51 protein-coding genes, 1 tRNA gene and 6 pseudogenes (2 of these 58 only partly in view) are annotated in these 56,368 nt (G+C 61.2%); 36 read left to right on the forward strand and 22 right to left on the reverse strand.

Features of this window, described 5'->3' with window-relative positions:
• Window positions 1–1,045, reverse strand: partial view of a flavin-containing monooxygenase gene (locus XH84_RS14015; protein WP_128918758.1) — the start only. Its footprint begins 1,640 nt before the window's first position; the window shows 1,045 of its 2,685 coding nt (coding positions 1–1,045); the start codon lies at window positions 1,043–1,045; its stop codon lies beyond the left edge, outside the window.
• Between the two features lie 229 nt (window positions 1,046–1,274).
• Here XH84_RS14015 and XH84_RS14020 point away from each other — a divergent pair, with 229 nt between their 5' ends.
• Window positions 1,275–1,487, forward strand: coding sequence for a hypothetical protein (locus XH84_RS14020; protein WP_128918757.1), 213 nt, complete (start codon window positions 1,275–1,277; stop codon window positions 1,485–1,487).
• A 76-nt stretch (window positions 1,488–1,563) separates the two neighbouring features.
• On the forward strand, window positions 1,564–3,027 hold the full coding sequence (locus tag XH84_RS14025; protein WP_128948311.1) for a carboxylesterase/lipase family protein: 1,464 nt from the start codon (window positions 1,564–1,566) through the stop codon (window positions 3,025–3,027).
• A gap of 20 nt (window positions 3,028–3,047) precedes the next feature.
• Here the strand turns inward: XH84_RS14025 and XH84_RS14030 are convergent, their stop codons facing one another.
• Window positions 3,048–3,227, reverse strand: coding sequence for a hypothetical protein (locus tag XH84_RS14030; protein WP_126255372.1), 180 nt, complete (start codon window positions 3,225–3,227; stop codon window positions 3,048–3,050).
• Window positions 3,228–3,381: 154 nt separating this feature from the next.
• Here XH84_RS14030 and XH84_RS14035 point away from each other — a divergent pair, with 154 nt between their 5' ends.
• Window positions 3,382–4,176, forward strand: a complete 795-nt coding sequence (locus tag XH84_RS14035) for a DODA-type extradiol aromatic ring-opening family dioxygenase (protein ID WP_128918755.1) — start codon at window positions 3,382–3,384, stop codon at window positions 4,174–4,176.
• 51 nt (window positions 4,177–4,227) lie between these two features.
• On the opposite strand, the gene XH84_RS14040 is transcribed toward XH84_RS14035, so the two are convergent.
• Genes XH84_RS14040 through glgC form a run of 3 tightly spaced genes read right to left on the reverse strand, consistent with a single transcriptional unit; the run spans window position 4,228 to window position 7,239 of the window.
• Window positions 4,228–4,488, reverse strand: coding sequence for a SemiSWEET transporter (locus XH84_RS14040; RefSeq protein ID WP_128918754.1), 261 nt, complete (start codon window positions 4,486–4,488; stop codon window positions 4,228–4,230).
• A 37-nt stretch (window positions 4,489–4,525) separates the two neighbouring features.
• On the reverse strand, window positions 4,526–5,980 hold the full coding sequence (glgA, locus tag XH84_RS14045; RefSeq protein WP_128918753.1) for a glycogen synthase GlgA: 1,455 nt from the start codon (window positions 5,978–5,980) through the stop codon (window positions 4,526–4,528).
• A complete protein-coding gene (gene glgC / locus XH84_RS14050; protein WP_128918752.1) occupies window positions 5,977–7,239 on the reverse strand; it encodes a glucose-1-phosphate adenylyltransferase in 1,263 nt (420 codons plus the stop codon). The genes glgA and glgC overlap by 4 nt, the downstream gene beginning before the upstream one ends.
• 366 nt (window positions 7,240–7,605) lie before the next feature.
• Here glgC and XH84_RS14055 point away from each other — a divergent pair, with 366 nt between their 5' ends.
• Window positions 7,606–8,037 (forward strand): hypothetical protein, encoded by a 432-nt coding sequence (locus XH84_RS14055; RefSeq protein ID WP_128918751.1) that lies wholly within the window; start codon window positions 7,606–7,608, stop codon window positions 8,035–8,037.
• Between the two features lie 23 nt (window positions 8,038–8,060).
• Here XH84_RS14055 and XH84_RS39735 read toward each other — a convergent pair whose 3' ends face one another.
• Entirely contained in the window at window positions 8,061–8,387 is a 327-nt protein-coding gene (locus XH84_RS39735; protein ID WP_164936163.1) for a hypothetical protein, read from the reverse strand.
• Here XH84_RS39735 and XH84_RS14065 point away from each other — a divergent pair.
• Both XH84_RS14065 and XH84_RS14070 read left to right on the forward strand, forming a co-directional pair.
• Window positions 8,332–8,646 carry a septal ring lytic transglycosylase RlpA family protein gene (locus XH84_RS14065; RefSeq protein ID WP_128918749.1) on the forward strand — a complete coding sequence of 105 codons (315 nt, stop codon included), beginning with the start codon at window positions 8,332–8,334 and terminating at the stop codon, window positions 8,644–8,646. The two genes, XH84_RS39735 and XH84_RS14065, sit on opposite strands and share 56 nt — an antisense overlap.
• A 43-nt stretch (window positions 8,647–8,689) precedes the next feature.
• Window positions 8,690–9,859 carry a Gfo/Idh/MocA family protein gene (locus tag XH84_RS14070; protein WP_128918748.1) on the forward strand — a complete coding sequence of 390 codons (1,170 nt, stop codon included), beginning with the start codon at window positions 8,690–8,692 and terminating at the stop codon, window positions 9,857–9,859.
• Window positions 9,860–10,057: 198 nt separating this feature from the next.
• Here the strand turns inward: XH84_RS14070 and XH84_RS14075 are convergent, their stop codons facing one another.
• The 4 genes from XH84_RS14075 to XH84_RS14090 all read right to left on the reverse strand — a co-directional run bounded on the left by XH84_RS14075 (window position 10,058) and on the right by XH84_RS14090 (window position 16,950).
• Window positions 10,058–11,368, reverse strand: coding sequence for an ABC transporter substrate-binding protein (locus XH84_RS14075; RefSeq protein ID WP_128918747.1), 1,311 nt, complete (start codon window positions 11,366–11,368; stop codon window positions 10,058–10,060).
• Window positions 11,369–11,524: 156 nt separating this feature from the next.
• Window positions 11,525–14,035 (reverse strand): excinuclease ABC subunit UvrA, encoded by a 2,511-nt coding sequence (uvrA, locus tag XH84_RS14080; RefSeq protein WP_128918746.1) that lies wholly within the window; start codon window positions 14,033–14,035, stop codon window positions 11,525–11,527.
• Window positions 14,036–14,188: 153 nt separating this feature from the next.
• Window positions 14,189–15,421 carry a calcium-binding protein gene (locus XH84_RS14085; protein ID WP_347338735.1) on the reverse strand — a complete coding sequence of 411 codons (1,233 nt, stop codon included), beginning with the start codon at window positions 15,419–15,421 and terminating at the stop codon, window positions 14,189–14,191.
• Window positions 15,422–15,732: 311 nt separating this feature from the next.
• On the reverse strand, window positions 15,733–16,950 hold the full coding sequence (locus tag XH84_RS14090; RefSeq protein ID WP_128918745.1) for an SMP-30/gluconolactonase/LRE family protein: 1,218 nt from the start codon (window positions 16,948–16,950) through the stop codon (window positions 15,733–15,735).
• A 321-nt stretch (window positions 16,951–17,271) separates the two neighbouring features.
• Between XH84_RS14090 and XH84_RS14095 the strand changes: the two genes are divergently transcribed.
• From XH84_RS14095 to XH84_RS14120, 6 genes are all read left to right on the forward strand, one after another.
• Window positions 17,272–17,535, forward strand: a complete 264-nt coding sequence (locus XH84_RS14095) for a hypothetical protein (protein ID WP_128918744.1) — start codon at window positions 17,272–17,274, stop codon at window positions 17,533–17,535.
• Window positions 17,536–17,957: 422 nt separating this feature from the next.
• On the forward strand, window positions 17,958–18,113 hold the full coding sequence (locus tag XH84_RS39740; RefSeq protein ID WP_164936162.1) for a hypothetical protein: 156 nt from the start codon (window positions 17,958–17,960) through the stop codon (window positions 18,111–18,113).
• A gap of 115 nt (window positions 18,114–18,228) precedes the next feature.
• Complete coding sequence (locus tag XH84_RS14100; protein WP_128918743.1) at window positions 18,229–19,791, forward strand: 2-isopropylmalate synthase; 1,563 nt, start codon at window positions 18,229–18,231, stop codon at window positions 19,789–19,791.
• Window positions 19,792–20,111: 320 nt separating this feature from the next.
• Entirely contained in the window at window positions 20,112–21,116 is a 1,005-nt protein-coding gene (locus XH84_RS14110; protein WP_128918741.1) for a TRAP transporter substrate-binding protein, read from the forward strand.
• A gap of 196 nt (window positions 21,117–21,312) precedes the next feature.
• A complete protein-coding gene (locus XH84_RS14115) occupies window positions 21,313–21,897 on the forward strand; it encodes a Spy/CpxP family protein refolding chaperone (RefSeq protein WP_206734122.1) in 585 nt (194 codons plus the stop codon).
• Window positions 21,898–22,066: 169 nt separating this feature from the next.
• Window positions 22,067–22,142 (forward strand) — tRNA-Lys (locus XH84_RS14120).
• Between the two features lie 229 nt (window positions 22,143–22,371).
• Here XH84_RS14120 and XH84_RS14125 read toward each other — a convergent pair.
• Both XH84_RS14125 and XH84_RS14130 read right to left on the reverse strand, forming a co-directional pair.
• A complete protein-coding gene (locus tag XH84_RS14125; protein WP_128948312.1) occupies window positions 22,372–23,898 on the reverse strand; it encodes a site-specific integrase in 1,527 nt (508 codons plus the stop codon).
• A 59-nt stretch (window positions 23,899–23,957) separates the two neighbouring features.
• Entirely contained in the window at window positions 23,958–24,278 is a 321-nt protein-coding gene (locus XH84_RS14130; protein ID WP_208757077.1) for a hypothetical protein, read from the reverse strand.
• 473 nt (window positions 24,279–24,751) lie between these two features.
• Here XH84_RS14130 and XH84_RS14135 point away from each other — a divergent pair, with 473 nt between their 5' ends.
• The 6 genes and pseudogenes from XH84_RS14135 to XH84_RS41865 form a co-directional block, all read left to right on the forward strand.
• Entirely contained in the window at window positions 24,752–26,086 is a 1,335-nt protein-coding gene (locus tag XH84_RS14135) for an NtaA/DmoA family FMN-dependent monooxygenase (RefSeq protein ID WP_208757079.1), read from the forward strand.
• Window positions 26,087–26,116: 30 nt separating this feature from the next.
• Window positions 26,117–27,805 (forward strand): ABC transporter substrate-binding protein, encoded by a 1,689-nt coding sequence (locus XH84_RS14140; protein WP_128948315.1) that lies wholly within the window; start codon window positions 26,117–26,119, stop codon window positions 27,803–27,805.
• Window positions 27,802–28,764 (forward strand): ABC transporter permease, encoded by a 963-nt coding sequence (locus tag XH84_RS14145; RefSeq protein WP_128948316.1) that lies wholly within the window; start codon window positions 27,802–27,804, stop codon window positions 28,762–28,764. The genes XH84_RS14140 and XH84_RS14145 overlap by 4 nt, the downstream gene beginning before the upstream one ends.
• On the forward strand, window positions 28,761–29,642 hold the full coding sequence (locus XH84_RS14150) for an ABC transporter permease (RefSeq protein WP_128948317.1): 882 nt from the start codon (window positions 28,761–28,763) through the stop codon (window positions 29,640–29,642). Before XH84_RS14145 ends, XH84_RS14150 begins: the two co-directional genes overlap by 4 nt.
• On the forward strand, window positions 29,639–31,369 hold the full coding sequence (locus XH84_RS14155; protein WP_128948318.1) for a dipeptide ABC transporter ATP-binding protein: 1,731 nt from the start codon (window positions 29,639–29,641) through the stop codon (window positions 31,367–31,369). Before XH84_RS14150 ends, XH84_RS14155 begins: the two co-directional genes overlap by 4 nt.
• A 248-nt stretch (window positions 31,370–31,617) precedes the next feature.
• Window positions 31,618–31,879: pseudogene (locus tag XH84_RS41865) on the forward strand (IS30 family transposase); the annotation flags it as partial.
• A gap of 365 nt (window positions 31,880–32,244) precedes the next feature.
• Here XH84_RS41865 and XH84_RS40755 read toward each other — a convergent pair.
• From XH84_RS40755 to XH84_RS40765, 5 genes and pseudogenes are all read right to left on the reverse strand, one after another.
• Complete coding sequence (locus XH84_RS40755; RefSeq protein WP_245471719.1) at window positions 32,245–32,724, reverse strand: acetoacetate decarboxylase family protein; 480 nt, start codon at window positions 32,722–32,724, stop codon at window positions 32,245–32,247.
• Window positions 32,725–32,779: 55 nt separating this feature from the next.
• Window positions 32,780–32,998 carry a DUF3141 domain-containing protein gene (locus XH84_RS41870; protein WP_128948319.1) on the reverse strand — a complete coding sequence of 73 codons (219 nt, stop codon included), beginning with the start codon at window positions 32,996–32,998 and terminating at the stop codon, window positions 32,780–32,782.
• A gap of 1,232 nt (window positions 32,999–34,230) precedes the next feature.
• A pseudogene (locus tag XH84_RS40760) lies at window positions 34,231–34,484 on the reverse strand (nickel/cobalt efflux protein RcnA); the annotation flags it as partial.
• A 226-nt stretch (window positions 34,485–34,710) separates the two neighbouring features.
• Complete coding sequence (locus XH84_RS14185) at window positions 34,711–35,994, reverse strand: cystathionine gamma-synthase family protein (RefSeq protein WP_128948321.1); 1,284 nt, start codon at window positions 35,992–35,994, stop codon at window positions 34,711–34,713.
• A gap of 1,086 nt (window positions 35,995–37,080) precedes the next feature.
• Window positions 37,081–37,211, reverse strand: a pseudogene (locus XH84_RS40765) (Ku protein); the annotation flags it as partial.
• A 609-nt stretch (window positions 37,212–37,820) separates the two neighbouring features.
• Here XH84_RS40765 and XH84_RS14195 point away from each other — a divergent pair.
• Window positions 37,821–38,189 carry a hypothetical protein gene (locus XH84_RS14195; protein ID WP_128948322.1) on the forward strand — a complete coding sequence of 123 codons (369 nt, stop codon included), beginning with the start codon at window positions 37,821–37,823 and terminating at the stop codon, window positions 38,187–38,189.
• A 285-nt stretch (window positions 38,190–38,474) separates the two neighbouring features.
• Here XH84_RS14195 and XH84_RS14200 read toward each other — a convergent pair whose 3' ends face one another.
• Window positions 38,475–38,783 carry a GNAT family N-acetyltransferase gene (locus tag XH84_RS14200; protein WP_164937368.1) on the reverse strand — a complete coding sequence of 103 codons (309 nt, stop codon included), beginning with the start codon at window positions 38,781–38,783 and terminating at the stop codon, window positions 38,475–38,477.
• A 231-nt stretch (window positions 38,784–39,014) separates the two neighbouring features.
• Window positions 39,015–39,815, reverse strand: a complete 801-nt coding sequence (locus tag XH84_RS14205; RefSeq protein WP_128948324.1) for a GH12 family glycosyl hydrolase domain-containing protein — start codon at window positions 39,813–39,815, stop codon at window positions 39,015–39,017.
• A 19-nt stretch (window positions 39,816–39,834) separates the two neighbouring features.
• On the opposite strand from XH84_RS14205, the gene XH84_RS41650 reads away from it, so the two are divergent.
• The 4 genes and pseudogenes from XH84_RS41650 to XH84_RS14220 form a co-directional block, all read left to right on the forward strand.
• Window positions 39,835–40,338 carry an IS66 family transposase gene (locus tag XH84_RS41650; RefSeq protein ID WP_347338880.1) on the forward strand — a complete coding sequence of 168 codons (504 nt, stop codon included), beginning with the start codon at window positions 39,835–39,837 and terminating at the stop codon, window positions 40,336–40,338.
• 100 nt (window positions 40,339–40,438) lie between these two features.
• Window positions 40,439–40,549: an IS66 family transposase gene (locus XH84_RS41655; protein ID WP_347338881.1), complete on the forward strand. Its 111-nt coding sequence runs from the start codon at window positions 40,439–40,441 to the stop codon at window positions 40,547–40,549.
• 22 nt (window positions 40,550–40,571) lie between these two features.
• Window positions 40,572–40,730: a transposase domain-containing protein gene (locus XH84_RS41660; protein WP_333921997.1), complete on the forward strand. Its 159-nt coding sequence runs from the start codon at window positions 40,572–40,574 to the stop codon at window positions 40,728–40,730.
• A gap of 21 nt (window positions 40,731–40,751) precedes the next feature.
• Window positions 40,752–40,895: pseudogene (locus tag XH84_RS14220) on the forward strand (IS3 family transposase); the annotation flags it as partial.
• Between the two features lie 7 nt (window positions 40,896–40,902).
• On the opposite strand, the gene XH84_RS14225 reads toward XH84_RS14220, so the two are convergent.
• The gene (locus XH84_RS14225) at window positions 40,903–41,229 is read right to left on the reverse strand and encodes a hypothetical protein (RefSeq protein ID WP_128948326.1); all 327 of its coding nucleotides are present in this window, start codon (window positions 41,227–41,229) and stop codon (window positions 40,903–40,905) included.
• Window positions 41,230–41,419: 190 nt separating this feature from the next.
• Here XH84_RS14225 and XH84_RS14230 point away from each other — a divergent pair, with 190 nt between their 5' ends.
• From XH84_RS14230 to XH84_RS14265, 8 genes are all read left to right on the forward strand, one after another.
• Window positions 41,420–42,805: an ABC transporter substrate-binding protein gene (locus tag XH84_RS14230; RefSeq protein WP_128948327.1), complete on the forward strand. Its 1,386-nt coding sequence runs from the start codon at window positions 41,420–41,422 to the stop codon at window positions 42,803–42,805.
• Window positions 42,806–42,872: 67 nt separating this feature from the next.
• Window positions 42,873–43,835: a carbohydrate ABC transporter permease gene (locus XH84_RS14235; RefSeq protein ID WP_128948328.1), complete on the forward strand. Its 963-nt coding sequence runs from the start codon at window positions 42,873–42,875 to the stop codon at window positions 43,833–43,835.
• A gap of 12 nt (window positions 43,836–43,847) precedes the next feature.
• A complete protein-coding gene (locus XH84_RS14240) occupies window positions 43,848–44,708 on the forward strand; it encodes a carbohydrate ABC transporter permease (protein WP_128948329.1) in 861 nt (286 codons plus the stop codon).
• Window positions 44,709–44,722: 14 nt separating this feature from the next.
• On the forward strand, window positions 44,723–45,646 hold the full coding sequence (locus XH84_RS14245) for a ribokinase (RefSeq protein ID WP_245471720.1): 924 nt from the start codon (window positions 44,723–44,725) through the stop codon (window positions 45,644–45,646).
• On the forward strand, window positions 45,643–46,413 hold the full coding sequence (locus XH84_RS14250) for an SDR family NAD(P)-dependent oxidoreductase (protein ID WP_128948331.1): 771 nt from the start codon (window positions 45,643–45,645) through the stop codon (window positions 46,411–46,413). The genes XH84_RS14245 and XH84_RS14250 overlap by 4 nt, the downstream gene beginning before the upstream one ends.
• The gene (locus XH84_RS14255; protein WP_128948332.1) at window positions 46,406–47,233 is read left to right on the forward strand and encodes an HAD-IIA family hydrolase; all 828 of its coding nucleotides are present in this window, start codon (window positions 46,406–46,408) and stop codon (window positions 47,231–47,233) included. Before XH84_RS14250 ends, XH84_RS14255 begins: the two co-directional genes overlap by 8 nt.
• On the forward strand, window positions 47,233–48,345 hold the full coding sequence (locus XH84_RS14260) for an ABC transporter ATP-binding protein (protein WP_128948333.1): 1,113 nt from the start codon (window positions 47,233–47,235) through the stop codon (window positions 48,343–48,345). The genes XH84_RS14255 and XH84_RS14260 overlap by 1 nt, the downstream gene beginning before the upstream one ends.
• Window positions 48,346–48,382: 37 nt before the next feature.
• Window positions 48,383–50,158, forward strand: a complete 1,776-nt coding sequence (locus tag XH84_RS14265; protein ID WP_245471721.1) for a phosphoenolpyruvate hydrolase family protein — start codon at window positions 48,383–48,385, stop codon at window positions 50,156–50,158.
• A gap of 4 nt (window positions 50,159–50,162) precedes the next feature.
• Here the strand turns inward: XH84_RS14265 and XH84_RS14270 are convergent, their stop codons facing one another.
• The gene (locus tag XH84_RS14270) at window positions 50,163–50,711 is read right to left on the reverse strand and encodes a hypothetical protein (RefSeq protein ID WP_245471722.1); all 549 of its coding nucleotides are present in this window, start codon (window positions 50,709–50,711) and stop codon (window positions 50,163–50,165) included.
• Window positions 50,712–51,652: 941 nt separating this feature from the next.
• On the opposite strand from XH84_RS14270, the gene XH84_RS14275 reads away from it, so the two are divergent.
• From XH84_RS14275 to XH84_RS14295, 5 genes and pseudogenes are all read left to right on the forward strand, one after another.
• Window positions 51,653–52,903, forward strand: coding sequence for a Tm-1-like ATP-binding domain-containing protein (locus tag XH84_RS14275; RefSeq protein WP_245471723.1), 1,251 nt, complete (start codon window positions 51,653–51,655; stop codon window positions 52,901–52,903).
• Window positions 52,896–53,759 (forward strand): phosphoenolpyruvate hydrolase family protein, encoded by an 864-nt coding sequence (locus XH84_RS14280; RefSeq protein ID WP_128948462.1) that lies wholly within the window; start codon window positions 52,896–52,898, stop codon window positions 53,757–53,759. Before XH84_RS14275 ends, XH84_RS14280 begins: the two co-directional genes overlap by 8 nt.
• Complete coding sequence (locus tag XH84_RS14285; RefSeq protein WP_128948336.1) at window positions 53,752–55,515, forward strand: FAD-dependent oxidoreductase; 1,764 nt, start codon at window positions 53,752–53,754, stop codon at window positions 55,513–55,515. Before XH84_RS14280 ends, XH84_RS14285 begins: the two co-directional genes overlap by 8 nt.
• 145 nt (window positions 55,516–55,660) lie before the next feature.
• Window positions 55,661–55,985: pseudogene (locus tag XH84_RS14290) on the forward strand (pyruvate kinase); the annotation flags it as partial.
• Between the two features lie 3 nt (window positions 55,986–55,988).
• Window positions 55,989–56,164 (forward strand): annotated as a pseudogene (locus tag XH84_RS14295) (IS1595 family transposase); the annotation flags it as partial.
• Window positions 56,165–56,329: 165 nt separating this feature from the next.
• Here XH84_RS14295 and XH84_RS14300 read toward each other — a convergent pair.
• Window positions 56,330–56,368, reverse strand: partial view of a DUF3800 domain-containing protein gene (locus XH84_RS14300; protein WP_164937369.1) — the end only. Its footprint extends 801 nt past the window's final position; only the last 39 of its 840 coding nucleotides appear in the window; its start codon lies beyond the right edge, outside the window; the stop codon is at window positions 56,330–56,332.

Genomic DNA, 56,368 nt, shown 5'->3' on the forward strand with positions numbered 1-56,368 from the left:
AGTTGGTATCGAGGCAGGGACGCTTGGCGCCGAAGGGATGGTCGTGCGGCATCAGCGCCGCGGCGGTTTCGGGATCCTTCACGGCTGCCGAGATCTTCTCGCGGATGAGATCGCAGATCAGCTTGTTGCCCTCGACGTCGACCGCCTGGTCGGCCCAGAGCTGGGTGAGGATGTAGACGAGATCGCCCTTGCCCCAGGCTTCCTCGAACCGCGCGCGGCGCTCGGCATCGCTGAGCTGCCAGCTCACCGCCATCTGCTGCGGATAGGGCACGCCGGCCATCGACTGGCGCGCCTGCTCTCGATAGGCCGCGCGGTCGGACTGCAGCAGGCTCATGCGCTCCGACGGCGCGGGACCATTGTGTGCGGGCAGCGCGAAGTTCGGCGTGCGCTGGAAGACGGTCAGATGCGCCGCCTGCTCGGCGATCAGCGGGATCGACTGGATGGCCGACGAGCCCGTGCCGATCACGGCGACGCGCTTTCCCGCAAGATTGACGCCGCCGTGCGGCCAGCGTCCGGTGAAATAGACCTCGCCCTTGAAATCCTTGACGCCGTCGATCTCAGGCGGCTTTGGCGCCGAGAGGCAGCCAGTGGCCATGATGTAATGGCGGCAGGAGACCGCTTCGCCATTGTCGGTGGTGATGAGCCAGCGCTCGGCCGTCTCGTCCCATCTGGCTTCGGTGACCTTGGTCTTGAAGCGGATGTCCCGCCTGAGATCGTAGCGGTCGGCGACGAAGCCGAGATAGCGCAGGATTTCGGGCTGAGTCGCGTACTTCTCCGACCAGGTCCAGGCCGTCTCGAGCCCGGGATCGAAAGTGTAGCTGTAGTCGATGGTCTGGATGTCGCAGCGGGCGCCAGGATAGCGGTTCCAATACCACGTGCCGCCGACGTCGCCGGCCTCTTCGAGGGCGACGGTCGAGAAGCCGGCCTTGCGCAGGCGATGCAGGAGATAGAGGCCGGCAAACCCGGCGCCGACCACGGCGACGTCAACCTGTTGAGCGGTTCCGCGCTCCTCGACGGCACGTGTGGCAACCATGGCATCAGACATCGCATTTCCTCCCGTATGTTTGTTTTGCCGGCAGGCTATCGCTGCAGGTTCAGCTTGTCATCAGAGCAAGTGCAATCTTCGGTAGTCGTTTGCGGCAGCATCGTGGCCACGCGAGTGTCGCGGCGCTACACGCATCGCGATGCACAATGGCCGTGATTACCCGGGCTAATCATGCCCGATCCGCCTGTGTATGCTTGCGGTTACAAGCCACGCGTAGTGACCGAGTGTCATGCCCGAGTTGAGTGAGCGGACCAAAGCGAACATGGACGTCGTCCTGGAGGAGACGTGCCGCCAACTGCCGCATGGCGGCGACCACGACAGCCGCAAGTTCATTGCCGAACGCCTGATCGAGGCGGCGCAGGCAGGACACTCCACGCTGGGTGAACTCGGCATCGTCGCGCGCCGTGCGCTGGCGGAGATTCTCGCAAAGCGCGGTGAGTGAGCCGCGAGGCTTGCCTCCCGGCGCCTCGGGGACATAACCTCAGGGGAACCCGTCCGCGCATCGAAATGCCCAGAAGATGCGATCCGTGCTTGCGCTCATTGCGGCTTCCGCATTCCTTTTGCTCGCCGGCCCGGCCGTGGCTCAGCCGGTCGGACAGTTTCCATTCGCGCTGACGCGCGAAGGACAGATGCTCGGCGCCGTCGAAGGCGAGGTGGCGTCGTTCAAGGGACTGGCCTACGCGGCGCCGCCGCTCGGCGCGCTGCGCTGGCGCCCGCCGCAGCCGACGCCCGAAAGCTCGGAGATGCACACCGCCTACGATTACGGCGCGCCGTGCCTTCAGCCGGCGCTGCCTGAGGCGAGCGAGGATTGTCTCACGCTGAACGTGTTCCGTCCCTTCGGGGTCGATGGCCCGCTGCCGGTGATGGTGTTCATCCATGGCGGTGGCTTCGCCCGCGGCACCGCGAGCGATCCGCTGTTCGACGGTGCCAGGCTGGCGCAGGCCGGCCTCATCGTCGTGACCGCCAATTATCGCCTCGGCGCGCTCGGCTGGCTTGCGGATCCCGCGCTGTCGGAAGGCGGCTCCGGCAATTACGGTCTGATGGACCAGATCGCCGCGCTGCATTGGGTTCACGACAACATCGCGGCGTTCGGCGGCGATCCTCGTAACGTCACCCTGTTTGGCCGCGACGCCGGCGCGACGTCGATCGGGCTTCTGATGTTGTCCGCGCAAGCGCGCGGTCTATTCCATAAGGCCATTCTGCAGTCGATCCCCGCGCGCACGCGGCTGCGCTCGGCGCAGGAGGCGGAGACCGTCGGCCGGCAGTTCGTGGCGGCGCTGGGACCGCAGGCGAATGTGCGCGCCGGAGAGCCGCGACGCCTGCTGGCCGCCGAGAGCCGTCTCTTGCAGACATCGCGGCGCAGCTTCGCGCCGATGATGGATGGAGGTCTGGTGACCGAGGATATTGCCGCCGGCTTTGCGGCCGGACGCCAAAGCCGCATTCCCCTGATCATCGGCTCGAACGATGACGAGACGGGTTTCGACAGCGAGCTCGATATCAAGGAGGAGGTCGCATCGTCGGGACTCACGAGCGATGAGCTGCGCGAACTCTATCCCGGTCTCGTCAGGCCTTCAGACCTTGCGGCGAGGTTCTATACCGACAAGGTCTTTACCGAGCCCGCAAGATTGTTAGCGCGCCTACACGCCGCAAGCGGCGCGGCAACCTTTCGCTATCACTTCGCCTATGTGCCGGAGGCCCGGCGCGCCAATCCCGAAGGCGGGTCCGGGCGGGAGTTGCAGTTCATTTTCGGTGCGGAAGGCGTGCCCGGGGCGGGCATCTTCTCGCGAGATGATCGCAAGGTCGCAAGCCGCATGCGGTCCTATTGGATCAACTTCGCCAGGAGCGGCGATCCCAACGGTCCCGATCTGCCGCATTGGGACGCTGCGGCGGCGGACCGCGATCGCCTGCTGCTGATCGCGAACGACCGCATCGCGAGCGGCGACGATCCCTTCGCGGAGCGTCTGGACCGGCTCGCGCGCTAGCGCGATAAAATAGCGTGAATTTAAGCCGCGAGCTCGACGCGGGGAGCCGGTGTCAGCCGGTCTTCCTCGAGATAGTCCATCGCGCCGTCCTTCTCGACGGCGTAAAACTGCTGGCCTTCGCGGGACTTGAAGGCGGCGCGCACGATGCCGCGGCGGCCCTTGTCACTGTTGACGACGTCCCCCAGCGCAAACTTCCTCATCTCACGTCTCACTTGTCTTCAGGCCGACTGCTTCGGCCACAGCTCGGATTTTGGGCGGCAAATCGTTAACGACTTGCTAACCATGCCGGTTTGCCTATGCTCGCCGCCGGTCGCGCGGGCACTGGCGCGCGCATATTGCCGATGAGACGAGCCCATGACGCGATTTCCGACGCTCTTCCTGTCGCACGGCGGCGGCCCCTGGCCATTCATGGAAGACAGGCGGGTGCAATATGCGAGGACCGCCCAGGAGTTCGGCCGGCTGCCGCAGCTGCTGCCAGCGAGGCCGAAGGCCGTGCTCGTCATCACTGGCCATTGGGAGGCCGACGCCTTCACCGTGTCGACCTCGGCGCATCCGCCGATGGTGTACGATTATTACGGTTTCCCCGAGCATACCTACCACCTCAAATATCCGGCGCCGGGCAGGCCCGAGCTCGCCGCGTGCGTGAAGGCGCTGTTGAAGCACGCGGGCCTCGATTGCCGGGAAGATCCCAATCAGGGCTTCGATCACGGCACCTTCGTGCCGCTCGGCCTGATGTATCCGAACGCCGACGTGCCGATCGTGCTGCTCTCGCTGAAGTCCGCTTACGATGCGGCCGAGCACATCAAGGTCGGCGAGGCGATTGCCCCGCTCCGCGATGAAGGCATTCTGATCGTCGGCAGCGGGCTGACCTATCACAACATGCGTGGCTTCAACCGGCCCGAGTCCAAGCCGGTCTCCTACGATTTCGAGGCCTATCTGAACGAGGCGATCAGCAACCCGGATCCGGCCCGCCGCAACGCGATGCTGGTTGATTGGGAGAATGCACCCAGCGCGCGCCTGGCGCATCCGCGCGAAGACCATCTGCTGCCGCTGATGGTGGCCGCCGGCGCCGCCGGCAGCGATGTCGGCAGGCGAGTCTTCGTCGACGAGGTCGCCAATGTGGCCATGGCCTCGTATGTGTTTGGATGATTTCGTAGGGGGGATTGGCGAAGCGTAATCCACCCTACGCGGCAACTACCTTCACCCGTATCTCAGCTTCATCACCAGAATGCCGCCGGCGAGCACCATGGTGATGGCGTTAGCGGCGACCAGCGGAGCATCGCCAGAGAGCAGGCCGTAGATCAGCCAGAGCGCCAGGCCCAGCACCATGACCAGGAACATGCCGAGCGAGATGTCGCCGGTGGAGCGGGTCTTCCATACCTTGATGGCTTGCGGCGCATAGGCCACGGTGGTGCAGGTCGCGGCGGCAAAGCCGATCAGCTTGATCACGAAGGGTTCCATGCCGGCTCTATAACATGGATTCGATCACGGTCATGCCTCACGCCCGGGCCGCCACCAGTCCGCGATACAGCGCGGCATAATCGCCAGCGCGCTTGCGCCAGGAGACGTCGGTCGCAAGGCCGTTTCGTTGCAGCCGGCGCCAGGCCGGCTTGTCGTGGAAGGCGGCGTTGGCCTTGCGCAGGCTGCCGGCGAGGGCTTCCGCTGTCACGGGTGCAAACTTGAAACCGGTGGCGTCGCGGCCGGAGGCGTCGGCCTCGCCGATGTCGACGATGGTGTCCTCGAGCCCGCCGACGCGTGAGACGATCGGGACCGCGCCATAGCGCAGCGCGCAGAGCTGGGTCAGGCCGCATGGCTCGAAGCGCGAGGGCACGATCAGCGCGTCCGAGCCGGCCTGGAGCAGGTGCGCCAGGATTTCGTCATAGCCGATCACGACGCCGATCCGGCCGGGATTGGCGCGGGCCGCGGCCTGATAGCGCTCCTGGAGATCGCGGTCACCGCTGCCCAGCAGCGCGAGCTGCATGCCTTCGCGCAAAATGGTCGGAATCGCCTCGAGCAGGAGATCGAGACCCTTCTGCCACGACAGCCGGCTGATCACGCCGAGCAGCGGCGCCTCGTCCGAGGAATCAAGGTTGAATTGCTGCTGCAGCACCGCCTTGTTCGCGGCCCGGAACGTGAGATCTTCGGCGCCGTAGCGGTAGGCGATGTGCGGATCTTCTTCCGGATTCCACACCGCGATGTCGATGCCGTTGAGGATGCCGCTCAGCACACTTGCGCGTGCGCGCAAGAGGCCGCCGAGCCCCATGCCGCCTTCGTCGCTCTGGATTTCCCGCGCGTAGGTCGGCGACACCGTGGTGATGCGGTCGGCGAATTGCAGGCCGGCCTTCAGGAAGCTGATGCCGCCGAAATATTCGAGTTCATTGACGTTGAAGGAATGCCAGGGCAGGCCGATCGATCCAATCAGTTCGGGAGCGAACTTGCCCTGATAGGCCATGTTGTGGATGGTCATCACGGTGGCGGGCCGCGGGCGATTGTCATAGTGCAGATAGGCGGGGGCGAGCCCTGCCTGCCAGTCGTGGGCGTGCACGACGTCGGGGACGAACGCGGGCACGAGGCCGTGGCCGATATCGGCGGCGACGCGCGACAGCGCCGCGAAGCGCACGCCATTGTCGGGCCAGTCGACGCCCTCGGTGGTGACGTAAGGGTTGCCCGGCCGCGCATAGAGATGCGGCACGTCGAGCACGAACAGATCGAGCCCCTCGTGGAAGCCGGCGAGCAGCCGTCCGGGACCGCCGAAGTAATCCGGCCAGGTCCGGATCTCCGCCGCGCCTGAGACCAGTCGCATCACGTCGGGATAGCCCGGCATCAAGGTGCGCATCTCGACGCCGTGCGTCTTCAGCGCGATCGGCAGCGCGCCGGCGACATCCGCGAGGCCGCCGGTCTTGACGATGGGATAGACTTCAGAAGCGACCGCGAGGACGCGAACAGGCGTCATTTATTGAGCCCGTCGATCATCGGTTGGGTGATCAGCGAGATGCCCTGCTCGGTGGTGCGGAATCGCTTCGCGTCGAATTCGGGATCCTCCCCAACGACGAGCCCTTCCGGAATTTCGACGCCGCGGTCGATCACGACGTTCTTGAGGCGCGCGCCGCGGCCGACATTGACATAGGGCATGATGACGGCGTTCTCGACATTGGCGTAGGAGTTGATGCGCACGCCGGTGAACAGCAGCGAGCGCCGCAGCGAGGCGCCCGAGATGATGCAGCCGCCGGAGACCAGCGAGCTCACGGCCTGACCGCGCCGGCTTTCCTCGTCATGGACGAATTTCGCCGGCGGCGTGATCTCCGCATAAGACCAGATCGGCCAGGCACGGTCGAACAAATCCAGTTCCGGCACCACGTCGGTGAGGTCGATATTGGCGGACCAGTAGGCGTCGACCGTCCCGACGTCACGCCAGTAAGCGACGTTGTTGCTGCCGGAGCGAACGCACGAGGTCGAGAACTGGTGCGCGATCGCGCGGCCGTTCTTGACGAGGTATGGAATGATGTCCTTGCCGAAATCGTGGTTCGAGTCCGGGTCTTCGGCGTCGCGCTTGAGCTGGTCGAACAGGAATCTTGCGTTGAAGACGTAGATGCCCATGCTGGCGAGCGAGACGTCCGGCTTGCCCGGCATCGGCGGTGGATCTTTCGGCTTCTCCAGAAACTCCTGGATCCAGCCGTTCTCGTCGATATGCATGATGCCGAAGCCGCTAGATTCCGCGCGCGGCATCTCCAGGCAGCCGACCGTGACGTCGGCGCCGCTCTCGACGTGCTGGCGCAGCATCACCTCGTAATCCATCTTATAGATATGGTCGCCGGCCAGCACCACGATGAAGCGGCAGGCGTGGGATTCGATGATGTCAATGTTCTGGTAGACCGCATCCGCCGTGCCGACATACCACATGTTCTCGGAGACGCGCTGGCTGGCGGGGAGGATGTCGAAGCTCTCGTTGCGTTCTGGGCGGAAGAAGTTCCAGCCCATCTGAAGGTGCCGGATCAGGCTGTGGGCCTTGTACTGGGTCGCCACCGCGATACGGCGGATGCCCGAATTGACGGCATTCGACAGCGCGAAATCGATGATGCGGGACTTGCCGCCGAAATAGACGGCGGGCTTGGCGCGCCGGTCAGTCAGCTCCAGGAGCCGGCTGCCGCGTCCGCCAGCCAGGACGAACGCCAGCGCCTGACGGGCGAGCGGCTCATTACCGACGGCACTCATGTCATCCTCCCACTCACCCCCCGGCGCAGGCCGAGGCCATTTGTCGCGAGAAGCCCCCGCGCCCTTGGAACCGATAGTAACGGTACGCATAGTAAATCGTGAAGTAGGTTGTTGGTTGCGAACGCGGGAAGCTTAATGCTTTGCCTTGGCCGCGGGCTCCGGAATCGCACCACGGTTACGTGGGGCGGAGCAGGGCGGCGGCCCGCCTCGCAAGCCGACGGTCGTCTTGCAACGAGGCATGAATGAGACTTGTGCGCCGCACGCAAATCCGGGCTTTGAAGATCCGGTCTTTGACTTGGCGCAAGGATGCCCGATCATGTCGCTGCGATCCTTTTCCAAGCGAAACGTCAGACAGGAGTTGAGACGATGAGGATCTGGAAAACGGCAATTGCCTGTTCGCTGGCCGGCGTTGTCATCGCCGGCCAAATCCAAGAGGCGACGGCAGCCCCGCTGCCGACCAACGTCGCGACCATGAAGGCCGCGGCCGGCGACGACGTCACACAGGTGCATTGGCGCGGCGGCGGGTGGGGATTTGCGCTTGGTGGCCTCGCGGCCGGCGCGATCATCGGCGGCGCCATCGCCGGCGGCGCGCCGTACGGCTATTATGGTGGACCGTATTACGGCGGCTACGGATATCCCTACGGCTACGGTTATGGTTACGCCCCGGCCTATTACGGCGGCTACGGCTACGCGCCGGTGTATCCGCGATATTATCGGCCTTATCGTCCGTATTATAGCTATGGCTATTACCGGCCGTACCGGGTCTATCACCGTCACTATTATCGCCGATATTGGTGAACCCTCGCGGGTTACAGCGAGAGTCACACGATCAGGCTCATGCAGGCAAAATGCATGAGCACGATCGCGGCGAGACGCAGCAGGCCGGCTTCACGGCAAAGCCTGCGCGTCCCGCCGTCGTACGAAACGTCTTCAGCTGAACGCGGACGGATCGTCACAGGCAAAAAGGCAGGGCCTTCACAAACAGAAATAATCTGTGATGGCACTACGGCGCATTGCGCGGCAGTCTCCCTGGAACTCGAGGGAACAAATCGACGTTTGCAGCGCCGGGCGGGGCCAACCGGGAGCGGTGCCGTGCGAGCGCAAACCACGCTATTCTTCTCTTTAGCCAGTTTTTCGCTTTCTGCCATTTCTGTTGCCCATGCCGAAACTGGGCTTGCTTCATACTATGGATACGGAAAAGCCGGCAAAGGCGGCGAACTGACCTGTGCACACCGCACGCGTCCAATCGGCAGCATGCTAAGAGTGTCCTGGAGCGGGCGCACGATCCAGTGCCGCGTCAACGATCGCGGCCCCTTCATTCGGGGGCGCATCGTCGATCTCTCGGTGCCGGCCGCCCGTGCACTCGGCATGATGAGCGCCGGCGTGGTGCGAGTTGCCGTGGAATAGGCCGGCTCGCGCGCTATAGTGCCGCCCAAGCAAGGGAGGGGCTATGGCCAGGATCAGGGTGGGACTCGTCGGCTGCGGCTTCGTGTCGGAGCTGCACATGTATGCGTTCCGGCGCGTCTATGGCGTGGATGTCGAGGTTGCTGCGGTGGCCGCGCGTGGCGATCGCGTCGTCCAATTCGCCGGCCATCACGGCATTCCGCGCGTCTACCGCAGCTTCGCCGACCTGATCGCCGACCGCGAGATCGACGTCGTCGACATCTGCACCCCGCCCAATCTTCATGCGGAAATGATCATTGCGGCGATGCAGGCCGGCAAGCACGTGATCTGCGAGAAACCGTTCGCCGGCTATTTCGGCCGCGACGGCGACGCGCAGCCGATCGGCAGTCATGTGCCGAAGGCGGTGATGTATCAGCGCGTGCTGGAGGAGATGGACAGGACGCGCGCCGCGATCGAGCGTACCGGAAAACTGTTCATGTATGCCGAGGACTGGGTCTACGCGCCCGCGGTGGCCAAGACCGCTGAGATCATCATGGCGACGAAGGACAAGATCCTGTTCATGAAGGGCGAGGAGAGTCATTCCGGCTCGCACGCGGCCCACGCCGCGCAATGGGCGATGACCGGCGGCGGCTCGCTGATCCGCATGGGCTGTCACCCGCTCTCGGCCGTGCTTTATCTCAAACAGGTCGAGGCCAAGGCACGCGGCGAGACCATTCGCGTCGCCAGCGTCACCGGCGATGTCGGCAACGTCACCGCCGGTCTCAAGCCCGAAGAGCGCACCTGCATCAAGGCCAATCCCGTCGACGTCGAAGATTGGGGCACGCTCACCGCCACCTTTTCCGACGGCACCAAGGCGACCGTGTTCTCCGGCGACATGATCATGGGCGGCGTGCGCAACCTGATCGAGACCTACACGTCCGGCGGCTCGCTGTTCGCCAACATCACGCCGAACAATCATCTGATGAGCTACCAGACCAGCGAAGAGAAGCTCGCCTCGGTCTACATCACAGAAAAGGTCGACCGCAAAACCGGCTGGCAATATGTCTGCCTCGAAGAAGAATGGACGCGCGGCTATCTGCAGGAGATCCAGGATTTCATGGAGTGCGTGGCGAGCGGGCGGCAGCCGCTCTCCGACCTCGCGCTGGCCTACGAGACGATCAAGGTGAATTACGCAGGGTACTGGGCCGCGGAGGAGGGGAGAAGGGTGGTGTTGTAGGGGGAAGAAGTCGCCGCAAGTACACTGCAAACCCTTCTCCCCTTGCGGGAGAAGGTGGCGCGAAGCGCCGGATGAGGGGTTCTATCCGCGCGCTTGTTAAGAGTTGGACTCGGGAGGGAACCCCTCACCCGGCTTCTCTTCGCGAAGCCACCCTCTCCCACAAAGGGAGAGGGTGCACCGTCTTCGCGGCGAGCAAAGCTATGCCCCGTAGGTCGAGCCCTTCGGCAGCGGAAACACCGGGTCCTGCGTGCGGATGTTGGTCGGCCACACCACCGAGATGTGCTCGCCGGCGTTCTGCATCACCACCGGGGTCGAGCGTTCGTTCTGGCCGGACAGCGGCGTGCCCGGCGGGAAGAATTTCACGCCATAGCCCTGGATGGTGCCGCCAGCGGGAATGTCGACGTCGAGCGCGGCCTTGCGGATCGCCTCTGGCTCGAAGCTGCCGTACTTCTCCTTGGCGACCGGCAGCACGTTGTTGAGCAGCACCCAGGTCTGGTTGAAGCCCATCGAGCAGTGCGGCGGCACGTCGGTGGCGCCGGTCTTGGCCTGATAGCGCGAGACCATGGTCTTGATCAGTTCGCCCATGCCCGGCGCGAGTTTTGCGGGATCGAGCAGCTGTGCCGGCACCGGATCGATGTTGCAGAAATTGTCGATGTCGGCGCCGAACGTGGCGCGCAGCTTGTCGAGCTGGCTGTAGCCCGCGCCGGCCCCGAACAGCATCTTGAAGCGCAACCCGCTCTCGCGGGCCTGGCGCAGGAACAGGGTGATGTCGGGGTTGTAGCCTGCATGCGAGATCACGTCGGCCTTGGCACGCTTGATCTTGGTGACGAGCACCGACAGGTCGGGCGCGGAGGCCGAATAGCCTTCACGCAGCACCACCTGGATGCCGGCCTGCTTGGCATAGGCCTCGTCGGCGGCGGCGACGCCGACGCCGTAGGGCCCGTCCTCGTGGATCAGCGCGACCTTGACGTCCTTGGGATCCATGCCGAGCTTGGCTTTCGCGTGCTCTGTGATGAAGCTGGCAAAGGCCTGGCCGTATTGGTCGGAATGGATCTGGGCGCGAAATACGTATTGCAGGTTCTTGTCCTTGAACACCGCGGTCGAGACCGCGGTCGTGATCCAGAGGATCTTCTTCTGCTGCTCGACCTTCGCGGCCAGCGGCACCGCATGCGAGCTCGCATAGACGCCGTTGAGGATGTCGATCTTCTCCTGGCTGATCAGGCGTTCGGCCTCGTTGATCGCAACGTCGGGCTTGCTCTGGGAATCCGCGGCGACCGGTACGATCTTGGTCTTGCCGCCGATACCGCCTTTCTCGTTGACGAGATCGATGGCGATCTGCGCGCCGATCGACGAGGCGACCGAGCCGCCGGCGGCAAAGGGGCCGGTGAGATCGTAGATCAGGCCGATGCGCAAATTCTCGGCCTGCGCCCGAGCCCTGGTCCAATCGAGGCTGAGTGTGGCGGCGGCAGCCGCCGTACCCTTCAGCAGCTGCCTGCGTGAAGTCGGCATCCTATCCTCCCTCAAAACCGTCTTATGATTGGTTGTTATCTTTTTGCGAAGTATGGGGAGGGGGATAGTGGAAAGTCAACATGGCGAAAGTCGAGGTCCGTCGTCCGGCATAGAACGCAAATGCGAAATGACGGCGACGGGCCAGGCGATGTGTCGTCACTGCGCCAGGCGGCGGGCCAGATAGCGCGCCGTCTTTCCGCTGGCCTTGGCGACCTGTTCGGGCGTTCCCGATGCGACGATGCGGCCGCCCTCGTCACCGGCGCCGGGGCCGAGATCGATGATCCAGTCGCTGTGCGCGACGACGTCCATGTCGTGCTCGACTACGATCACGCTGCTGCCGCCGTCCACGATCCGCTCGAGCTGGGCGATCAGCCGTTCGACATCGCGCGGGTGAAGGCCGGTGGTGGGCTCGTCCAGGACATAGAGCGTGTGACCGCGCTGCGGACGCATCAACTCGGTCGCGAGCTTGATGCGCTGGGCTTCGCCGCCGGACAATTCGGTGGCGGACTGGCCGAGGCGGATATAGCCGAGACCGACCTCGCGCACGACCGAGAGCGACCGGTTCAGCGTCGCATCGCCCTCGAAGAACGCGAAGGCCTCGTCGACGCGCATCGCCAGCACGTCCGCGATGGACTTTCCGCGGATCTTCACCTCGAGCGTCTTGTCGTTGTAGCGCGCGCCCTTGCAGGTCGGGCAGGGCGCGTAGACGCTGGGCAGGAACAAGAGCTCGACGCAGACGAAGCCCTCGCCCTCGCAGGTCGCGCATCGTCCCTTGGCGACGTTGAAAGAGAAGCGTCCGGCGTCGTAGCGGCGGGACTTTGCCTGCGGCGTTGCCGCGAACAGCCGGCGCACATGGTCGAACAGGCCGGTATAGGTTGCAAGGTTGGACCGCGGGGTGCGGCCGATCGGCTTCTGGTCCACCACGACGAGACGGTTCACCTGGTCGAGGCCGGCAACGATCCTGCCGCCCAGTGTCACGACCGTCGGGGCCAGGCTGTCGTCGTCGGAATCGGTAGCAAGCGTGTGGCCGAGATGCGCGGCCACGGTGTCGACGAGGAATTGGCTGATCAGGCTCGATTTGCCGGAGCCCGACACGCCGGTGATGCTGGCGATGATGCCGAGCGGAATGTCGACGTCGAGGCCGCGGAGATTATTGCGGACGACACCGCTGATTTTCAGACGCCCCTTCGGCTCGCGACGAACAGCCGGCAGTGGCTTTCTCGGTCGCGAGAGATAGTGGGCCGTTCGCGATTGCTCGATTTCGCCGAGTCCGGCCGGCGGCCCGCTGTAGAGGATCAGCCCGCCGCCTTCGCCGGCGTCGGGCCCGACGTCCACCAGCCAGTCGGCGTGCCTGATCACCTCGATCTCGTGCTCGACCACGAAGATCGAGTTGCCCGCGCGCTTCAGCCGGTCCAGCGCCCGCAGCAGCGCCTCGGTGTCGGCAGGATGCAGGCCCGCGGACGGCTCGTCGAGCACATAGACGACGCCGAACAGGTTGGAGCGGACCTGCGTCGCCAGACGCAGCCGCTGCAACTCACCGGGCGACAGCGTCGGCGTGCTCCGTTCGCAGGCGAGATAGCCGAGGCCGAGGTCGAGCAGCACCGCCAGCCGGGCCGAGAGATCCTCGCAGATTCGCCTGACGACGACGGCCTTCTCCGACTTGTCCGTTGATGCTCTTGCAAACGGCTTGATGAGCTGGTGCAGCTGCGTGAGCGGCAGGTGCGACATCTCGGCAATGTTGAGCCCGGCGAACTTGACCTTGAGGGCCTCGGGCTTGAGCCTTGTACCATGGCAGGTCGGGCAGTCCCTGGTGATCATGAATTGCGCAACGCGGCGCTTCATCATGGCGCTCTCGGACTTGGCGTAGGTCTGCATCACGTAGCGTTTGGCGCCGGTGAAGGTGCCCTGATAGCTCGGCTCTTCCTTGCGACGCAGGGCGCGTCTGACCTCGGCGGCATCGTAACCGGCATAGACCGGAACGGTCGGCTGCTCCTCGGTGAACAGGATCCAGTCGCGGTCCTTCTTCGGAAGCTCGCGCCAGGGCTTGTCGACGTCGTAGCCGAGCGTCGTCAGGATGTCGCGGAGGTTCTGTCCCTGCCAGGCGCTCGGCCAGGCCGCGACGGCACGCTCGCGGATGCTCTTGGTGTCGTCGGGCACCATCGACTTCTCGGTCACGTCGAGCATTCGGCCGATGCCGTGGCAGGTCGGGCAGGCGCCCTCCGGCGTGTTCGGCGAGAACGCTTCCGCATAGAGCATCGCTTGTCCGCGCGGGTAGTCGCCGGCACGGGAATAGAGCATTCGCAGCAGATTCGAGATGGTGGTGACGCTGCCGACGGATGACCGCGTCGTCGGCGCCCCGCGCTGCTGCTGCAGTGCGACCGCGGGCGGCAGGCCTTCGATGTCGTCGACCTCGGGGATCTGCATCTGGTGGAAGAGACGTCGCGCGTAGGGCGACACCGATTCCAGATACCGCCGCTGCGCCTCGGCGTAGATCGTTCCAAAGGCGAGCGAGGATTTCCCCGAACCCGACACGCCCGTAAACACGACGAGGGCGTTGCGGGGAATGCGGAGGTCGACGTTCCTGAGATTGTGCTCGCGCGCGCCTCGCACCCGGACGAAGCCATCGTCCTGCATCAGGCTGTCGGTTCTTTTGGGTCTATCGTCCATCTGACTGCTCCGGGCCGCGTCGGGATTAACGGCAGGATCGCAGGATGGGTCCCTCGGTGCCAGTGCGCCTGGTTGCGTTCTGCACGACGCGAGGCCGCTCGGGGTGACAGCGAGGGCCTTGTCATAAGCGTTCGGCGGACAGCAAGCCGCGCCTCAGACGATGAAGTCCCTGGCGGTGAGATCGGCGGCGTGGATGCCTTCCAGCGTGATCGTGTCGTTGGCCGTCAGCTGGATCACCGCATTGCCGACGCTGTCGTCGCTGATCAGGCTCTTCAGCGCGGCCCAGTCCGCAAAGCCGTAAGCGTGGACGTCGATGACGTCGTACTCGGGTGCCGTGCTGCCTCCGGCCTTGTTGCCCTGATCGAAATCGTTGATCAGGTCCTGGCCCGAGCCGGCCTCGAACACGAACAGGTCGTTGTTCGGTCCGCCCCAGAGCTGATCATTGCCGCCCCCGCCGTTCAGCAGGTCACGGCCACCAGTGATCGAGCCGTCCACGGCTGGGGCGTAGATGTGTGCGTCGCCATATAGCCAGTCGCCGCGCGCGCTGCCCACGAGGATGTCGTTGCCGCCATGCGCGCTGCCCGACATGTTCGAGGCATCGCCGAACATGGCGATCGACGTTGAGTCGGGGTTGCCATCGACGGCTGCGACCAGCACGTCGTCGCCGCCGCGGGCGTTGTCACTCAGGTAGTCCGCGTCGCCAACCATGAACGCACCTCCGGATCGCGCTTCGGTGCCTATCGTGTAGATGAGAATATCGTTGCCGCCACGTGCCTCGCCGCTCATGTCGATCAGTGCATCGCCCGAGATCGATGCCGCGCCATAGACTCCGGCCTGGGTGACGTTGATGATGTCGTTGCCGCCCCGAGTATCGTCGTTCATGGTCGTGCCCGCATCGCCGACGAACGTCCCGTACGCCCTGTCTCCCATCGTGCCCGTGATGACGTCATTGCCGCCGCGCGTTTCTCCCGTCATCGCCATCTCGGCGTCGCCGAAGAGGGAGGTGCTCGTATAGATCGAATCCGTGGCGTCGACGTTCAGAACATCATTGCCGCCATGGGCATGGCCGGACATCGTCCGCGCGTCGCCGTCGACGGTGACATAAACCCCGAAGCCCACGACATCGGCGACGAAATGGTCGTTCCCGCCGTGCGACCGTCCCTGCAAGTCCTCATCGTCGCCGACGAGCAGCAGGGTGCTGGGCCCGCCATCGACCGTCGCGATCATGCTGTCGTTCCCGCCGCGGCCGTCGACCGGCAGGCCGGGGTCCCCGAATACGAGCACGAGCTCCTGACTTCCGACGCTGACGAAGATCGTGTCGTTTGGCATATGGCGCATCTTGCAACTCCCCGGTCCATGTCGGGCGCGGATCGAGCCGAGCATCATGCTCGCGCCCCGCGCTGCGGCCCTGCCGCGTCACGCATCATCTTCGGTTTGATGGCGGAGATGGGCCAGCGGTGCAGCTTGATTGCGGCCGCGGAACCGGGCCGGAGCAAGCGCGTCGTCAAGCTGTCATGAAACGCACAAGCGCGGTGCCGTAGGGTGGGCAAAGGCGCAAAGCGCCGTGCCCACCATCTCGTTCCGTATCCAAGGGATCGTGGGCACGCTTCCGCCTTCGCTCTTCGAGCGACGGCGGACAAGTCGCTTTGCCCACCCTACGATAGCGGGGCAAGCCTGCAGAATGCAGCGGGCTCGGCTCAGCCCGGTCCCGCGCCTTGCGTCGCCGTGAACACCGCGTAGAGCGACTGGCTCGCGGCCATGAACAGGCGGTTGCGCTTGGGGCCGCCGAAGGTGATGTTGCCGCACACCTCCGGCAGGCGGATGCGGCCGAGCAGCTTGCCCTCCGGTGACCACGCCGTCGCGCCGCTATAGCCGACGGCGCGGCCGGCATTGCTGGAGGCCCAGACATTGCCGTTGACGTCGCAGCGCACGCCATCCGGCCCGCACTTCACGCCGTCGATCACGCAGTCGGAAAAGCGCTTCTGGTTGGACAGCTTGTTGTCCGCGCCGACGTCGAACACGAAGATCTCGCCCTTGCCGCCGGGGCCGGTGTCGCCCGGTCCCTTGCCGGTCGAGACCACGTAGAGCTTCTTGAAGTCCGGCGAAAAGCACAGGCCGTTCGGATCGGGCACCTGGTCTTCGGTGACGACGAGGTCGACGCGGCCGGAAGGGTCGATGCGATAGCAATTGGTCGGCAGCTCGCGCTTGCCCGGTGTGAAACCGGCCGGTTGTCCGATCCGCGGATTGAGCTTGCCGCCGGCATTGCTCGCCCCGCCCGCGGCATCCGGCTCGCCTTCGTAGAGCTGACCGCCATAGGGCGGATCGGTGAACCAGTAACTGCCGTCGGGATGCGCGACGACGTCGTTCGGCGAGTTCAGCTTCTTGCCGTTGTAATTGTCGCAGAGAACGGTGGCGGTGCCGTCATGCTCGTAGCGCGTCACCCGGCGGGTCAGGTGCTCGCAGGAGAGCTGGCGGCCCTGGAAGTCGAAGGAGTTGCCGTTGGAATTGTTGGACGGCGTGCGAAACACGCTGACGCGGCCGTCGTCCTCGCTCCAGCGCATCTGCCGGTTATTGGGAATGTCGCTCCACAAGAGATATCGTCCTTGCGCGCTCCACGCCGGGCCCTCCGCCCACAGCACGCCGGTGTAGAGACGTTTGATCGCGGTGTTGGGCTGCGCGAGATCGTTGAAGGACGGATCGACCGCGATGATGTCGGGGTCCCAGAAATAAGTGGTCGGCGCGCCATGGGGACTGAAATCGCGCGGCGGGGTGGTGATGGTGGTCGGCGGTGCGGCGGGTCCCGTCTGGGCCAGCGCAGGGCCGGCGACGGTGGCCGCGGCGCCAAGCGCAAGCCCCCGGACAAGTGTTCGTCGTGAAAGCGCAAGCTCCTGCTCACGCTGTTCTTGGCGTGTCATCGCGTCCTCCCAGTCATGTTCGGCTGGCCGGTTGATCCGGCCGAGCAACCGGAGGTTAATGCGGTCCAGCGCCGGTTGCGAGGGGTGGAATTATTCTCGCGCGATGCCGGGGCCGCAATCCCGTCATATTCGAATGCGTTTGGAGCGGACGCGCTTCGCGTCCGTCTTGCGCCGTTTGCAAGTCTCGGAAATGTTCCACAGGCTTGCACAAAATTTGCTTGGCGCAGATGCCGGCATGCAACGCATTCGGCCCGGTTCAAGCCATGATTTCGCGCGGATTGCCACGCAGAAGCCGTCCGGGGGCGATGAACGGAGTTGAGCGTGGCTGGCGTCATCGTATTGATCGTATTGCTGGGGATCGCATTCGCGGCCGGCTATTACACGCGTGAATACATCTCCAACAAACGACGCGCGGAAGCCCGTCGCTGGCGCGAATATACCGAGCCGGATTGGCTCCCCGCCAACGCGCCCGCCAACACCAACGAGATCGCAAGCGCCATCACGGCGATCCCCGTGGTCAACGGCGAGCTTGGCAAGATGCTGGACCGCTGGGAGACGAGGGCCCGCGCCCGCCGCGCGGGGTAGCAATTTTGCGCTGGTGCGACGAAGCCATCCGAAGCCATCCAGAGTCTCTCCGCGGAAGGATTCTGGATTGCTTCCGCCTTCGCCAAGGCTTCGGCGGAAAAGTCGCTACGCTCGCAATGACGGGCGAGAGAGTACGTGCATCGCACTCCACTCTCGTGCCCCGGACGCAAGTGTAGCGGCCCGGCGATGCGAAGCATCATCGGGGGTGGTGCGCTGCAGAGCCGGGGGCCGATCTCGCCACGTGCCGTGCTGCCTCCTGGGGTCCCGGACAGCGCTGCAACGCCAGGGCGTTGCAGCGCCGTCCGGGACACCAGGCCCCCAACCAGGTCAGCCCCCTTGACCATCTTTTGGCGTTGCAGTTGCTGCCATTTCTCGTCTAGAAACAGGCGACTGAGCCTCCCGGCAACCAACCGTCAACGGTTTTGACCGAGGATTTCTGGGCTCAAAAGGGTCTGGCAATGCTGATTCGCGGCCAAATCGAGGGGATTTCGGGGGAGGTGGCTCTGGCCGCCGCCACGATCCCGGCCGCGCTGCTGCCCACCCTCCTGATTGGCGGGCTTCTTCTTAGCTGCCCCTGAGGGCCGGCTGGGCGCCATGCGCCTGGGCGCTCAGGGGTGGGTCGAGATCACCGGACACCTCAAGCGCCAGGAACAGACGGTCTGAACGGCGCAAAAGCTCAAAAGGAAATTTGAAATGGCCACCGTGAACAAGTCCGAGAAGGACCGCGTCATCATTTTCGACACCACGCTGCGCGACGGCGAGCAGTGCCCCGGCGCCACCATGACCTTCGAGGAAAAGCTCGAGGTCGCCGAGCTCCTGGACGATATGGGCGTCGACGTCATCGAGGCCGGCTTCCCGATCACCTCGCAGGGTGACTTCGAAGCGGTGAGCGAGATCGCCCGCCGCTCCAAGAATTCCGTCATCGCCGGCCTGTCCCGCGCCCATCCGGCCGACATCGACCGCTGCGCCGAAGCGGTGAAGTTTGCCAAGCGCGGCCGCGTCCACACCGTGATCGCGACCTCGCCGCTGCACATGCGGGTCAAGTTGAACAAGACGCCGGAGCAAGTGCTCGAGACCTCGGTCGCCATGGTCGCCCGCGCCCGCAACCAGATCGACGACGTCGAATGGTCGGCCGAGGACGGCACCCGCAGCGAGATGGACTTCCTGTGCCGGATCGTCGAAGCCGTGATCAAGGCCGGCGCCACCACGGTGAACATCCCCGACACCGTCGGCTACACGGTGCCGGAGGAATACACCCACTTCATGAAGACGCTGATCGAGCGCGTGCCGAACTCGGACAAGGCGGTGTTCTCCGTGCACTGCCATAACGATCTCGGCATGGCGGTCGCGAACTCGCTGGCCGGCATCATCGGCGGCGCGCGCCAGGTCGAGTGCACCATCAACGGCATCGGCGAACGCGCCGGCAACGCTGCGCTCGAAGAGATCGTGATGGCGATCAACGTGCGCAATGACAAATTCCCGTACTGGAACAAGATCGACACCACGCAGCTGACCCGCGCCTCGAAGCTGGTCTCGGCGGCGACCTCGTTCCCGGTCCAGTACAACAAGGCGATCGTCGGCCGGAACGCGTTCGCGCATGAGAGCGGCATCCATCAGGACGGCGTGCTGAAGGACGCCTCGACCTACGAGATCATGCGCCCGGAGATGGTCGGCCTGAAGCAGTCCTCGCTGGTGCTCGGCAAGCATTCCGGCCGCCATGCCTTCGTGCACAAGCTGGAGGAGATGGGCTACAAGCTCGGCCCCAACCAGCTGGAGGATGCGTTCACGCGGATGAAGGCTCTGGCCGACCGCAAGAAGGACATCTACGACGAGGACATCGAGGCGCTGGTCGACGAGGAGATGGCGGCGTCCCACGACCGCATCAAGCTGACCTCGCTGACCGTGATCGCCGGCACCCATGGCCCGCAGCGCGCGACCATGAAGCTCGACGTCGACGGCCAGACCAGGATCGAGGAGGCCGAGGGCAACGGTCCGGTGGACGCGGTGTTCAACTGCATCAAGCGCTTGGTGCCGCACGAGGCCAAGCTGGAGCTGTACCAGGTCCACGCCGTCACCGAAGGCACCGACGCGCAGGCGGAAGTGTCGGTGCGGTTGTCGCAGGATGGCCGCTCGATGACCGCACGCGCGGCGGATCCGGATACGCTGGTGGCCTCCGCCAAGGCCTATCTCGGCGCGCTCAACAAGATCGTCATGAAGCGCCAGCGCGACAATGTGACGACGGCCGCGGCGAGCTGAAGAAACGAAGTTGGGAGTTATTGCACCTCTCCCGCTCTTGTCCGCCGAAGCCTTGGCGAAGGGGGATGCGGGAGAGGTCGGCGCATAGCGCCGGGTGAGGGCTCTCTCCTCCGAGGGATTGTCCCGTTGTGGAGACACCCTCTCCCCAACCCTCTCCCGCAAGCGGGAGAGGGAGCGCAGCCGTGCGTGCGGCATCCACCATGAATACCTGCCCTGCTAACGGCCAATAGCAGCGAAGGCCGGCGGCCTGTATTGATGCTGCCGGCATGAGGATTGGCTGCCCGCACGCCGGGCGGCCCAAATAGCAACAGGGAGAGAATATGCGCACCTTCGCGATCGCCGCGTCCATCGCGGCATTGGCACTTGGCTTGACCGGGCCGGCGTCGGCGCAATCACCGATCATCATCAAGTTCAGCCACGTCGTCGCCACCGACACGCCGAAGGGCAAGGGAGCGGAGAAGTTCAAGGAGCTGGCCGAGAAATACACCGGCGGCAAAGTCAAGGTCGAGGTCTACCCGAACTCGACGCTGTACAAGGACAAGGAAGAGCTCGAAGCGCTTCAGCTCGGCAGCGTGCAGATGCTGGCGCCGTCCAACTCCAAGTTCGGACCGCTCGGCATCCGCGAGTTCGAGGTGTTTGATCTGCCCTACATCCTGCCCGACCTGAAGACGCTGCGGAAGGTGACGGAAGGGCCGCTCGGCGCAAGGCTGCTCAAGCTGCTGGATGCCAAGGGCATCACCGGCCTTGCCTATTGGGACAACGGCTTCAAGCAGATGAGCGCCAACAAGAAGCTGGTCACGCCCGCCGACTATCAGGGCGTCAAGTTCCGCATCCAATCCTCGCGCGTGCTGCAGGCCCAGTTCAAGGCGCTCGGCTCGCTGCCCCAGGTGATGGCGTTCTCGGAAGTCTACCAGGCGCTGCAGACCGGCGTGGTCGACGGCCAGGAGAACACCTGGTCGAACATCTATACCCAGAAGATGCACGAGGTGCAGAAGTACATCACCGAGACCAATCACGGCTACATCGGCTACGTCGTGATCGTGAACAAGAAGTTCTGGGACGATCTGCCGGCCGACATCCGCGACCAGCTCACCAAGGCGATGAAGGAAGCGACCGAATTCGGCAACGCGCAGTCGCAGAAGGAGAACGACGACGCGCTGGCCGAGATCAAGAAGAGCGGCAAGAGCGAGATCATCAAGCTCACGCCGGAGCAGAACGAGGCGATGCGCAAGGCGATGGAGCCGGTCTACAAGGATGCCGCGAGCCGCGTCGGCCAACCGCTGATCGACGAATTCCTCAAGGAATCCAAGAGTACGACGAACTGATCCATCCGAACGACGAACGAAGGGCCTCCGTGCGATCTGCACGGAGGCCTTTTTGTTGCGAATGATTTCCGGATTGCGGCTGGAGGTAAAATCGGTCGTTACATCTTGGTAAGGACGCGCTCCCTGTCCAAGTTGTAAGTTGCGCCTCAGCCGCACCGCGCCCATCTTCATGGACGTCCTTCCAGAGGAGGTTCGGATGAGGAAATTCACCATCGCCGCCATCGCCGTGCTCAGCATAGCCGGCTCGGGCGCGGTCTACGCCCAATATCATCACCCGTGGATGGAGCACATCCGCCACATGCGCATGAACCCGGAGGACCGCGCCGCCCTCGTCGACGCGCGGATCGCCGCCGTCCATGCCGGGCTGAAGCTCAATGCCGAGCAGGAGAAGCTGTGGCCGCCGGTCGAGGCCGCCGTGCGGGACTTCGCCAAGCTGCGCATCGACCGCGCCAATGCACGGATGAATGCCGGTCCCGGTGACGCCGACAAGCCGGACGACCCGGTTGCCCGCCTGCGCCAGCGCGCCGACGACATGGGCGCGACCTCGGCGGCTCTAAAGAAGATCGCCGATGCCGCCGATCCGCTCTACAAGACCCTGGACGAGGGCCAGAAGCGGCGCCTCGCGGTGCTGACCCGCCACCGCGGCCCGTTCGGCGGCGGCGAGGACGGCCCGCCCCACCACTTCATGGAGGGCGGCATGGGCCGCATGATGGAGCACTTCCACCACGACCGTTTCGACCGTGATGGCGGCGAGGGACGAGACCGCGAGGGCCGGCTCTGAACAAAGCGGGTTTTTGCGGGGATCAACCCCTGGATTGACCTTGGCGAAGCCGCTGGAATCCAGCGGCTTTTCGCTTTTGGGGGACTGTGGAAAAACCTTCACCGCATCGCTTGCCAGACCCGGATCGCTTTGCTAAACGACCGGCCTCGCAAGGCATTGACCGCCTTTCGGGCGCATAGCTCAGTTGGTAGAGCAGCTGACTCTTAATCAGCGGGTCCCAGGTTCGAGCCCTGGTGCGCCCACCACTCTCAAGAGATTGGCCCACAAGGGCTTTTTTCATTTCTGCGGATAGAACAAAATGTGGCCGTGCGACGCTTTTTGTGGTCGCACGTCGCACGCCGTGCGACGAGTCTGTATCGTTCTCTGAATGTTCTTTGTGGCACTTTGTAGGAGACGGTTGCAACCGGCGAGGGTATCACCGACATAAACAGAGCACACGGGCTGTCGCCGAACGAGGTTCGGCCGGTCCCGCAGTCAGCCCTTCATCCCTTCCTTGCGTACCTGCAATTCGAGCCGGTCGATGCCGGCGTCGGCGCGATCGGCATTTCGGGCGCGGTAATGCTTCACGATGGTTTGCGCGCTTCGATACGAGTGCCCGGTGATGTCGCAGATGGTCAGCAGGTCGCAGCCGGCGCGATCAAGCAGCATCACACAAGTATCGCGCAGGTCCTGGTCGTGTTTCTGGTCGAGTTCGCCGGCCACATTGACAAACATTAGCGACGGGCAGGGCTTCAGGCGCCACGCCGCCGTCTCCCCATTGCTGTCGCGCGTTGCCTGCGCATCCAGCCATCGCGCCAATGCACCCGCGCGCTGATCGACCGCGCGGGCCCGTTTCGCTTTGTTTTCTGAATCGAGTGAGAAAGGCGCGAACAGTGTGTCGACGGTATTGATCAGTTCGGAGGTCAGCCGCTCAGCGCGGACGACCGCCTGACGCGCGGTATGACTTGCGAGAAAGCCGAAGACGGCGACGGCCCGCGCGGTTGATACCCAATGGCGATAGGTGCTCTCGTCATATGGCTCGCCATTGTCCTCGTTGATGACAAGTTCGAGCGGTACTGTCTCAAGCTGAAGCCGCAGCTTGAGCGCCTTTATCCTGGCGCGCGAAGCGCTTAGCCTTGCGCTAAGTTGTGGCGCCTCCTTGATGTCGACGAGTTCGCCAGTCTTGCTTTGCCGGAACGCGTGCCGTCCCTCGACGTCACCCTCGTCACGCATGATCAGACGATCGGTCTGGCGCTGCCCGGTGAACAGGGCAAGATAGAAGCTGTCACCAATCGAAGGCCGTTCGATTGCATCGGCTGCAGCCACCCATGCCGAAAATTCTCGCATCGCTACCAGCACGATCCGGCCGTCCGGATGATCGAACTCCATGCCCTCTCGCGGGTTTGGTCCGAGGCGCCACAGGATGCTTTCCTGACCCCAAGTGAACGCGGCAGACAGCGTCGCGATCATCGACAGCGCCATGTGATGCCCGCGCACTGATTTCGCATAGTTATAGAACGCGCGGAACTCCGGCTTGCCAATCGAAGATGGCGTCGCGGTCGCGATCGCCTCGAGCTCTCGCGCGGGCTCCGCCAGGCCGAGCAGTCGGGCGGCTCGGATCTCCGCACGCATCCGTGCAGCAGCCTCGCGCGTCTGCGGTCGATACAGGATGGCGGAGATGCACTTCCGGTAGGATGATTGCGAGGCGGCCGACAATGCCTTGAACTCAGCCGATTTGCTCCAGTCGTCTAGAAGATCTCCAATTGTGGTACGCTTCCTTACAGTTATCTTTTTGGGCAGTTTGCCGGCGCGCCGCGCCGCATCGATTTCCGATCTTCGTCTATCTGAAAAGTCAGAGGCCTCCTGGAGATTGAACCATGCACCGACCGGATGGCCTTTTTCATCGTGGGGCGGATGGCGCAAGTCGGAATCGAGGAAGCCAAGTGCTCTGGCGTAAGCGCCATGCGATGAACGCGGGCGACCGTCACGCCACTTCACGTACGGAAATTTCGGATCCGCCATAGCAAACCTTGGTGCCGAAGTAAGAAAGCACCTATTGGACTCTGGGGCGATCTACGATGTCAAGCGCGATGATTGCCATAGGCCGTTCTCAGCCGCTCGCGATGTTCTGCATCGGTTGCTGCTGGTGGTGGCACGAATGTGTCATTGGCGATCGTCTTTGGACGCATGGGGTGATGTCGGGTCAGCCAGGCGTCGAAGCCCGTGCGCTCCCATTTGAGCGGCCCCCGCGCGCTGATCGGCGCTGGCAAGCCGTCGCGCTCGTGTCGGATCTGACGCGTGCGATAGAAAGTGTCCAGCGAAATGCCCATCGCTTTTGCGACTTCAATTGAAGAATAGGGCGGCTCCATGGTCTGTGCGCTATTTGGCGAGCGCAGCTGCATAAGTCCGCAACGCCGCGTCACTTTTTTCTCCGTTGAACGATTTCGATGCAACATGGAAGCAGACAAGAACGAACATGAAAAGCGTGCCCTCCTAATCGTAGCGAATTCGGCTAATTTCGCGTGCAAAATAGGATGCAAGGGTCCTCTCGCGTCGCGTCTTCACGCACCGTGCTGAGGGAGAACATTCATGGGAGGAGCCCAAAGACCGCCGATGCGATTGCAAACCGGATAGATGGGGCTTCTCAGTCGCGGAGTTTATCGTTCCGTGCGGTGATGCATTCCCAACAAAAATCAATTATCGGGCGGCACGAATTGAAACAGGCATTCTTATTTCGTCTGCATGGTTGACGCTGGTCGGCTACTCAACAATGTTGAAGTGCCATGACGGGTTCATGGCTACCGAAAATTGAGAGGAGCGCGATGACGTTTTTGAGCTTCCGGTGCACCTCCACTCGAATCACATGTGCCGCGTGATGACGTCAGCGCTTGAACGTGAGCTTCACCTTGGTTTGAACCTGCACGGCGCTGGGGGACATGCAGCGGCGTGGCGGTGGCCCGGAAATCCTCCTGGGGCATTCTACGACGTTGAACATTACGTACGAGCCGCAAAGCTCGCCGAGCGTGGAAAGCTCGACGCGGTTTTCCTCGCCGATACGCCAGCGCTCAATCCAGCAATCGACAAAAGCCCGCCGCTCAATGGCATCGAGCCGACGATTACGCTTGCCAGCATCGCACGAGAAACAAAATTTGTCGGGTTAATCGGCTCGGCATCCACCACCTACAACGAGCCCTATAACCTCGCGCGCCGATTTCAGTCGCTTGACGTTGTCAGTGGCGGCCGTGCGGCCTGGAATGCAGTTACGACATCCAATGTCTATACGGCCAGGAGCTTCGGCGGCCAGGAGCAATCACGTGATGACCGTTATCGCCGCGCTGAAGAATTCGTGGAGGCCGTGCGAACCCTTTGGCAGAGCTGGGGAGAAGGCGCTCTTATTCTGGACCAGGCCTCGGGGCGTTTCGGTGATCCGAGCCGGCTGCAGAGGGTAAGACATGCCGGCGAGTTCTTCGACATCAGCGGGCCACTGACACATCCGGGCTCAAGACAGGGACAGCCGGTTATCTTCCAGGCAGGCGGATCGGATCAGGGGCTTCAGTTCGCTGCCCGAAGCGCCGACGCCGTGTTCTCGTCGACAGGCAATCTGGAAATCGCCTTGCGCGAGGCCGATCGCCTCAGGTCGTTTGCTTCTCAACATGGACGACGGGCGCCCCTTGTGCTGCCGGGCATCGTCACTTTCATTGCCGGAACGGAAGAGGAAGCAATCAAGCGCAAGGCAGGGCTTGACGAGCTTATCAACTTTGACGTTGCCCTTGATGTGCTGTCCGGTCGTTTCGGTATTCCTGCCGAAAGGCTGAAGATCGACGAACCAATCGACCCCAACTTACTGCCGCGACATGCGGACGCGGCTTTTTCCATCGGCCAGTATCGCACTGTGGAAGCGCTCGTGCGCTCCGGCAAAACGGTCCGCGAGATCATCGTCGAGGCGCCTGCTTACGGTCACCGGGTGCTGGTTGGATCGCCGGAGCAGATTGCCGCTTCCTTCGAAGAGTGGTTCCGGGCTGGCGCAGTGGACGGGTTCAACGTCATACCGGATGTTCTGTCCGACGGCACGCCTGCGTTCGTCGACCATGTTGTTCCCGTTCTGCAGCGGCGCGGCTTGTTCCGTTCGGACTATCGCGGCGAAACGCTGCGCGAGCATCTTGGCATTCCTCTGCCGGGCGAGCGCGCCGAACAGGTCTCCGCCGCCTGAGTTCTTCTCCCTTCATATTCGGAGCTTATCATGTCTAAGCCGGCTGCCGTTCGTTCGGCGTTTCTTCTCAAAAGTATGAATCGTCGTCTGAAGTCTCACGCCGCAATCATCGCCATCGCGATGTCTGGCCTTACCATAGCGGATGCCGTGAAGGCGGAAGATGCTTCTGCTGGCAAGCCGCAATCGGGCGGGATCATCCGGTACGGTCACTTCCAGGAGCCGCCGTGCCTCTATGGTGGCTGGGTGCAGCAATGGTACCTGCAGCGTCAATTCAGCGACAATCTGGTCGCCAGGGCTGAAGACGGAAGAATCCTGCCTTGGCTTGCGACCGCCTGGAGCGTTTCGGATGACCGCAAAACCTACATTTTCCAGATCAAGCCCGACGTCAAATTCACGGACGGGACGCCTCTGGACGCCCAGGCGGTCGTCGATAACATCAATGGATGGCTGAGCGACAATCCGGAGCTGGAGAACCCCACAGCCGGCCCTTATCTCAAGGGCGTCTTCGAGTCCGCGGCGGCGGCTGGCCCGCTGACGCTCAAGATCACCTTGAAGACGCCATTCGAGCCGCTGCTGAATGTCTTTGCGCAGTCCTCGCAAGGTATCCTATCGCCGACGGGGCTGAAGCGTGGCAAGGCCGTGAACTGCGAAAGCCCTGTCGGTTCGGGACCGTTCATCGTGGAGAAATGGAACCGCGGCAAGAACGTCATATTCCGTCGAAACCCAAACTACAATTCGGCCCCGGCCACTGCCAAGCATCAAGGCCCAGCCTATGTCGAAGGAATCGAGTGGCGTTTTCTCGCTGACCCCACGATACGCTACGGCTCGCTTCTGTCCCGCGAATCCGACGTTGTCTATCATATCCCGGCCGTCAACTGGCAAGACGCCAATTCCCGCTTCAAGATCGTGCGTCACCTCACGGGCGGAACGCCGCTTCGGCTTGCGTTGTTCTCCGAGAGACCGCCGTTCGACGACGTGCGTGTCCGGCAGGCTTTTGCTTATGCCTCCGACCGGCGTGCTGCCGTGCAAGCGGCGTTCCTTGGCTCGCTGCCCTATGAGGGCAATTTCGCTTTGAGCCAAAGCTCGCCTGAATATGTCGGCGAGCTCTCAAAATCCTATTCTTATGACGTTGAGAAGGCGAACAAGCTGCTCGATGAGGCCGGGTGGACGGTGCGCGATGCAAACGGCATTCGCAGCAAGAACGGCAAAGCGCTGATCATACGCATCACCTACACCAACGCCTTTTCGCCTCCCGATGGCGATCAGGTCCTGCAGATCATCCAGCAGCAAGCGAAGGCTGCAGGCTTCGACGTGCGCCTCCAGCCCACCAATCAGGCTGATTTCTGGGCCGGAAAGAATCTTGGTCCAAATGACTATGAGATCGTGCCCCTGTATTGGGTTGCGCCCGGCGCCGAGATCTATCGCATCTCGTACAAGCCCGACCTGAATGGTGTCCGCAATCCTTTCAATCCCTCCCGCTATCAGGATCTGCCCCTGTGGGACATCATCCAGAAGGCCGAACAGACCGCTGACAAGGAGCAACGCACCGCGGTTTATCAGCAGGCGGAGCGCCGGATCGTCGAGAACGCGCCGTCCCTGAGTTACACGGTTTTGGATGTCACCCTCGCTTTAGCCGATAATGTGAAGGACATCTGGCTCGACAGCGGGTCGGTGGGCGAGCCCGTTTTCTCGGACGCATATTTCACCGATAAGAAATGAATGCGGCGAAGATGATAGGCCATCAAAGCCTTTGGCTGGCGCGCCGGCTCTTGTCCGGCGTGATCGTGGTCTGGGCCGCGGCGACATTCACCTTCTTTGTGCAGTTTCTGATGCCCGGGGAACGCGCCCAGATCATCTTCAATGCAAATAGCGGAAACGTGGGAGAGATTCCTCGGGACCAACTGCTCGCCATCAACGCCAAATATGGCTTCGATCAACCCGTCATCGTGCAATATGGAAGGTATATAAGGGACGTGATGCACGGAGACCTTGGGCAGTCTTACGTTCAATATCAACCTGTCACGGACCTGATTGGGCGCCAGATCGGACCGACGATTGCGCTCGCCTTTGCCGCCGTGTTGACGGCCTGGATCATCACCATCACAACCACGGTTCTTTTCGCTGGGCGTGACAACATATGGCCCAAGGCGCTGGGCGGGCTTCAGGTCTTCTTGGCAACCCTTCCGCCTTATTGGCTGGCGACAATCCTGTTGGTCGTTTTCGCGATCCAGCTTCGCTTGTTTCCTGTCGTAGGCGGCAACACCCTCATGGGCCTCGTTCTGCCGACGATCGCCCTGGCCTTGGAAATCTATGGCTTCCTTGGTCAAGCGGTTTTGAGTGAATTCACGCGGGTTCTTGATCAACCTTTCATCACCTCATCGAGAATGCGCGGCACAGGGGATCTCGGTATCCGTCTACGTCACGCTCTGCGCCATGCTGCCTTGCCCGGGATCACCCTTTCCGGCTGGATTATAGGCAAGCTGCTGTCCGGCGCGGTATTGATCGAAGCGGTCTTTGGCCGTCAGGGGCTGGGCGGCGTTCTCGTCGCAGCAACCTCCACACGCGATGTCCCGGTCGTGTCAGGGGTGATTCTGGTTTCGGCTGCGCTGTTTGTCGCTACCAGCTTGTTCGTGGATCTCACGGTGCAGCTCATCGATCCCCGGATGAAAGAGGCATGAGTTTCGCCACTAGCTCCGCCGGACATGCTAAGGCGTTCATAACTGCAAGAGTGCTGACGGGCGCCCGTAGATTTCCAGTTCGGGTCTATGTCGCGGCTTTTTTTATGGCGTTCTTCCTCATCGCGGCGATTGAGCCGAAACTGCTTCAGACGCATGATCCTTTAATGCTGAGCCTGACGTCACCTCTGAAGGCCCCTTCCTTGACGCATTGGCTGGGGACGGACCAGTCCGGACGGGATCTCTATTCCCGCATCGTGGCAGGGACAGGTCATTCTCTCTCGATTGGGCTGGGTGCGACTGCGCTCAGCCTTGCCCTCGCGCTTATACTCGGCGTGACGGCGGGCCTGTCTGGCGGCTGGATCGACAATGTGCTCAGCCGGCTGTTCGACGCCTTGTTCGCTCTCCCCACTCTGTTTCTTGCGCTTCTCTTCGTTTCGTTGTTGGGCACCTCGGTCCCGACGCTGGTTATCGCCGTCGGCCTTGGAACATCGCCCGGATATGCGCGGATGGTGAGGGTGCAGGTTCTGAGCGTTAAAGCGACCAGTTATGTTGAGGCGGCAAGGGCGCTAGGACACTCGCCGAGACGCATCCTGTTCAAGCATATTCTCCCCAACGCAATCAGCCCACTTGCGACAATGTTCACGCTCGGTGTCGGGCAAGCCATCATTTGGGCATCCGGCCTTTCCTTTCTAGGCTTGGGAGTTGCGCCCCCGTCATCGGAATGGGGCGCGCTGCTCAATGCCGGGCGTAACTACGTGATCTATGCGTGGTGGCTCGAGGTCATGCCCGGTATTGCCATCGCTGCCTTAGCACTCTCAGTTACTGTTGTCGGCCAGTACGTGCAGCAACGCCTGGAAGGAAGGATTGAGCTTCCATGAACGTGACCTATCCCGCAGCCTCCTTCCGGCAAAATGCCACACCGCCCGCGGCTAGCGTCCCGTTGCTCGGGGTACAAAACCTCAACGTTTCCTTCGGGCCGGCGCATTCGCGGCGAGATGTGGTAAAGAGTGTCTCTTTCACGGTTGAGAAAGGCCGGTGCGTCGCGATCGTTGGTGAATCAGGATCAGGCAAGAGCGTTACGGCCCGGACGTTGGTTGGTCTTACCGGCGCGCGTTCTCATGTCCAAGCTGACCGCCTGACTTTTCAAGGGAAGAGTATCGATCACCTGGGTGACACGGAATGGAGAGCCCTGCGCGGCAAGGGTATCGGCTTCGTGTTACAGGACGCACTGGTGTCGCTCGATCCGCTAAGACCGGTTGGCAAGGAGATCGGTGAAGCGCTGACTGTTCACCGCGCAATCAGGACAGGCGCAGAGTTGACAGAACGGGTGCTTGAGCTTCTGAAGCTCGTCGGCGTGCCCGAGCCGGCGGTCAAGGCGCGGCAGCTTCCACATGAGCTGTCAGGCGGACAACGACAACGAGCCTTGATTGCGACGGCGATCGCTCTCGATCCAGCTCTCTTGATCGCAGATGAGCCCACGACGGCGCTGGACGTTACGATCCAGGCGCAAATCTTGGATCTGCTCAGCGAAACCCGCGAACGCGGGAAGGCCGTGATCCTCATCAGCCACAATCTTGCCGTGGTATCGCAGATGGCCGACGAAGTCATCGTGATGCGACACGGTGAAATCGTCGAGCATGGCTCATCAGAACAGATTTTTGGCAATCCAAGACACGATTATACCAGAAGCCTTCTTAAGGCGATCCCATCCGTCCAGTCACGCGGCAGCCGTCTTTCGTCCTATAAGGCGCCGCGCTTCATCTCGGCTGAACGCGACGTGACCAAAGCGCTGGCCCAATCGGATATCGCACAGCGTAGTAGGCCGCTGCTTGAAGCGGAAGGGCTCGTCAAGCGCTTTCGTGGACCGGACGGCAAGCTGCGTACCGTTGTCAATGATGTCTCGTTTCGCCTCGGCCATGGAGAGACGCTTGGTATCGTCGGCGAGTCAGGGTCCGGGAAGACGACCGTGGCACGCATGGCGCTCGCGCTCGAAAGGCCGGACCTGGGAGAGGTGACGCTCGAAGGTGCGCTGTGGACTGCAGCGACTGAGAAAGAGCGCCGCCAGCGGCGATCGGATATCTCGGTCATCTACCAGGACCCACTAAGTTCATTCGATCCGCGCTGGAGCATCGAGCGCGTCATTGATGATGCCTTGGCAAGGCGCCGCGGAGATCCCCTCGACAGAGCCAGTCGACGATCCGAGGTCAGTGAGTTGCTCGATCTTGTGGGGCTTTCATCAAGCTTCAGGAACAGGCGCCCACTCGAGCTGTCGGGAGGTCAACGCCAACGGGTTGCGATCGCCCGCGCGATTGCTCCGCGCCCCAAGATCATCGTGTGTGACGAGCCGGTCGCGGCACTTGATGTATCCATCCAGGCGCAAATTCTCGATCTGCTTGGCGATCTCAAGTCTCACTTGCGCGTCAGCTATCTATTCATCTCGCATGATCTCGGCGTCGTGCACCACCTGAGCGACCGTGTTCTTGTCATGAATCACGGCGTGGCCGTCGAAGCCGGCGCAGCAGACGACGTATTTTTACGGCCTCGGCAACCCTATACGAGGAAGCTGGTTGCGGCCGTTCCACAATTGCGCTTCCAGGCGGCTTAAAGTCTCAAGGCCAGCCACTCCCCGTCGGCTCAGCGCGAGGCTGAGCGCACGACAAGGCGCTGTGCAAGGCAGCTAGATCGGGCCGTGGCTCTCCCATGCATGCATCCGCGCCAGCGGAAGCCCGTCTGCCTATTCGGACGATGCAAATTCCGTCCTTTAAGGGGATTCACTGCCAGACCGAAGTCCACAAGATGCGATGGCCGATCACCACACCGGCGCAGGTGGGTCTAGACTAGCCGCAACGGAGCTCACAAGCTTCGGCCGAGCGACGGAGGCGATGGGGGTGTCGCTTCAAGCTGGCGCGCCGGTCAGACCTGCGCAAATGCGTGGGCAAAAGCCTTGCGACGGGACATTCGCCGGAGCAGATCGCCGGCCGCCTGGTGCTGAAGCATGGTCGCGCCATCATCAGCCATGAGTCAATATCGTCTCATCTAACGTCGGACGGCCCAGAACGATTACTGGTACCGCCTGCTGCCACTTCACAAGAAAATACGAGGGCACCCCGGCAGAGACCTAGGTAAAGCTTAGGGCAAGGTCACCAGGGACTTCTAACTGGATAAAGTTGGGGCAAACTCACTCCTCATTCTGTTTGCCTGAATTGATCTCCCGACAAGACATCGATGGCCTGGAGTCTAGACTCATACTCCTCGTACGTGCCGAGCAGGGTATCCCCGACCGCCAAATTGTGCACGGGATCGATGAGTGAGGGGGCAGTCGTAAGTTAGGGAAACCGGGCCAGTAAAAAGTACTTCGGCGCCCCGCTCGTCTCGTCGGAACCTTCGGTCCGTGCACCATTTCACGAGTTGCGTTACGGCTCCCTTTCCGGACTCTGTTAGTGGCAGATGGCGAACCGAATAGAAGTTCGTCCGCGTAGGCTACATCTGCCGCGCACCCGAGCTCATGCGTTGATTTGGTTGAGCAGTGATGGTTAGCAGACGCTTGCCAGCCCGACGTTCGAGCGTGCCCTGAATCGGACCAGCTTCCCATGTCAGTCTGATGTGCGCCAGCTTGTTTGGAGCACCAAGGACCTCCCGTCCCGAAGCGAGCGCTGCATCATTCGTTGTCACGTAGATGCATGGAATGTAGTAGCCGGTCTGCCCGCCAGGATTGCGAACTTGGAGTCCTGAGTAGTGCTCTAAGTACGCTCCGACTGTGCTTAAGCCATAGCACGCTACGCCCACAATACCGATCGCCGGGTTTGCTGCAGGTACTAGCTCCTCCGGCAGTAGACGAGTCGCGTCCCTTGTGATGCTGAACATGACATTTACGGCTTGGCAGTTAAGAAACGCGCTACCCTGCTCGTCGCCCCCGTGGTAAAGCGGCGCATCAAACGGAATGCCTTTGACTTCGTGCATTGCTGCAATCCTCCTGATTGTTCTACTCTATGATGTGAACTCAACCTTCACATCGCTAGCGGATCCTCAGGCCAGCCGAGATTTGTCCGGGCGAGTAGGAGGGCCGCGCAGCCACTTTGGCGATTGCCGATGACGGCCGGGAGAGGGCATGCGGATGCCGGCGCATGACTTTCCGAACGATGGCCGCTTTCGCGTGGGTAACACACGAGAGATGCTGGTCCTGCTCTGTGTCACGCTGGAAGCGCACCAAGTACACGGGATGACCTTCGCGCAATGCAAGTCCACCTCTCGCCGGCTTTGTGGCCGCCGACGCCCGGACTGGGTCCCGCTCGCGTACAGATAATCATAAAAGGGCGACGGCCGTAGCCGACGGTGACGTTTTCAGCCGGAATGACGTGCATTAATACGTACCTGCGGTCCTTCCATGTCTGTGTCGTAGTCGTGGAATAGAACGGGCGGACAGCCTGCCGACTCATGTTCGGGGAAGACTTCGCCAAGCTCGCGGAGAACATCCGCGCGCTCACTTGCGTCACGCCGGTATCCCGTCCTGGCAACGCCCCGCATTCCATCGTCGCGCATCTTACGTAGAGCCTCAGCCGGACTTTCATCGTCTGCCAAGAGATTGGGCAGGAGCGTAGACATGCGGTTGCAGATGCGCTGGACGCGCAGCAACAGGGCGCCTGCAACAAGTCACGGGTCTTGCCGCTCGCTTCGATGCGGGGCGCGTTTTCGTACGATCGCTGTCGCTGCTGTCGATCAGGTTGGCACCAGCCGTGTGCACTCCACGACAACATTTTCCGGAATGCTGTCCAGCGAGAAATTGCCGACGGCCCGATAATGCCAACGGGCGATCGAAGCGCTCATCCCTTCTGGGAGTAAAGAGTCGGAATTCGGTGGAGGAACTCGCCCGGACGTCAACAGCGGAAATCAATGGGGCCGCGAGACGATGCAGTCCCGCGGCCTCGCCACCGGAATTTAGTGAAAAGACAGTTTAAGTATGAAATCCCTCAGCCGGTGTTCTTACAGTAGAACACCCTGTTAGACACTTGACAATCCGGACGGCTACGGGGAAACGCGTGCAACCGCAGACCAATGCGGCCGCGAGATCGATGAAGAAGCCGGCTAAAATTGACGGTTCGCCTGTCCTATTCGCCTGTATAACGGGTGCCAAGCGTCGAAAGAGTGTTCAGCGAAGAAGCAGCGCTCGATGCTATTGCGCTGTTCGTAGTCGTCGGCTTCGTGCAGGAATGGTGATCCTGCCGGTGCCGTTTGAGCGTATCATTGCTGTTGCGCTGATTGCGCCGATGTTCGTGCATAACTGCCGGTTGCCGAGGCCCGCTTCAGCGTCATACGGCTTCCGTTCGCTTAAACCATTTCCTCGGTAAGCCAATGTAGTAGCCGCGCCTGATCTCGACCTGCAACTGCACGCTGCCGCGAAGGCGATCTCCGATAGGTTCCAGCAACCGCCTTGCGTAGGACGGACGCGGGTGCCGGTCAGATCATCAGTTAGTGCCAACCCGACCAACCCCTGTAGAGGCCGACAAGCACGATCTGGCGGCGGAGAACGTTGGCGCACGGTGCGCGAAGCGGCTGAAGACGCTCCAATGGCGCTCAATCCGGCGAAGGCTGAGGGGGGCGGCGACGCCGGCCGAAACCATCGTGATTGCAAGGAAGCGGAGGACCATAACTGAGCCGAGGCTGAACTCCTCCAACTAGATGCAAAGCAGAAGCACGGTGATCGCGGTCGGGCACGGGATCAGGCGGCAATTGGGAGTTGGTTTCGTTCGTTGGCCCACGGGTCGCGCCGTCTCCAAATGGCTCGAAGCCGAGTGAGATTGACGGCCTGCCGGCGATTCCCTGCTGAACGCATCCAGCAAGGGCTATTACATCTGCCTCGTGCGGCAGCTCTCGGGCGCGCAGAGTAACGAGGCTGCCGCGGCGATCATGTCGGCATGCCGCGCGTCCAATCCGCTTTGATCCCCCCGCTCAAGCCGCATTCAGCGCCTGGGCGAGGTCCGCGATCAGATCCGACGGGTTCTCGATGCCGATCGACAGCCGGATGGTGGAATCGAGCACGCCGATCTTTTGGCGGATGTCGGCGGGAACGCCGGAATGGGTCATCGTCGCGGGCAGGCTCGCGAGCGACTCGGTGCCGCCAAGGCTCACCGCCAGCTTGAGGATCTGCAGCGCATTGAGGAATTTCACCGCCGCTTCCTTGCCGCCGACGATGTCGAACGAGAAGGTCGATCCCGCCCCCAGGCATTGCCGCGCGAACACGCGGCCCTGGGCGGAGTCCTGCTCGTGATGACCGAGATAGTGCACCTTGGCGACTTTTGGATGGTCGCGCAGATAGCTCGCCACCAGGCGCGCATTCGCATCGGCCTTTTCCATGCGCAGGCTCAGCGTCTCGAGCGAGCGGTTGATCATCCAGCACGAATGCGGATCGAGCTGGGTGCCGATGGCGCCGCGCAGCGCCTTGATGCCCTTCATGATCGCCTTCGAACCGAGCGCGGCGCCCGCGATCAGGTCGGAATGGCCGCCGACATACTTCGTCAGCGAATACAGCGACAGGTCCGCGCCGTGCTCGATCGGCCGCTGAAACACCGGGCCGAGCAGCGTGTTATCGCAGGCGATGATCGGCGTGTGTCCCTGGGCCTTGCCGACGGAATCGGCGATGCGGCGGATCATCGCGATGTCGACGAGGCCGTTGGTCGGGTTGGCCGGGGTCTCGATCAGGATCATCGAAACCCGCCCCTTGCCCGTCGCCTCCTCCGAGGCTTGCCTGACGGAGGCTTCATCGATGCCGTCGGCAAAGCCGACCGCGCCGATCGACAGGCGCGCCAGCGTGTTCGTCAGCAGGGTTTCGGTGCCGCCATAGAGCGGCTGCGAGTGCAGGATGACGTCGCCGGGGCGGACGAAGGCGAGGATCGTGGTCGCAATGGCCGCCATGCCCGAGGAGAACAGCGCGCAGCTCTCGGTGCGCTCATAGACCGCAAGCCTGTCCTCGACGATCTCGCTGTTGGGGTGGTTGAAGCGCGAATAGACGAGGCCCGCCCCCATGCCTTCTGGCGGCTCGCGCCGGCCGGCGACGTAATCGAAGAAATCCTGGCCGTCTTCGGCGGTCTTGAACACGAAGGTCGAGGTCAGGAACACCGGCGGCTTGATGGCGCCTTCCGACAATTGCGGATCATAGCCATAGGTCAGCATCAGGGTTTCCGGATGCAGCATATGGTTGCCGATATGGGTCTTCGACGGGAACGGTTTTGCCATGGCCTGTCTCGCTGTTCTGATGCTCGCCGCGCGTTGCGGGCCGAATCGGTGGTACACCGCGGTGGTCACAAAATCGACCCTGTATGCAGGTTCGTCAGCACCTGCTCCGGCAGCGGATTTCCAGACACATCTGACTCGGCACCAGCGCTCAAATGCGTCAGTAGGTTCTCGGGTAGGCTGGTTAGCTGGTTATGGTTAGCGAGGAGGAGCACGAGCCCGGGCGGGCGCGCTTCAGGTAAGCTGGTTAGCTGGTTGCCCCTAACGGCGAAAGTATGGAGCATAGCGGGAAGCCCTCCGGCAGACTCGTCAATTGATTGTCGCTGAGCTCGAGATACTGGAGCGAATCAGGGAGGATCTCCGCTCCTGCCCTTTTGTTCGTTCGAAGAGATCCCATCGCCGCGCAGAATCTGTCCTGCCTCGAAAGGATCCATTCCATACTCCCTTGCCAGGACTGAGTAGACTTAGTCCATACGATACGTTGTAACCTCTGAAGCACTTACCTGTCGGTAAGCTGACGAAGAAGCTATCGCCAGGTGGCGACCATAGGAGTTGGAAAGGCGGTGATCGTTGCGCCTGCCCGAAGCTGCTCGACCATTTCGGCACGATCATCATATGACAGGGACGTATCCGCGTGGAGGCGTCTGATTTCCTCCTCGCCGTCCGACCGTGCCACCGCCGCCTTGGTCTGCGCGGCCGTCCCCTGTCGCTGCCTGAACTGTTCGGCTGCCCGCGCCGCACACATCGCGCGCTGGCTCTCGGCGAAAACGAGGCCGGGGCGCACCGGGACGGAGTGCTCACAGTCTATGACGTGGCAGATTCAGCTCATGCGGAGGATGACGTAGACCAGAGGGTTGAAAATTGGGCTGCCGAACGGGACGTGGGCCCGCTCGAGGTTCGAGAAGACCTAACGCGATTAAATCTCTCCGAGAGAGATCAACATCTTCGATCTCGGATCGTTGTCGGTGTCGACGCTTCAAGTTGTCAGGCTGATGACGTATCCCAGCGGATCGTCACCGTAATAGTTGCGCGTCGGATGGTACGTGTCGATTCGAGCGCGATCTCCTCGAGCTCCTCTTTCGAGACCTAGATGTACTGACCCTTCTCGAGCTCGTAGCCCCTGACGATTCTTCGTTCGGCACCTCGTCGCCGGTGTCGGCGTCGACCTTCACGTACTTGATGCGGTGTCCCGTCTGGCGGTTGAGCTGGTCGAAGGCGATACTGTGTTTCCCAAACCGAAGGACCAGGCCTTCTTCCTCAGCTCGCGAGGCTGCCGTCTGTCGGCGACCGGCCTGCAGAGCGTCAGCAAAGATTGCGTGAGTCAGCCACCACATACGATTCCACGGCGCGGCCAAAATGAATGCGAGCGACGATAGCCGACCCATACGCTACTCAGAAGGAGGCAATCCGCGCCGCGGTCGATGCCGCCCACGCGAACGGAAAGGCAGGGCACGACGCTTAGGTTCTCGTTCAAGGGGAAAACTACCAATTTAGAATCGAGTGGACACATGGCCACGACCCCATACCACACCAGCCGGCTAATCGCGGACCACATGAGATCGGCGCCGACCAATCCTGGTAGGTGCCTTGCAGTCCTTCTCCGCGATAATTGGCAGCACCCTTTGGGAGTTCAGTCTCTCGGGGGCCGAGGTGGCCAGCCTTCCTAACTCCGAGGGCGACGGCTGGTGGTAGGGACAGTGCTTTCGGGGCGAGCGCCGAAACACGTCTGCGCTGCCCGTTTTTCGGAGCGCCCCGCCTTTCCGCTGAATCTTCACCAACGGTGCGAACTGGAATCGCTGCTTCCAACCACGGTCCAAAGGAAACCTGATATGATCCCTATTGAGCAGTCCTTTATTCGAGCGATAACGTTGCTTGACGGACCAAAACCGACCGAGCAACGGGCTGAAATCGTCGCCCACCTGGATACTATTGTAGACTATGCACGCGACGATGCCGAGGAGCGCCTAGCCCATAGTTTCAAAGCGATGGCCCTGAACCACCTCGACAGTATCGGTCGAGATACGTCGACTATTGTTAAGGAAAAAATGGAGCTGGCTCTGATCGCCACTGAAGAATTGATTATAGCTATCGTTGAGCGCAACCGGCGGGGAATAAGATCCGAGCGACGTCCATGCAGGAACGTTGCAACTGGGCAATACGCCGGCCGGTGGTCGCGATCAGATAAGCATGACCGATGACGACCTCCACCGGCGCTTCAGGTCTTCCTGGTAAAACTTCACCGCCAGATGGATCATCCTTCCGGCGACCGCGATCGCATCCGTTTCAGACGGTTTTATTAAGATCTACGCGAATGGACTTATCTCATCACGGGGCAAAGACCATCGTCTGGTATTGACAATCAACGGTGACTATCAAAGCTACGTCCTGATGAGTGGTCACGCCAGCGCAGATGAATGGGACGATTGCGGCATCCTATCTTGGAGGAGTGGGTTGGGGGCAAGACGCAGATTTCTCAACGGAGATCACCGCTGCCATCCATCGCTGGCGTAAAGACGCTCGGCAGCAGAACCTGTGGTCGTGATGAGCGTCAACAACATCTTTCCCTCTTTTTGTGCTAACTCGCTGACAGCCGAGAGCAGCCAGCGCCCGATACCGCGACGGCGTGCACTTCTTCCAACCAGGAGTTTGACGACTTGAGCGCTATGCATCTGGTTCGCAAAGGCGGCAGGTACCATCTGGACTGTGCCAACAATCTGACCTGTGCTATCTTCCGCAGCTAGCAACACGCTTTCATTGCAAATGACCGCGTCCGCAATGCTACGCCAGTACACCAGCGCACGTCGTCGAGATACAAGCTGACTGAGTCGCCGTGGGCGACGCAGTCGATGAGGATGTCAGCGAGACCCTCCAAACGCCTATCGACTTCGTCGGCGTCGATGCGCCGTACCTGGATATCGTCTGTCATCTGATTCTGGAGAGAGCGAGCCGATCACCCTCGGCAAGGCCTCACGCGCTTGCTGCCGGTGGCCTCGAGAACGGCCGAGGCGAACAGAACTGGATCTTCACTTTGAGGTCACGGTCCAGTTATTGAACTTGAAGTCCATTCCGCCTGGGGACGAGGTGATCTCGACGCCGTATTGGACGCTACCGACGTTTATGTCGCCGAAGTAGCCTTTCGACTTGATCCACTCTAGGATGCCTTTGATGTCCACTGTCCCGCTATTGCTCTTCGAAGTGGGCACGAGCGAGATGACGTTGTGACCATTGTTCCCTTCAAACACGTTCCAGGTCGTCCCTCCCACCTCGACGTTAGTGTAGACCGGGATCGCGGCCCCGGAGGGATCCTGCCGATAATGATAAGAAATCGGCTTAACGTTGCCGCTACCGTCCGAGTTTCCAGTGTAGTTTGTCCAGATCATGATCTCGTGCTGGTTTGAGCTGTCCCAAATATCATAGGCGGTGTCCCAAGCGCCGCTTTTAGGAACGTCCTGATTGAAGGTCGAGCTCAAGGTGTTGATTGCACTGAGCGGCTTCCCGATATGGACGGCCTCATGCGGATAGCTCTTGATGCCACCAGTTCGAGGCTGGTTCGACCACACGCTCCACCGGTTCGCTCCATACACCGAAATGGTCTGAGGCCCGGCACCACTGCCCCACACGTCGTTGTTCCAGGAGTAGCCATCGCGTGCAAAGTTCCCGTACGGAGCGCTCGAACTCCAAATCGGGGGCTTTGCCGGTACAGCGGCGACCGGCCGCCCGACGTCTTTTACAGCTTGCCTGAAAAGCTCATGATGCTCCTGTGAGTGGGCGTACCCCGTTGGGGACTCTGGCAAGCCGGCACCGTTTATCCGATTGGAATCCATTATGCTCTCCCTTGCTCCTATGAGAACAAAGCCTCTTCGGTTGGCCCTTAAAGATCGGCTTCGAATTCTAGGACGGTTGGCTTTCGAGAAGCTGACTAGTGCGCGAGTGCACGGTACGCGCCTGGCCGCTACTTTTCCAACCCACGCACGTGGCGCAACGAGAAGGATTTCCCGATGGTCATCGCGAGCCCGCCGGGATCATGATCGGGCGCGACTCTGGCGCCATCTGAGTGACGCGGGCAATTGGTCAGGCCGCGCTGCTTCCATTTCCAGCCCGTTGCCGACCACATGCGCCGCCATCTGGCAGCGGCGGATCGCTTGTTCATGGATTGAAACCACGGCGCCGGTGCTCGATCGCGGGCGTGGTCAAACGAAGAAGGGCTGCTTCTGGGCGATCGTCTCCGACGACCGCAGCCATAGTGGCCCAAATCCGCCGATCGTGCCGTTCCGATATGCCCGGATGCCTTCGCTGAGCAGTTCCTGGACGCTTCAACGGACACTTCCTGCAACGCGATGCCTATGACGGTTATGATCGGCTGATCGAAGTTGTCCGACCGCAAGGGCCGTGGTGCTCGTACATTGCTGGAGCCATTTGCGCCGGCGCTTCGTCAGATTGGCCCTGGCTGACGCGCTTCCTCGATGACGAGCGTCTCGAGCTCGACACCAATCCGGTTGAAAAGGCGATCCCGCCAATCTGCTTGACCAAAAATAAACGCGCTCTTCGCCAGTCATGAGGTCGGAGCCGAAAACTGGGCCTTGCTCGCACCCATCGTGGCGACCTGTAAGCTCAACGACATCAACCCGGTCGCCTACATCGCCAAAACGCTCACGGCGATCATTGCCGACCATCCCCAAAGCGAAATCGACGACCTCATGCCATGGCCCTTCCGCAAAACCTCAAGCCAGCATCAATAGGGTTGCGGCTAAGCGCTTACGATCATCGAGCGCGGCGAGCCAAAAATGGTGGTCAGCGACAACGGCACTGAATTTACCAGCAACGCCATCGTGACATAGGCCGGTCGGAGCCGCGTCGCCTGGCACTACATCGCGCCCGGCAAGCCGAGGCAGAATGCCTTCATCTAAAACTTCAATGGCCGTCCGGGATGGCCATCTCGAAGTATACGTTTAGACGCCGCTCCTGCGTTCGAGCGAGCTTTGCTGAGCGCTCAAAAAGAATATCAAAAGCGCTCCGGTGCAAGCCCCAAATCATCTCGTCCGGATCTAGGTATGGTGCAAAGTCCTCACGCCACATCGCATATGCGTAGTGCTTTGCGGCAACCGTTAGCGGCATCACGTGCGTGCGGCCGTTCTTGGTCACTTCGCTCGGAAGTGTGATGTTCTCTGTGATCCAGTCTTTGGCTATCGACCAGTCGTTGCGGGACTGGTTTCGCGGCGCCTGACCATGCGCCTGCACTTGATCATCTCCCACCGCTTCGTGAAGCGGCTCGTGCGACGTTGTCTTCTTGACTTACCCAATGTTACCCAACTTCGATCTGAATGGGCGTATATGGGCCGAAAATGACGGTTAGCGTTCCCGATACTCGCGACCCTGGAAGAGGAGGGGGACGCGAGTTGGCGGGCCAAAGAGCCCGGAGGAGGGATTAATGCCAAGGACGCAAGCCGCTTTGCGCGGCCATTCGGCTCATTTGTTCAAAACCGCTCTGATTTGCTCAGCTCTCTTGGCTGGGGCGGCCGCATCTTTCGGCCAGGCCAAAGGGGACGATATCAACTGGCGCCAGTTCGAGGGCGCTTCGATCGTGTGGGCATATGACATCCATCCCTATGCTGACGCGGTCGCAGCACAGCTGCCTGACTTCGAGAAGTTGACAGGCATCAAGGTGACGCCTGAGCTTTATCCGGACGACGCCTACTGGAATAAGCTGACCATCCAGCTGAGCACAAAGTCACCCTCGTGGGACATCGTCGGCATGGGGATTCAGCCGGCTTGGGATCTCGCCCCCGGTCAACTGCTCGAGCCGCTCGATCGTTATTTGAACGATCCCAAGCTCACCTCGGCAAGCTATGATTATAAGGACTTTTTCCCCGCACTACGTGACGCGCTGACATGGGAGATCAACGGCGGGCAGATCGAGGCCGGCCGGGGTCAGGTGTGGGCCATCCCGCACGGTTTCGAAAACATCCAATTGTTCTACCGCAAGGACATTCTGGATAAACACGGTATCAAGGTCCCCACAACTCCGCCGGAGATGTCCGCGGCATGCGAAAAGCTGAAATCTGCGGATCCCGCGATCACACCCCTGGGCGTGCGGGGAGTGCGCTTTTGGAGCAGTATCCACACGGCCGCCATCTCGATTGCCAAGTCCTATGGTGTGCACGACTTCGTCGTCAAGGACGGCAAGTTGGAAACCGGTCTCGATTCGCCCGAGTCGCTCGCCTTCCACAAGGACTATGTGCAGATGATCAAGAAGTGCGCTGCTCCGTCCTTTGCCAACGACAACTGGTACCAGGTGGTCGATGGCATCAATTCGGGCCGGACCGCGATGGCGATCGATTCCAACATGTTCGGATTCTGGAACGATGTTGCCGGCAAACCCGCTTCGGGCAAGATCGCATTCGCTCCCCCGCTGCGCGCTCCGAACGGCAAGAATTTCGAATCGAACATCTGGATCTGGTCCCTGGCCATGAATGCTGCCTCCCAGAAAAAGGGAGCGGCCTGGCTGTTCATTCAGTGGGCGACGTCAAAGCAGGTCGAGCTGAACGGAGCCGTCGCCGGGAAGCTCGTCAACTCTCCGCGCGCTTCGACCTGGAGCGACAAGGTTTGGCTCGACTATGCGGCTAAACCGGAATTCACGAACTTCGTGGATACCTTCAAAAGCGTGCAGGACAGGGCGGCGCTCGCCTTTACGCCGCGCGTAGGGTTTGCCGAGGCCATGAACGCCTGGGCAGTCGCCATGCAGAAAATGGTCAATGGCGCGGACGTGAAGGCGACGTTGACCGGCCTCGCCTCCGAGATCCGCTCTTCCATGTAAGGCGATCGGGGGCGGCATAAGGGTTTGCCGCCCCCATCACGCCCGAGTAGCTTTTGAGAAGTGAGCGATGGACCTTCGAGGCACCGACGCAACCGTGACGTTACAATCATCGGCAGGCCAACTGGCATCGTCCAAAGACGAGCAGGTGCAAAACGCCGAAAAGCATGGGCTTGACTGGTGGAGCCTTGCTGCGATTGCGCCCGCGATCATTATCCTGCTTGGATTTCTTTTTCTGTTTTTCTATGGGATCTTTCAATCGCTGACCGATCTCAAGTTTGGTCGTCCCCTGGTTCGCTTCATTGGATTCACCAACTATGAAGTGGCGATCAAGTCCCAGGATTTCTGGAACAGCGTGCGGGCGACAATGGCGTATGCCTGCTCCGCCGTGCTCGCGGAAGCGTTGTCCGGGCTTGCGCTTGCCAAATTGTTCGCAAGTGGGGTGTTCCTTGCCCGGCTGATGCGACCCGTCATTCTCCTTCCCTTGGTTCTGCCGCCAATGAGCGTCGCCTTGATGTGGACCACAATGATGGATCCGCAGAATGGGATCCTGAACTACTTGCTCTCGCTTATTGGGATCGGCCGGTTGGCATGGATTTCGGACGCCAGCACAGCGATGTTGTCGCTGGTTCTCATCGACATATGGACTTACACGCCATTTTTCGCGCTGATCATCTTCGCCGGCTTGCAGGGCATCGACCATGAGGTCAGAGAAGCCGCGCGGGTCAATGGTGCGAAGGGTTGGGCAACCTTCCTCCATATCGAGCTTCCGCTCATCGCGCCATACATCCTGATCGCCGCTGTATTTCGGCTGATCGAATCGCTCAATCAGTTCGATATCATCTTCGGGACAACGCAAGGAGGCCCGGGTGACAGTACCGCCGTGCTCTCGGTCCGCGCCTACATCACAGCCTTTCAAAATCTTGCCTTCGGGCGTGGTGCCGCGCTCATGGTCGTCAACTGGTTGATCGTACTTCTCGGGACCTTGGCCATGGTAAAATTGTGGCGCTTGGTCCGGCAGCGTGTCAGTTAGAGGAGGCTTGAGATGCGTTTAAATCGCTCAACGCCGGCAAGCTTATTCCTCAATCTGCTGGTTGTTGCCTGTACGCTGATCCTGACATTTCCGCTGGTCTGGATCGTGATCATGTCGCTGAAGCAGCAGGCCGAGGTCATGACCTGGCCACCGCGCTTCATCTTCACGCCGACTTTCGAAAACTTCCGCGTTTTGTTTGATGCAGCCCAGGCCGGGGCAACCAGCTACGGCACCATCAAGGTTGATTTCCTGGCGCCGGTCACCAATAGCGTTGTGATCTCGCTTGGTGCGGTGCTCGTATCGCTGATCGCCGGGGTGCCTGCAGGCTACGTCCTGGCGAGGCGTGATATCCCTATGAAAGAGGACATCGCATTCTTCATTCTGGGCTTCCGCTTCGCGCCGGCGCTACTTGTGGTCATACCGCTGTTCAGTGTGTTCCAAACAGTCGGCCTTTATGACACCTATTTCGGTATGATCTGGGTCTATCAGGTCGTCACGCTGCCGATGATCATTTGGCTCAGCCGTTCGTATATCGAGGACATCCCAAAGGACATTGAGGAGGCCGCCGCCATGGATGGTGCAAAACCATTCCGCGTGGTCTGGCACATCGTCCTTCCGCTTCTAAAGCCCGGCTTGATAGGCGCTTCATTGCTCATTTTCCTGCTTGCGTGGCACAACTTCGCTCTCGGCCTGATCCTCAGTTCGACGAAAGCGCCCGTCACCGTCGCTCTCCTCAAGCTGCTCAATCCGGGCGTTCAGTTCTATCCAGTCATGGCTGCGGGTCTGGTGGTGACCATGATTGTGCCGGTCGTCCTGATCATCCTTGGCCAGCGTCATCTCGAACGTGGTCTTACCTTCGGGGCCGTGAAATGAGCCCGAGACGATTGATGTTCTTTGGAACGACCAATCTCGACCTCTGCTTCACCGTCGAGCGGCTTCCAACGCCCGGTGAAAGCCTGATGGGAGGCTTGAAGCGGAATGCGGGAGGCAAGGGCGCCAATCAGGCGGTCGCCGCCGCTCGATTGGGCGTTCGGCCGAGCTTCTACACCCGACTTGGCGATGACGATGCCGGCCGATCGTTGCTGCAAGCGCTGCGTGAGGCAGGTGTCTGTCTCGATGCAGTTGCGGTGTGCCCAGGGGAGATATCGGGTTCAGCTCTCGTCCTGGTCGGTGACGACGGCTCCAACATGATCGTCATAGACCCCGGAGCCAATGCAAATGTCACACCAAGCATGGTCGAAAAGGCCGCCGAATTCATTGAACGGGACGCAATTGTAGTTGCCGAGATGGGCATGCCGGTCGGCGCACTCAATCACCTCTTTGCAATGAAGAGCGTCAAGGGATTCGAGCTCATTTTCAATCCGGCCCCCGTGAGGGCCGGCCTGTCGTCGGAGGCGTGGAGAAGTGTCGATTTCGTCACTCCAAACCAGGCCGAGGCTTTCGAGCTCACCGGCGTCGAGGTGCACGACTTCGACAGCGCCGCTCATGCGGCCGGAAAGCTCCTCGATCTCGGCCCGAGAGCAGCCCTGATTACGCTTGGTGCGCAGGGGGCCTACTACGCCGATGCCAGCGCGTCTTTTGCCCTCCGGGCATTTCCTGTGAAGGTCGTTGATACGACTGCGGCGGGCGATGCCTTCAATGGAGCCTTCGCAGCCTCCCTTGCTCAGCGCCTACCGATCCGCCAAGCGGTCAGGAAGGCCCTTGCCGTAGCGGCGCTGTGTGTAACGCGACGCGGCGCGCAAAGCGCAATGCCAAGCAGCGAAGCCGTCGACGAGTTTCTCAAGTCTCAAACTATCCTGGAGTTGGAATGACCGAACAGTTCTCAGTTGCAGACAGGACCGTGCTCGTGACCGGTGCGGGTGGAGGCATTGGCTCAGCCATTGCAAATGCTTTCCGTCAAGCCGGTGCGAACGTCCTGGCAACCGACGCAAATGTGGAAAACCTCCGTAGCATTCTGACGCACCTGCCGTACGGCAACGGCATCCTGCCGATGAGCATGGATGTGTCACGAGAAGACGATGTCGGCAGGGTGCTTGATGAGATCGCCAGGCGCTTCGGCAGGCTCGATGTCCTGATCAACAACGCCGGAATAAAATCGGCTCAGCCGCTTCTGACCGGCAATGCCGATCGAATTGAAAAAACCATCCAGATCAATTCCGTCGCGGTGCTTCGCTGTGCCAAGCTAGCGATCGAGCGCTTCATGAAGGCCAAGGGCGGCCGCATCGTCAATGTCGGGTCCTCGTTGTCATCTCAAGGCGCGGTTTTCAACTACCAGGCTGGCGGTGCCGACTATTGCTTGTCAAAAGCCATCGTTCACGATGTGACAAAGCTGCTCGCTTATGAATGTGCTCCGCTCAAGATCAACGTCAACGCAATTGCACCCGGGATTATCGATACGCCCATGCATGGGCGTCCGCGAGAGGAGACCGAAGCGCGTCATAGTGGCCGGATTCCACTGGGCCGGGTCGGATTGCCGGAGGATATCGCAGGCCTCGCGGTTTTCCTGGCTAGCCCCGCAGCCTCCTATATGACCGGGCAGATTGTCCATGTGAATGGCGGGATGCTGATGAATGGTTAGCAATGGCTGCGACATCGGCTGGCCGCCAATAGAAGGGATCATCTCCGACCTGGATGGCGTCGTCTATCGCGGCAGCACCGCAATCGCGGATGCGATAGAAGCGTTCACGCGATGGCAGAAAGTCGGCGTGCCGTTCTGTTTTGTGACGAACAATTCCACGCATACCCCGGAGGACGTCGTCCGCAAGCTGACAGGATTCGGGCTTGTGATCTCGCCGTCACAGGTCGTGACAAGCGCTATCACGGCTGCAGAACTTATTCGAACGAATTATCCGCAATTGACGCGCGTCTATGTCATCGGAGCTCCGTCGCTTGTCACGGCCATGCGCGATGTCGGGCTGGAGGTCACTGAGCGAAACCCCGAAGTTGTCGTGATGGGGCTTGACAGGGATATTACTCACGAGAAGATGCGAATTGCCGTTGAGGCGATCCTCAACGGCGCTGTCTTCATCGGAACCAATCCTGATCTTCTCTTGCCCACGGCCAGCGGGTTCGAGCCTGGGGCAGGAGCTGCGATTGCGGCTGTGGCTGCCGCGACGCAAGTGCAGCCTTCGATCGTCGGAAAGCCGCAAGTGCCGATGATCGAGACAGCGCTCTCACGCCTCGGTACGAACCGCGCTTTGACGATTATGATTGGAGACCAGATTCCAACGGATATTCAAGCCGGAAAAGTAGCGGGGCTTGCTACGGTGCTGGTTACAACTGGTGTGCCGATGCGTCATGACCCGTCCCTAATGGCCCCCGATTTCACCGTAACGACCTTGCGCGACGTTGAGGTAAGTGCCGCGCGCTCGGGTCGCCCGCAACAGAGGAGGGCATAATGGCCGATGTTCGCCTGGAAGGCCTCAGGAAGGCCTATGGGACGATCGAGATCCTGCGCAATATCGACCTTGCGATTGATCACGGCGAATTTGTCGTCTTCGTCGGTCCATCCGGGTCAGGCAAGTCAACGCTTTTGCGCATGATTGGCGGGCTCGAGCCCATCAGCGGTGGGCGGCTCCTCATCGACAATGAGCTCGTCAACGACATCGATGCGGCCGATCGCAACCTCGGCATGGTCTTTCAAAGCTACGCTCTCTATCCGCATATGACGGTCAGAGAAAATCTGGCCTTTCCTCTGCGCATGGCCAAAGCCTCGAAAGCCAAGATCGCCACCAAGATAGCCAAAACTGGCTCGCTATTGCAGATCGACCATTTATTGGATCGCAAGCCTCGACAACTCTCAGGCGGCCAACGCCAGCGCGTCGCAATCGGGCGCGCCATCATGCGCGAGCCAAAAGTGTTCCTGTTCGATGAGCCGCTCTCGAACCTGGACACCGAACTACGCGTGCAGATGCGGGTTCAGATCGCCAAGCTCCACAAGCAGCTCGGAAATACCATGATCTATGTGACGCATGACCAGGTCGAGGCCATGACCATGGCTGACAAGATCGTCGTGCTCAAGGACGGCAACATCGAACAGGTCGGCAGCCCGCACGATCTGTATCACAACCCCGCTTCGCACTTTGTGGCGGGATTCATAGGCTCGCCGAAGATGAACTTCCTGGGCGGTATGGTCGCGGCTGCCCGCGAACATGGCGTGGACGTCCGGTTGGACGCCGGTCCGACGATCTCCGTTCCGGTTCATCCGGACCAGATGCTGGTTGGCAAGCCGGTCACCCTTGGAATTCGTCCGGATGACTTCTCCTCGTCCGCGCCTGGGCAGCAGGAGATCGCGATTGAACTCGGAGTCGATTTCGTTGAGCATCTCGGCAGCGTCACGTATATCTACGGTAATGCAGGAAACGAAACCGTAGTAGCCAGGGCACCACAATCCGGTTGGCCCAAAGGCGCTAGCCGGCTCACCCTCACCGCCGCTCCAGCCGATTGCCACTTGTTCATGAGCAATGGAAGGGCGGTACGGCGGTTGCACGCACCGGCGAGTTGGAGGTAGTCTTGACGTAGAGCCGTACGATGATGCGCGGCTCAGAATGGACACGCGGACGGCTGAGGTGAAGGGAGCCGGTATCAGGCAGTTCTTCCGCAATTCCCGTTCGTTTGTCCTTGGTGCGGGGATCGGCTCGGGCATGACCGCCAGGGCCGCCGAGCGGGCGGGGGCCGACTTCGTGCTCGCGCTCAATGCGGGCCGTTTTCGTGCCATGGGTGGGGCCTCGCCTGCCTCGATCCTTCCAATCCGCAACAGTAATGAATTCGTAGCAAACTTCGGACGGACCGAAATCCTCCCAAGTACCAAACTGCCAGTCTTCTTCGGCGCCTGTACCTTCGACCCTGAGCTCGATCTTGATCGTTGGCTCGATCGGATCATCAAATGGGGATTTGCCGGTGTGACCAACTTCCCATCGGTCATACACATCGACCATGAGCGCAGGTCATTGCTCGAGAAGTGTGGTCTTGGTTACTCCCGGGAAATCGAGCTCCTCGTGAAAGCTGCAAAACGCGGCTTGATGACGATTGCCTATTCGCGCAGTCAATCCGAAGCGCGTCGCATGGTCGAGGCGGGCGCCGAGGCCATTTGCATCAACTTCAATCTCAACCGCGCGGTTGAAAGCGGAGCCGATCCGTCGATCAGCCTGTCTGAACTTGCAGCGCGTACGAATGCCGTTGCGCGCGTTGCTCAATCGGTCAACAAGAGCACCATCTGCCTGCTTGGGGGCGGCCCCATCACCAAGCCGGACGAGCTCCTCGACATCTGCCGCGAGACCGGAATCCAGGGGTTCATCGGAGGCTCCTCGCTGGACCGCGTGCCTCTCGAGATGTCGGTCCTCGAGGTAACATCAGGCTTCAAGACCATCCACCTGTTGCGCGAGAAGGTGGATCTGCTCGAACGACAGCTGCAGTTAAGTGGTTTCAGGCACGGCGTGATCGCGCAGTCCTCGGCAATGAAGCGTATCCTTGAGATCACCAAACGCGTTGCGGCGACCCCCAGCCCAGTCCTCATCTGGGGGGAGGCTGGCTCCGGCAAGCGGAGAATAGCAACCCTGGTTCATGCGTTTAGCGACCGCAGGCACGCCAAAACGGCGTTGTTTCATTGCCGCCTCGGTCCGGCGATGAATATACTTGGCCCGTTGTTCGGCGCCGAGCGTCTTGAGAGCGGCAGACGCCAATTGTCACTCCTGGAGGCGTCGAGTGACGGTGCCGTCGTGCTACTGCATGTCGACCAACTTTCGCGCGATGGACAGGAGCGGCTTGCCGATTACCTCGAGACAGGCGGATTTACCCCTCTGAACGGGGTAACTGTGATGCGTTCCAATGCCCGGATCATTGCGACCGCCACGGTCGAGCGCGGCGCTGGCCTTGAAACGGTTCTGTGCGCGCGGCTTCTCGCCCTTTTTACCGGCCTCGATGTCCAATTACCTTCGCTGCCCGACAGGCTTGAAGATTTGCCGCAACTCATTCAACACTTCACGGTCGAAGCAAAGGGGGATTCCAGCGCCCAGACGCTCACAATCGAAAACTCTGCATTTCTCGCGCTCGCCGGGCACGACTGGCCGGGCAATTTGCGCGAGCTGCGGCAGGTCGTGAACCAGCTCGTAACCCTTCCAGCAAGTCACATCACCGGTGAGGTGCTAAGGCCGCTTTTGGACACAGCCTCACATGCAAGGCCGCCCGTTTCTCTTTCGGAGCGAGACTGGATTATTGAGGGCTTGAAGAGAAACAGGCTTCACCGCGGCAAGACTGCCCGCTCTCTCGGGCTTTCGCGAAAAACCCTCTATAACAAAATCAAGAAGCTGCGGATCCTCGAATAACGCTTCATGCTCGTCGAAGCGGCTGTTTGGATGTGGCTGCATGCTCCAGCGCGAATTTCGGTACGGACGCTCCTTGAGAGCCAAGGCTTACGAGCGTTATGTCCGCTCCAATCGGCAGCGCAAGCGCATCGGGACGCAGATAGACGAACCCACCCAGCTGCGAACCCAAGCGTTGTTCTGCTGCTCTCATCTCCGACTCGTTTGCCGCGACAAACAGGACTTTGAACCCGCGATTTGCAAACCACTCCATTCTCCGAAGCTCGAGCTCCTGACCGCGATCGATCGGCACTCCTGCCGGTGTCCGTTCAATCATGGAGGCAGGCGGAAAGTTTGTCACTCCGGTCATCTTTGCATCCTGTAACAGATCTACCATGTCTTCCCAGCAGGCAAACGGATCGATCATGACGATCGCCGCGTAGCAGGAAGGGGGCGCTTTGGGGCTCGTTTGCAAGTCTCGCAGGAGACAGTCGTTCCAGTCGATGACGGGAAGTGTAGCCATGACGAACATGGCATTCTGCGGAAGGGTCCGCAGTGACGGAGCATAGATCGTCATCTGATCACCGCGAGACGAGGAGAGACTTGCGACAAGGCGACCTAAGACATTGGCTCTCACGGTTCTACCCAATTCTACCCATTTGAACGTTTCGCCGATCTTACACGCCGCTCCATCGAGGTCTAGACCACCACTGTCGATCTTGGAGGAGCAATGTCATGTCTTCCCTCGGCGAGGGAGCCGGGCTCGGCTGGAAGCGATGGATGCTAAGGGCCGTCATCACTGTTCATGCTTGCGGTATGCTTGAGTGGCCTCTCCGCGTCTGTCCTCGCCTGCCGGATACGATTTGCCGATGCTGGCCCGAGCTCGGCTCGTTCTGAAAAAGGGCCCGTGAAGCGTCTGGGCTAAAAATTGCGGGCGAGCTATCGCTGCGCCTGACGAATCCGCTAGCAGACCGGTCGTCTGCTTTCCTCCCTGACTCAGCGCCGCTGCTGGAAAACTCCGGCAGCGGCATCTTTTTGTCTCGGAGCGCGCCGCCATGCGGGGGAGCCCAAACCATCAAAGCGTCGCCAGCTGACGCTCGCCTCAGTCCATCCAAATGGGAGGCGGCTTCCATCGTCACACGGCCCTCAATCACCTCGCTTCGAAACCGCTGTACCTCATCGGGGCACCTTCATCGAAGCACAGGGGAAGCCTTCTGCCCGCCCCATTGCCTGTGATCCTTCTCAAGGATGCGGCAGGCGCCGGAGCGCTCTTGGCTCGCCAAGGACGTCGCCTTGGTCAGCGCTCTCAGCGCTGTACGGCTATTCAACGCCACCTGCAAACTTCTGGACGTGCAATCTGCTGTTAATCGGACCTTGAGCCTCTCGGGAAGCGGCTGCTGCTGCTACGGCCGCTTTGCACCTACCCAACTTTACCCAATCGCGCTCGTATCCGGGCTTATGTGCCATTTTACTCCGATCTAGACCTCCAGGTGTCCAGAAACGTCCAGGAGGAAGATCGTGTCTCACCATTGCGCGGACGACCAGAGGTCAGTCCGGGATGGTCACCCGTCCGATCCTGCCGGCAAGGTCGCGATCGTCGCAACCCTGGACACAAAGGGCCGCGAAACCGCTTATCTTGCGCGCGTCATCGAACAGTGCGGCCGCAAGACTCTTACGATTGATGTAGGCACATCAAACAGGAGAGGCAGAAGCGCGTCGGACTGCAGCGATGCACGGGTGGTCGCACCCGCCGAGCTCTTACGGGAAATAGCTGCAAGTGCGCGTGAAGAGGTGAAGGAGCTCCTGCGATTAGGTGCGATCGACGCCATCGTCGGAGTAGCGGGCGGCAAAGGCAGTGCAGTCTTCGGTGAAGTTGTTTCGGAGTTGCCGTATGGATTCCCGAAGCTGCTGGTGAGCAGCGCAAGGCCAGCCCTCCTGGCCGAACTGGCCCTCCAAAACGACGTCATCCTCTATCCGACCCTGGTCGATCTCTTCGGAATCAACGCGTTCACCGAACGCGTTCTGGACAATGCCGGGCGGGCCATTGCGGCGATGCGTTATGTACCGGCTCAAGGTCGGCAGAAGAGAAAGATTGTTGCGATCACGGCCTTTGGGGTCACGACGCCGGCGGCAAATCGCTGTGTCGCGCGGCTGGCAGAGGCAGGCATCGACGCGATCGTCTTTCCGGCCAATGGCGCGGGTGGACGCAAGATGGAGCAACTCGTGTCCGCCGGTGAGTTCGATGCGGTGCTCGATCTGACCACAACCGAGCTTGCTGACGAGCTCGTCGGCGGCACCGCCAGTGCAGGTCCGGATCGGCTCAAAGCAGCTTCTCACCGCATGATTCCGCAGCTCATCGCGCCGGGGGCCGTCGATATGGTGAATTTTGGCCCGCCCTCGAGCGTGCCTGCCGAGTTCAAAGGGCGCCAATTCTATGCGCATACCCCCTTCACGACGCTCATGCGCACGACCGTCTCGGAGAACGAGCGCATAGGAAGGCTCACAGGCGCGCGCCTTTCGCAAGCAAAGGCGCCCGCTCTCGTTTTGTGGCCGGCCAAGGGGGTGTCTGACTATGACCGGGACGGCGGCATCTTTCGAAATCCTGAAGCCGATAGAGCCTGGTTCGACGCGGTCAGGCGGCATCTGCCGCGCTCGATCATCGCTCGCGAGCTGGATTGTCACATCAATGATCCGGAATTTGCGGAGGCGGCCGCATCGTGGATCGTCGAACAATTGACACAAGGAGGTTCATCCCGTGCGGATGTTTGATCGGCCCGAAATACTTGCAAAGATCACAGCTCAAGTTGCGGCGGGGAAGGCAGTGCTTGCCGCGGCAAGCAGTTGCGGCCTCGTCGCAAAATGCGCAGCTCTCGGCGGCGCCGACATGCTCGTGGTCTACAGCACCGGGCTGTCGCGGTTGATGGGGCTGCCGACGAGCCGGATCGGTGATTCCAATGCGCGCACGCTCGGGCTCGCGGCGGAGATCCGCAACGTCGTCTCCTCCGTTCCTGTTATCGGCGGTATCGAGGCCTGGGATCCCCTCCGGCTCGATCTCGATGATCTCTTGGACAAGTTCTGGGCTGCCGGCTTCTCCGGCGTGATCAATTACCCGACCATTTCAACGATGGGTGCGAAATGGCGCGATCGTCGAGGCCGCGTCGGGCTCGGCTTTGAACGTGAGGTCGAGATGATCGCAGCGGCCCGCAGGAAGAGCATCTTCTCGCTCGCCTATGTCGCAAGCGCGCACGATGCCAAAGCGATGGCAACCGCAGGAGCCGACTGCGTCGTCCCACATGTCGGCGCAACGCGCGGCGGGCTCGTTGGTCATGAGGAGGGACAGTCGATTGAAGAGGCCATCAGACGCATCAACGAGATCAATGCTGCGGCTCAGGCCGTTCGCCCGGATGTCATCCTTCTCTGCCATGGCGGGGCAATCGCTGAGCCCCAGGATACCTCGGAAGTCTACCGATCGACCGGATGCGTCGGCTTTGTTGGCGCCTCCTCCATCGAACGGATCCCGATCGAGCGGGCGGTGAAGGCTGCAGCCGAAGAATTCAAAGCCGTTCCGCTCCCGCGAAAGCGACAGCATTCACTGCAGAGTCTGCACCGAGGCACGAATGAATAACCAGATCACTAAATTGAAGCCCAATACCGCTTCCTTCTCCCAAACGCATGATTGGGAGACGGACGTGCTCGTGATCGGCAGCGGCGCGGCCGGACTGTCGGCGGCGCTCTATGCGGCAAAGGCCGGTCTTCGCGTGACCGTGTGCGAGAAGTCTGCCCGGCTCGGTGGCACCACTGCCCTGTCGAACGGCATGATCTGGGTTCCATGCTCAATGCAGGCTCGAGCGGCGAAAATTGATGATTCGATCGCGAAAGCGAAGACCTATCTGCAACACGAACTTGGCAACTATTATCGCGCTGAGTTCGTAGACGCCTATCTTGAAGACGGCCCGACAGCGCTCGCCGGCCTGGAGAATGGGAGTGAAGTCAAATTCACACTGGCCTCCGCCCCCGATTATCATTCGAGCCAGATCGGCGGGGTTGACAAGGGCCGGGCGGTGAGCCCCGCACCTTATGACGGACGGCTTCTCGGCAAGGATTTCGACCTGATAGGTGATCCGATCCGGGTCGTGCTCGGCGGGATGATGATTTCATCCAGCGAGGTCAGAAGCTTCCTCAATCCCTTCCAGTCGGCTGCCGCGCTCAAGCACGTCCTGCGCCGCGTCGGCCGCTACGCAAGCGATCGGCTGCGCTACAGGAGAGGCACTGAACTCAGCGGGGGCAATGCGCTGATCGCGCGGTTACTGGTCAGCCTGCGCAGATATGGCGTTGAAATCCGGCCAAGCTGCCCAGCGGTTGATCTGACGAAAGAGGGCGGGAGAGTCACTGGCGCAATCGTCAAGCGTGATGGCGCCGATCTCCGCATCCGCGCCTTTCACGGGGTGATCCTGGCAACTGGTGGCTTTGCGCGGAACGGTCAGTTGAGAGCCCAGCTCAGCCGAGCCCACCAGCACAATGATACGCTGGCCCACAGCGATGTCACTGGAGACGGCATTGCGCTCGCAGGCAAGCTCGGAGCTGCGATCGATAATGACGTTGCATCGAGTGGATTCTGGACGCCCGTGTCGATCCTCAGGAACGGCCGCTCCTCGCAAGTGGTCCCGTACGGCTGGCTCGATCGTGGCCGTCCAGGTGTCATCGCCGTAGGGCCAAACGCCAAGCGCTTCGTCAATGAATCCAATTCCTACCACGACATCTGCCTTGCCATGTTCAACAACGGCTATCCGGCGGACAAGCGGTTCTATTTCATCTGCGACAAGGAATTCGTCCGCCTCAGAGGCATGGGACACCTGCTCCCCTGGCCCTGGACTTTGAGCATCAAAAAATATGCCCGCATGGGCTACATCGAAATTGGCCGGACGATTGCGGAGCTTGCGGCGGAATTGGGGCTCGACCCGAAAGAGCTGCAAAAGACCGTTGAAGAACATAATGCCCACGCAGCTGAAGGAAGCGATCCGCTCTTCAAACGCGGTGAATCGGCTTTCAACCGAACCCTGGGAGATCCGTCGGTCGGAAAGAAGAACCCAAACCTTGGGGCTATCAAAAACGGGCCATTCATCGCGCTTCCGATTGTCCCGGCAACCCTCGGAACGGCGACCGGCCTGTCAACGGATCCTGGCGGAAGGGTCCTGAATGGAAACGGCGTGCCGATCGCAGGTCTTTATGCCTGCGGCAACGACATGACCTCACCGATGCGTGGGATCTATCCTGGGGCAGGCATTACGATCGGACCGGCCATCGTGTTCGCCTACCGCGCGGTGAACAGCATCGTACAATCCACTCATCAAGGACAGACCGCGGCAGCATCCGGAGCGTAAGTGCGGTGTTTTCACCTCTTGGTCCAGCAACGACGGACGGCGGAGAGAGCGAAAGTGCGCAACGTCGGCCAGCTCGCTTTGAATACCTTATGGGCGGCCGTATCCCGCTTGATACCGGGCTTATCTTCTGACCTGGAGGGGCACGATGCGCCGCTCACGCCACGCTAAGATCGTTGTAACCGTTGGTCCAGCGACCGCGTCGCCTGAAAAGCTTCGTGCGCTTTATCTTTCGGGGGCTGATACTTTCAGGCTGAACTTCAGCCACGGGACCCATGACGATCACGCCCGTGTGCTCGCCTCGATCCGTGCGTTGGAGCTGGAATTCAATCGGCCGATCGGTGTGCTGCAGGATCTGCAAGGCCCGAAGATCCGGATTGGCCGGCTCGATGAAGGGCAAGCTCGCGCGGGATGCCGGGGAGACGGTCTGCTTCGCGCTAAGAAGGACAGGCGGGAAGCAGTCAATCCCGCTGCCGCGCGGCATGAAGGGTACCTATCAGCATTGCGCCGAGAAGCATTTGCACCGATATTTGAACGAGTTTGATTTCCGCTGCAGCAATCGCGTTGCTCTTGGCGTGAACGATCTCGACCGTGCAGAAGTGCGTTGAAGGGTGCCGCTGGAAAGCGCCTCACCTATAAGACAACTAACTAGCCAAGAGGCGCCCTACGGCAAAAGCCGCCGCTCCCCCAAAAGGGAAAAAGGCAGAGCCAAAAACGAAACTGACCGACAAAGAACAATCCGAGCGATTCATGCAAACCGCTCGTGAGCTTGGCGTTGACGAGAGTGGCGAAAAGTTTGAGCGGGCCCTAGGAAAAATCACTTCGTTAACAGCCGCGAGGTCGGGTCGGGCAAAGT

Source organism: Bradyrhizobium nanningense (genome assembly GCF_004114535.1).
Classification (GTDB): domain Bacteria; phylum Pseudomonadota; class Alphaproteobacteria; order Rhizobiales; family Xanthobacteraceae; genus Bradyrhizobium; species Bradyrhizobium nanningense.

What these genes read in the sequence shown, in the direction of transcription:
- XH84_RS14020 (WP_128918757.1), top strand. Translation starts at nt 1,275, where the DNA reads ATGCCCGAGTTGAGTGAGCGGACCAAAGCGAACATGGACGTCGTCCTG.
- XH84_RS14025 (WP_128948311.1), top strand. Translation starts at nt 1,564, where the DNA reads ATGCGATCCGTGCTTGCGCTCATTGCGGCTTCCGCATTCCTTTTGCTC.
- XH84_RS14030 (WP_126255372.1), bottom strand. Translation starts at nt 3,227, where the DNA reads ATGAGGAAGTTTGCGCTGGGGGACGTCGTCAACAGTGACAAGGGCCGC.
- XH84_RS14035 (WP_128918755.1), top strand. Translation starts at nt 3,382, where the DNA reads ATGACGCGATTTCCGACGCTCTTCCTGTCGCACGGCGGCGGCCCCTGG.
- XH84_RS14040 (WP_128918754.1), bottom strand. Translation starts at nt 4,488, where the DNA reads ATGGAACCCTTCGTGATCAAGCTGATCGGCTTTGCCGCCGCGACCTGC.
- glgA (WP_128918753.1), bottom strand. Translation starts at nt 5,980, where the DNA reads ATGACGCCTGTTCGCGTCCTCGCGGTCGCTTCTGAAGTCTATCCCATC.
- glgC (WP_128918752.1), bottom strand. Translation starts at nt 7,239, where the DNA reads ATGAGTGCCGTCGGTAATGAGCCGCTCGCCCGTCAGGCGCTGGCGTTC.
- XH84_RS14055 (WP_128918751.1), top strand. Translation starts at nt 7,606, where the DNA reads ATGAGGATCTGGAAAACGGCAATTGCCTGTTCGCTGGCCGGCGTTGTC.
- XH84_RS39735 (WP_164936163.1), bottom strand. Translation starts at nt 8,387, where the DNA reads ATGGCAGAAAGCGAAAAACTGGCTAAAGAGAAGAATAGCGTGGTTTGC.
- XH84_RS14070 (WP_128918748.1), top strand. Translation starts at nt 8,690, where the DNA reads ATGGCCAGGATCAGGGTGGGACTCGTCGGCTGCGGCTTCGTGTCGGAG.
- XH84_RS14075 (WP_128918747.1), bottom strand. Translation starts at nt 11,368, where the DNA reads ATGCCGACTTCACGCAGGCAGCTGCTGAAGGGTACGGCGGCTGCCGCC.
- uvrA (WP_128918746.1), bottom strand. Translation starts at nt 14,035, where the DNA reads ATGGACGATAGACCCAAAAGAACCGACAGCCTGATGCAGGACGATGGC.
- XH84_RS14085 (WP_347338735.1), bottom strand. Translation starts at nt 15,421, where the DNA reads ATGATGCTCGGCTCGATCCGCGCCCGACATGGACCGGGGAGTTGCAAG.
- XH84_RS14090 (WP_128918745.1), bottom strand. Translation starts at nt 16,950, where the DNA reads ATGACACGCCAAGAACAGCGTGAGCAGGAGCTTGCGCTTTCACGACGA.
- XH84_RS14100 (WP_128918743.1), top strand. Translation starts at nt 18,229, where the DNA reads ATGGCCACCGTGAACAAGTCCGAGAAGGACCGCGTCATCATTTTCGAC.
- XH84_RS14110 (WP_128918741.1), top strand. Translation starts at nt 20,112, where the DNA reads ATGCGCACCTTCGCGATCGCCGCGTCCATCGCGGCATTGGCACTTGGC.
- XH84_RS14115 (WP_206734122.1), top strand. Translation starts at nt 21,313, where the DNA reads ATGAGGAAATTCACCATCGCCGCCATCGCCGTGCTCAGCATAGCCGGC.
- XH84_RS14125 (WP_128948312.1), bottom strand. Translation starts at nt 23,898, where the DNA reads ATGGCGGATCCGAAATTTCCGTACGTGAAGTGGCGTGACGGTCGCCCG.
- XH84_RS14130 (WP_208757077.1), bottom strand. Translation starts at nt 24,278, where the DNA reads ATGCAGCTGCGCTCGCCAAATAGCGCACAGACCATGGAGCCGCCCTAT.
- XH84_RS14135 (WP_208757079.1), top strand. Translation starts at nt 24,752, where the DNA reads ATGACGTCAGCGCTTGAACGTGAGCTTCACCTTGGTTTGAACCTGCAC.
- XH84_RS14140 (WP_128948315.1), top strand. Translation starts at nt 26,117, where the DNA reads ATGTCTAAGCCGGCTGCCGTTCGTTCGGCGTTTCTTCTCAAAAGTATG.
- XH84_RS14145 (WP_128948316.1), top strand. Translation starts at nt 27,802, where the DNA reads ATGAATGCGGCGAAGATGATAGGCCATCAAAGCCTTTGGCTGGCGCGC.
- XH84_RS14150 (WP_128948317.1), top strand. Translation starts at nt 28,761, where the DNA reads ATGAGTTTCGCCACTAGCTCCGCCGGACATGCTAAGGCGTTCATAACT.
- XH84_RS14155 (WP_128948318.1), top strand. Translation starts at nt 29,639, where the DNA reads ATGAACGTGACCTATCCCGCAGCCTCCTTCCGGCAAAATGCCACACCG.
- XH84_RS40755 (WP_245471719.1), bottom strand. Translation starts at nt 32,724, where the DNA reads ATGCACGAAGTCAAAGGCATTCCGTTTGATGCGCCGCTTTACCACGGG.
- XH84_RS14185 (WP_128948321.1), bottom strand. Translation starts at nt 35,994, where the DNA reads ATGGCAAAACCGTTCCCGTCGAAGACCCATATCGGCAACCATATGCTG.
- XH84_RS14195 (WP_128948322.1), top strand. Translation starts at nt 37,821, where the DNA reads ATGATCCCTATTGAGCAGTCCTTTATTCGAGCGATAACGTTGCTTGAC.
- XH84_RS14205 (WP_128948324.1), bottom strand. Translation starts at nt 39,815, where the DNA reads ATGGATTCCAATCGGATAAACGGTGCCGGCTTGCCAGAGTCCCCAACG.
- XH84_RS41650 (WP_347338880.1), top strand. Translation starts at nt 39,835, where the DNA reads ATGAGAACAAAGCCTCTTCGGTTGGCCCTTAAAGATCGGCTTCGAATT.
- XH84_RS14230 (WP_128948327.1), top strand. Translation starts at nt 41,420, where the DNA reads ATGCCAAGGACGCAAGCCGCTTTGCGCGGCCATTCGGCTCATTTGTTC.
- XH84_RS14235 (WP_128948328.1), top strand. Translation starts at nt 42,873, where the DNA reads ATGGACCTTCGAGGCACCGACGCAACCGTGACGTTACAATCATCGGCA.
- XH84_RS14240 (WP_128948329.1), top strand. Translation starts at nt 43,848, where the DNA reads ATGCGTTTAAATCGCTCAACGCCGGCAAGCTTATTCCTCAATCTGCTG.
- XH84_RS14245 (WP_245471720.1), top strand. Translation starts at nt 44,723, where the DNA reads ATGTTCTTTGGAACGACCAATCTCGACCTCTGCTTCACCGTCGAGCGG.
- XH84_RS14250 (WP_128948331.1), top strand. Translation starts at nt 45,643, where the DNA reads ATGACCGAACAGTTCTCAGTTGCAGACAGGACCGTGCTCGTGACCGGT.
- XH84_RS14255 (WP_128948332.1), top strand. Translation starts at nt 46,406, where the DNA reads ATGGTTAGCAATGGCTGCGACATCGGCTGGCCGCCAATAGAAGGGATC.
- XH84_RS14260 (WP_128948333.1), top strand. Translation starts at nt 47,233, where the DNA reads ATGGCCGATGTTCGCCTGGAAGGCCTCAGGAAGGCCTATGGGACGATC.
- XH84_RS14265 (WP_245471721.1), top strand. Translation starts at nt 48,383, where the DNA reads ATGGACACGCGGACGGCTGAGGTGAAGGGAGCCGGTATCAGGCAGTTC.
- XH84_RS14270 (WP_245471722.1), bottom strand. Translation starts at nt 50,711, where the DNA reads ATGACGATCTATGCTCCGTCACTGCGGACCCTTCCGCAGAATGCCATG.
- XH84_RS14280 (WP_128948462.1), top strand. Translation starts at nt 52,896, where the DNA reads ATGTTTGATCGGCCCGAAATACTTGCAAAGATCACAGCTCAAGTTGCG.
- XH84_RS14285 (WP_128948336.1), top strand. Translation starts at nt 53,752, where the DNA reads ATGAATAACCAGATCACTAAATTGAAGCCCAATACCGCTTCCTTCTCC.